The sequence below is a fragment of the Kitasatospora sp. NPDC032757 genome (genome assembly GCF_055579305.1).
In genome coordinates this window covers 1-50,746 of the sequence record NZ_JBVINN010000056.1, presented here as the reverse complement: position 1 = coordinate 50,746, position 50,746 = coordinate 1, and the positions used below count along the sequence as shown (strand labels likewise).

The window sequence follows — 50,746 nt, the reverse complement described above, 5'->3', positions numbered from 1 at the left end:
AAACCCCCCCCCTCCCCCTTTTTTGTTTTTCCACAAAAAGACCCCCCCCCCCTCCCCCTCTCCCCCCCCCCCCCTCCCCCCCCCCCCCCCCCCCCCCCCCCCCCAAAACCCCCCCCCCCCCCCCCCCCCGCCCGCGCGGGGCTCAGGCAGCCGGGACGGCGGCCAGCGCGGAGGTCAGCCGGCGCAGCGTCTCGGGGCGGCCGAGCAGCTCCATCGACTCGAACAGCGGCGGGGAGACCCGGCGGCCGGTGACGGCCACCCGCAGCGGCGTGAAGGCGAACTTGGGCTTGATGCCCAGGCCCTCCACCAGCGCCTCGCGCAGCGCGGCCTGGATCGGCTCCGGGGTGAAGTCCTCCAGCGCCTCCAGCGCCTTGATGCTGGCCTCCAGCACCGGGCGGGCGTCGGCGTTGAGCACCTTGGCCGCGTCGTCCGGGTCGAGCGTGAAGTCGGCCGGGTCGACGAAGAGGAAGCCGGCCATGTTCACGATCTCGCTCAGCACGACCATCCGCTCCTGGGTGAGCGGGGCCACCTTGGCCAGCAGCTCCAGCTGCTCGGCGGTCGGCTCGGCCGGCAGCAGGCCGGGGGCCTGCAGGTACGGCACCAGGCGCCGGACGAAGTCCTCCGGCGCCAGCTTGCGCAGGTGCTCGGCGTTGATGTGCTCGCACTTCTTGAGGTCGAAGCGGGCCGGGTTGGCGTTGACGTCGGCGATGTCGAACGCCGCGACCAGCTGCTCGACGCTGAAGATGTCGTCGTCCGCGGAGAGCGACCAGCCCAGCAGCGACAGGTAGTTGAGCAGGCCCTCGCGGATGAAGCCGCGCTCGCGGTACAGGTTGAGCGAGGCCTGCGGGTCGCGCTTGGAGAGCTTCTTGTTGCCCTCGCCCATCACGTACGGCAGGTGGCCGAAGCGCGGGGTGCTGCCGTCGCCGACACCGATCTCGGCGAGCGCCGCGTAGAGCGCGATCTGGCGCGGGGTCGAGGAGAGCAGGTCCTCGCCGCGGAGCACGTGGGTGATGCCCATCAGGGCGTCGTCCACCGGGTTGACCAGGGTGTACAGCGGCGCGCCGTTGGCCCGGACGATGCCGTAGTCGGGCACGTTCTCCGGCTCGAAGGTGAGCGTGCCGCGCACCAGGTCGTCGAACGAGATCGTGCGGTCGGGCATCCGGAACCGCAGGATCGGCTCGCGCTTCTCCAGCTTGTAGACGGCGATCTGGTCGTCCGTCAGCTCGCGGCAGTGGCCGTCGTAGCCGGAGGGCTTGCCGGCCGCGCGGGCGGCCTCGCGGCGGGCGTCCAGCTCCTCGGTGGAGCAGTAGCAGTGGTACGCGTGGCCGGCCTCGTGCAGGCGGCGGGCGACGTCTGCGTAGATGTCCATCCGCTGCGACTGGCGGTAGGGCTCGTGCGGGCCGCCGATCTCCGGGCCCTCGTCCCAGTCGAAGCCGAGCCAGCGCATGGCGTCGAGCAGCTGGTTGTACGACTCCTCGGAGTCGCGGGCGGAGTCGGTGTCCTCGATCCGGAAGACCATCGTGCCGCCGTTGTGGCGGGCGAAGGCCCAGTTGAAGAGGGCGGTGCGGACCAGGCCCACGTGCGGGTTCCCGGTCGGGGAGGGACAGAAGCGAACCCGAACGGACGGGTCAGTGTTAGCCACGCTTGATCACCTTGTTGGTGAGAGTGCCGATGCCTTCGATGGAGACGGCGACCTCGTCGCCGACGTTGAGCGGGCCCACCCCAGCGGGCGTGCCGGTGAGGATGACGTCGCCGGGCAGCAGCGTCATGGCCTCGGAGATGTGGACGATCAGCTCGGCGACCGAGCGGACCATCAGGGAGGTGCGGCCGGTCTGCCGCAGCTCGCCGTTGACCGTGCAGGTGACGGCCAGGTCGGCCGGGTCGAGGTCGGTCTCGATCCACGGGCCGAGCGGGCAGGCGGTGTCGAAGCCCTTGGCCCGGGCCCACTGGCCCTCGCGCTGCTGGATGTCGCGCGCGGTGACGTCGTTGGCGCAGGTGTAGCCGAGGATCACCTCGGGCACCCGGTCCAGCGGGACCTCGCGGCACATCCGGCCGATCACCACGGCCAGTTCGGCCTCGTGGTGGACGTCCGAGGAGAACGGCGGGTAGGCGATCGCCTCGGTCGGGCCGATCACCGAGGTGGACGGCTTGAAGAAGGTGAGCGGAACGTCCGGGACGGCATTGCCCAGCTCGGCCGCGTGGGCGGCGTAGTTGCGGCCGACCGCGACGATCTTATTGGGCAGCATCGGGCTGAGCAGCCGGACGTCCTGGAACCGGTAGCTCTCACCGGTGGGCTGGGGCTGCCCGAACGGGTGGCCGGCCAGGGCGTGGACGACCAGAGACTCGGGCTGGGCCGGGTCGCCCTCGACCACTCCGAAGGAGACGCTGCCGGCGGCAGGGCTCCCTTCCCGGACGGAAAACCTGGCAATGCGCACGGCTGGGCTACCCCTCGCTTCGTCGGCCGCCCGGGGCGCGCCCGGGCGCTGGTGGGCGCCGCGCCCTCGGGCCCGGCCCCGCTCAATCGTCGACCAGGCTATCGCGCGGGCCCCCCTCCGGCCGCTTTGCCCCTGTTCAGCGGGGTTGCGCCCGACCCGGGCGCGCGCCGGGTCCGGGACGGCCCGCCCCCGGGCGCCGGGCCGGAGCGGGCGGATCACGGCGAAGGGCGCCGGAGCCGCCCGGTGGGGGCGGTCCCGGCGCCCTTCACGGAGCGCGGGTGGCTCGGTCCTGCGGCGTCGCTCAGTCCTGCGGGACGGCGACCACGGGGGCGACCATCAGCTTGGTGCGGCGCGGGTTGGCGGTGTTGGCCGGCAGCTCGGTGGCGTAGGTCACCACGTCCTCGGACCTGCGGGCGCCCGGGATCTTGCTGAAGTCCTCGACCGAGGCCAGCGTCGTCCGGCGCGGGTTCGCCGTGGAACGGCTGGTGAGCGTGGGCTCGGTGGCGGCCTTGTTCGCCTGGGACATCGCGTCAGCACCTCTGGGTCGTGGACGGCGTCTCGGCATGAACCGGCGCCGGCCTGAGTGATTCGGGGAGATTCTGGGCAGGCTGATCGGGGCCGTGCTCCGGAAGCAGCCAGATTACGGATCTCATTCCACAGGCACCGTGACCAAAGCTACACATTGACCTGTGATTTTGATCACAAATTGAGGAGCAATTCTCCTATATCCGACATATCGCTGCATCAGGTTTTACCGGCATAGCGGATATATCGGGCATTCCGGAAGGTCCGCTCGTCCAGTTGATCTCGGGTCGGCTTGGCATGTATCCGGCGAGTGTCCGAAAAAGGCGGTATTCCGGTCCTGTTACCGCACAGTCAGTGAAATCGCGCGCGCGGTCCGTAGTGTCGCCCGGCGCGCCCTGGCGGCCCTTGTTGGGATTCCCCGGCTGTGCTGGAATGCCACGGACCGTGGGTAGGGAGTAGTCCACCCCCGGCGACCCGCTCTCCCGGACCGGCCGGGGTGCGGATGGAAACTCGACACCGTCCAGGCCGTGGCGACGCGGCGGGACGCCCGGTCCAGAGGTTGCGACGCCAGTGCAGGGACGTTTCAAAAGGGGTAGCGGCGCCGCGGGTGACCCGGAGTCGCGTGAGCCCGTGGCAGCCCCGCAGCAGGTGGCGGCGCCCGGCGGGCCGGCCGAGCCGGCGCCCGATGCGGGCGGCCGCCCGGAGGACGACGGCCAGCAGGACCGCAAGTCGGCCCGGGACAAACTCCGCAAGACCCTCACCCGGCGGCGCGCCACCGGTATGAGCCGGCTGGCGATGCGCAACTGGCGGATTCGTACCCGCCTGATCGCCCTGCTCACGCTGCCCGTGCTGGTCGCGCTCGTCCTCGGTGGCCTGCGCATCCAGACCTCGCTCGAGGCCTCGCAGCAGCTCGCCCAGATGGCGAACCTCTCCGACCTGGCCAAGAAGGCGACCAACCTCGCCGACGCGCTGCAGAACGAGCGGGACATCAGCGCCGGCCCGATCACCGCGGACCCGCAGAAGCCGCTCGACGACGACATCGTCAGCGCCCGCAAGATCACCGACGACCTGAACCGCACCTTCACCGCGTCCTCGGACAAGTTCGAGAACCTCGAACTCTCCGGCGGCAAGGCGCTGCTCTTCCAGATCCGCCGCGACCTGAACTCGATCTCGGACGCCCGCGGCAACCCGTACCAGAACAACCAGAACATCCAGGCCACGATCACCGCCTACGACGTGATCATCCGAGACCTGCTGTCGATCTCCCAGGACATCGCGCTCGCGTCCAACAACAAGGACCTGGTCCGCGCGACCCGCGCGCTGCAGCAGTTCTCGCTGGCCAAGAACGCCACCTCGCAGCAGCGCGCACTGATCGCCGCCGCGCTCGCCAACCCGAAGCCCGACCTCAGCCTGAGCGACGAGTCCTTCGGCATCCGCCTGCGCACGTCCTACGACAACGCGCTCACCAGCTTCAACAACATCTACACCTCGCACGACCTGGACAACCTGCGCGGGCAGCTCAGCTACAACTCGGTGGTCGCCGACGCCGACCGCTACGCGCGCTCGATCCTCCAGCAGAGCGGTATCCACCAGACCGAGCCGGTCAGCTACAAGGACTGGTACGAGAAGATCAGCGCCAAGATCACGGCCGAGCGCCGGATCGAGGGCAAGCTGATCGAGGACCTCGACGGCAAGGCCCAGGACCTGCAGTCCCAGGCCGACACCGAGGCCCTGGTCATCGGTGCCGCCGTCGCGCTGGTGCTGCTCTTCGCCCTCGGCGGCGCCGCCGTCATCGCCCGCTCGATGGTGCGCTCGCTGACCCGTCTGCAGGCCGCGGCCGAGGACGTCGCCGAGCGGCGGCTGCCCGAGCTCGTCAAGACGCTCTCGGAGAGCGACCCGCACGACGTCGACGTCACCGTCGAGCCCGTCGCCGTCGACTCCACCGACGAGATCGGCCACGTGGCGCACGCCTTCGACATGGTGCACAGCGAGGCCGTCCGCCTCGCCGCCGAGCAGGCCCTCCTCCGCGGCAACATCAACGCGATGTTCACCAACCTCTCGCGCCGCAGCCAGGGCCTCATCCAGCGCCAGCTGTCGCTCATCTCCGAGCTGGAGAGCCGCGAGGCCGACCCGGACCAGCTGGCCAACCTCTTCAAGCTGGACCACCTCGCGACCCGTATGCGCCGCAACGGCGAAAACCTCCTCGTCCTCGCCGGTGAGGACCCGGGCCGCCGCTGGACCCGCCCCGTCCCGCTGGTCGACGTGCTCCGCGCCGCCGCCTCCGAGGTGGAGCAGTACGAGCGCATCGAGCTCGCCTCGGTGCCGTCGGCCGAGGTCGCCGGCCGCGTCGTCAACGACCTCGTCCACCTGCTCGCCGAGCTGCTGGAGAACGCCACCTCGTTCTCCAGCCCGCAGACCCGCGTCCGGGTCACCGGCCACGCCCTGCCGGACGGCCGGGTGCTGGTCGAGATCCACGACACCGGTATCGGCCTCAGCCCCGACGACCTCGCCGACATCAACGAACGTCTCGCCAACCCGCCGACGGTGGACGTCTCGGTCTCCCGCCGCATGGGCCTCTTCGTGGTCGGCCGCCTGTCCCTGCGACACGGCATCCGCATCCAGCTGCGCCCCAGCGACTCCGGCGGCACCACCGCGCTGGTCATGCTCCCGGTGGACGTCACCAACTCGGCCGACCGCCGCGGCGCCGGCCGTCCCGGCCCGGCGCAGGCCAAGCAGCAGCGCGGGGTCGCCCCGACGCCGCGCCAGCAGCGTCAGGTGCCCGGCGGCCCGGCCGCCGGCCTCGGTGGCGGCCCGGCCGCGCTCGGCCAGGGTCCGGCGGGCGGTGCCCCGCAGGGCCGTCCGCAGCTCGGCCAGGGCGGTCCCGGCGGCCAGGGTGGCCAGGGCGGTCCCGGCGCGCCGGGCGGCCAGGGCGGGCGGGCCGGGGCCGGCCTGCCGACCCGCCAGGTCGGCCAGTCGCTGCGCGAGACCCCGCAGCAGGGGCGGCCGGGCCAGCAGGGCCAGCCCGCGCAGCAGAACCCGCAGGCACAGCAGAACCAGCAGGGCGGCCTCCCGCAGCGCGGCCCGGGCCGGCAGGGCCCGTCGCAGGGCGGCCCCGGCGGCCTGCCCCGCCGCGGCCAGCAGCAGCCCGGCGCGCCGCAGCCCGGTCCGGGCCGGCCCGCCGACGGCCGTCGCCCCGGCCAGGAGCGGCCGCGCCCCGGCGGCGGGTCCGACGGTGGTCCGGGTGCCCGGACCGGCGAGCAGCCTCAGCACGGCTGGGCCGACCAGTCCGGCCGTCCGGGTGCGCCGCAGGGCGCCCGCCCGGGCCGGCCGCAGGAGGGCCTGCCGCAGCGCCGCCAGCCCGGCCAGGCCCCGCAGGGCCCGGGCGGCCAGGGCCCGCAGGGTCCGCGCCGCCCGCAGCGCCCCGGTCCGGACGGGCCGCAGCAGGGCCGGCAGCCGCAGCTTCCGCCGCAGCAGGCCCAGCCCCAGCAGGCCCAGCAGCAGCAGGCCCAGCAGCAGCAGATCCAGCCGCAGCCCCAGCCGCTGCCGTCGGCCGAGCCCTCGCCGATGGAGAGCACCGCGCAGTTCGCCAGGCCCCGCTTCGAGGCCAGCGAGATCGACCCGCGTGACCCGCTGGGCCTCGGTCTGGTCGAGCCGGTACTGCCGAACGTGCCGAACCCGGCCACCCGTCCGGAGCAGGTCCGGCAGGAGCAGGTCCGCCAGGAACCCGCCCGCCAGGAGGCCTTCCGGCAGGAGCCGATGGCGCTGCCGACCGGTCCGTCCCAGGGCGGTGCGCCGGGCTTCGAGCCGGCGGAGCAGGCCTGGTACGCCGAGAACGGCCAGCAGGCCCGGCCGCAGCAGTACCAGCCGCGCCGGCCCGGGACCACCGCGCCCGGTGTCCAGGAGCAGGCACCGCAGGCCCGCCCGCAGCAGGCGCCGCAGGCCCCCCGGGGCCAGGCCCAGCCGCAGCAGGCCCCGCAGCCCGGCCAGGGCGGTCACCCCGGCCAGCCCGGCGAGGGCGACGCCCCGTGGCGCCCGTCCGCCAACGACGAGCGCTGGCGCCGGGCCGAGCAGGTCCGCGAGCCCTCGACCAACGGAGTCACCATGTCCGGCCTCCCCCGGCGGACCCCGCAGGCCAACCTGGTCTCCGGTACCGCAGAAGCGTCCCCGCTGACCGGTCCTCAGGTCTCCCGTGCCCCCGAGGAGGTGCGCGGCCGGCTGACCAACCTGCGCCGCGGCATCCAGCAGGGTCGCCGGGTCGGCGCCGAGCAGGCGTCCGGCCCGGGCAACCAGGGCGGCCAGGGCAACCAGCACGGCCAGCATGGTGCCCAGCAGCCCGGGTTCGATAGTTTCGGGGGCCGCACCGACGGCAACGGCGCAGATCATCAGGAGCGTTGAGTTGAATCAGATGAGCCAGGCCGCACAGAACCTGAACTGGCTGATCACCAATTTCGTGGACAACACCCCCGGGGTGTCGCACACGGTGGTGGTCTCCGCGGACGGCCTCCTGCTGTGCATGTCCGAAGGTTTCCCCCGCGACCGCGCCGACCAGCTCGCCGCCGTCGCCTCCGGCCTCACCTCCCTCACCTCCGGCGCCAGCCGGATCTTCGAGGGCGGCGAGGTCAACCAGACCGTCGTCGAGATGGAGCGCGGCTTCCTCTTCCTGATGGCCATCAGCGACGGCTCCGCCCTCGCCGTACTGGCATCCCCGGACTCCGACATCGGTCTGGTCGGCTACGAAATGGCCCTCCTCGTCGACCGCGCCGGCGCCGTCCTCACACCCGCACTCCGCGCAGAACTCCAGGGCAGTCTCCTGCACTGAGTGCCCTGAGCGGCCGACCCATCCGTCCCACCTCCCCGCCGGGTCTGACCCGACCAGGCCCGGCGCCTCACCCTCAGCTACCCTCAGGCAGCTGATTTCGCCTCAGCTGGCATCGCCCCAGCTGGAACCGGCTGCCCAAGGCTGCAGCACAAGGAGGACCCATGACCCCGCCTTCGACACCCGCCGGCTCGTACGGCAGCGGGTACGGCAGCGGCTACGGCGGGCAGCAGTCCGACGGCTACGAGCAGCAGCCGCTGGTCCGCCCGTATGCGATGACCGGAGGCCGTACCCGGCCCCGGTACCAGCTCGCCATCGAGGCGCTGATCTCGACCACCGGCTCCGCCGAGCGGACCGGCGGCCTGCTGCCCGAGCATGCCCGGATCGTGAACCTCTGCCGTGAGGTCAAGTCCATCGCGGAGATCTCCGCACTGGCCGGCGTGCCGCTCGGTGTCGCCCGCATCCTCGTGGCCGACCTGGCCGAGGCCGGCCTCGTCGCCATCCACCAGCCCGCCGCCGCGGGCGAGTCGGGCGGAACGCCCGATGTCACGCTGCTCGAAAGGGTCCTCAGTGGACTTCGCAAGCTCTAACGGAGCCACCCGCGCCACGACCTCGGCGAAGATCGTCGTCGCAGGCGGTTTCGGTGTCGGCAAGACCACGCTCGTCGGCGCCGTCTCCGAGATCAACCCGCTGCGCACCGAAGCCGTCATGACCTCCGCGTCCGCCGGCATCGACGACATCAGCCACGTCTCCGGCAAGACGACCACCACCGTCGCCATGGACTTCGGCCGCATCACCCTCGACGAAGACCTGATCCTGTACCTGTTCGGCACCCCCGGACAGGACCGCTTCTGGTTCATGTGGGACGACCTCGTCCGCGGCGCCATCGGCGCCGTCGTCCTCGTCGACACCCGACGCCTCGCCGACTGCTTCCCCGCCCTCGACTACTTCGAGAACAGCGGACTGCCCTTCGTCGTCGCCCTCAACGGCTTCGACGGACACCAGCCCCACACCGCCGACGAGGTCCGCGAGGCCCTCCAGCTCGGACCCGACACCCCCGTCGTCACCCTCGACGCCCGACGGCGCGACAGCGCCAAGAGCGCCCTCATCACCCTCGTCGAACACGCCCTCCTCGCCCGCCTCCGCTGAGCGCGGCCCGCAGGCCGGCAGCCCCGGTGTCCCGCCAGCCCGGCGGGGCACCGGGGCACCTGCGCATGCGGGGGGTGTCGTCCGAGCGGCCCGCGCAAGACCCCTGCATAAGCAGCGGATAACAGTTCGGTAGGCATTTTGTGATCAACAGTGACTCTGCGTAGCGCATCAGCGCCACTCAGCGCCAGAAGACCACAGTTTTGCGCCATCATGTCGGCGAATGTCCTAAATGTTCCGCAGCGGGGCGCCCTCAGTGGCTGTTTGTCCCCCATCCCTGCACGTGCTGAAATTCCAGCTACCCCTAAATCCCGTACGGCAGTCCCACCCGGCAGCGGGCAGCTGCCAGGGGTAGCGCTGGATTGATCCATGGCCGCCAATCGGCCGAGAGGTTGTTGTCGAGTGAGGCGTAAGCAGCAAGTCGCCCCGCAGCGGCGCTCCGAGCCCCGCCAGAGCGAGCCGAACGGTAACGCAACGGACCAGGCCGGATTCTCCGCGTTCACGCCGGGCCAGGAGCGCCCGCCGGCCGCCAGGCCGCAGCCGCCGGCCCCCTCCGCGGAGCGCCGCAGCGGCGGCTCCGCGGACGAGGGCGACGGTGGCAAGGGCGGAAGCCGGTACGAGTTCCTCCGGCCCCGCAACTGGCGTGTGCCGGCCCGTCTGATCGCGATCCTGATGATCCCCGTGATCATCGGACTGGTCTTCGGCGGCCTGCGCGTCAACACCTCGGTCGACGGCTACGTCAAGGCCTCGCGCGCCGAGAAGGCCTCGCGTCTGGCCAAGGCGGCCACCGAGCTCGCCGAGGCGCTGGAGAACGAGCGCGACAAGACGATCAGCCCCATCCTGACCGGCCAGGACCCGAACGGCGACGTCGTCAAGACCCGTGCGACCACGGACGCCGCGCTCAAGGCCTACAACGCGGCCTACGACGCCACCGACAAGTCCGGTGAGCTCCCCCACCGCCACGCGTCCTTCCAGAGCCTCGTGGTCTTCCTGCCGCACCTGCGCGACAACGCCTACAAGCCGGAGCTGTTCGCCACCGCGACCCAGGCCGCCTACTCGACGATGGTCGCGCCGCTGCTGGCCTACGACAACTCGGTCGGCCTCGGCAGCACCAACATCACCAGCAAGGGCCGCGCGATCTACGCCATGTCGCTGGCCAAGGCCTCGGCCTCGACCCAGCGCGCCCTGATGCTCCAGCTGCTGGTCGGCATATCCGCGCAGTCCACGACCCGGTACGAGAACGTCGACCTGATCCAGCAGCTCCTGGTCTCCCAGAAGCTGGAGCAGGTGTCGATTTCCGAGTTCAACACCGGCAGCTCCCCCGAGGACGCCAAGCGGTACTCCGACGCCCAGGTCGCCCAGGCCACCGCCGACCAGCGGTCCGCGGTCCGCATGCCGAACGGCAGCGTGCCCACCATGACGGGCCTGATGGCCCTCGGTGCCGCGTACAGCCAGGCCGCCGCGGAGGGCCAGTCCAAGGGCAAGGCCGCCGCCGACGCCGCCTTCAACGAGGCGAAGAACTCCGGCCTGACCAAGGAGAACTGGGAACAGGCCGCCAACACCCACATCGCCACCCTGCGCGCCACCGAGGTCGCGCTGCTGGACGACGTCCTCAACGACGCCGCGGACCTGCGGGACAACGCGCTCTACGACGCCATCCTCAACTCGGCGATCGTGCTCGCCGCACTGGTCCTCGCCGGTGTCCTCACCGGCTACGTGGCCCGCTCGATGATTCTCGGCATGCGCACCCTGCGCAACGCCGCCCTGGAGATCGCCGACCACCGCCTGCCGGAGCTGGTCGAGAAGCTGTCCAAGACCGACCCCGAGCGGGTCGACACCTCGGTCATCCCGATCCCCCTGCACGGCAAGGACGAGATCGGCGAGGTCGCCCGGGCCTTCGACCAGGTCCACCGGCAGGCGGTCGAGCTGGCCGCCGAGCAGGCCCTGCTGCGAGGGAACGTCAACGCGATCTTCACCAACCTGTCGCGCCGCAGCCAGGGCCTCATCCAGCGCCAGCTGGCGCTGATCACGGACCTGGAGAACAACGAGGCCGACCCGGACCAGCTGGAGAACCTCTTCAAGCTGGACCACCTCGCGACCCGTATGCGCCGCAACGGTGAGAACCTGCTCGTCCTCGCGGGCGAGGAGGCCGGCCGCCGCTGGAACACCCCGGTCCCGCTGGTCGACGTGCTCCGCGCCGCCGCCTCCGAGGTGGAGCAGTACGAGCGCGTCGAGCTCGCCGGCATCCCCGAGGCCGAGGTCGTCGGCGCGGCCGTGACCGACCTCGTCCACCTCCTCGCCGAGCTGCTGGAGAACGCCACCTCGTTCTCCAGCCCGCAGACCCGGGTGCTGGTCAACGCGACCCGCCTGCCGGACGGCCGGGTGCTGGTCGAGATCCACGACAAGGGCATCGGCCTCACCGCCGAGGACTTCGCCGAGATCAACGAGAAGCTCGCCGAGCCGCCCACGGTCGACGCCACCATCTCCCGCCGCATGGGCCTCTTCGTGGTCGGCCGGCTCTCCCAGCGGCACGACGTCCGCGTCCAGCTCCGCCCCTCGGGCGAGTCCGCGGGCACCACCTCGCTGGTCATGCTGCCGCCGTTCCTGACCCAGATGGGCGCGGCGCCGGAGCCGGAGGAGCAGTTCACCGTCTCCCGGATCTTCGCCGACCAGGAGCCCGCCCAGGCCGACTGGGCCCCCGCGGCCCAGAATCAGCCGCGCAGCGCCGCCGAACTGGGCTTCGACGACCACCTGACCGGCAACGGCAGCGCCGGCTCCAGCGGGTTCAGCCCGGCCCTGGAGGCCGTCCAGCGCTCGCAGCGGCTCGACCAGGTCCGCCGCGCCGCCCTGGAGGCCGGCCCGGAGACCGCGCAGATGCCGCCGGTGGTCGACGCCGAGGTCGAGGAGGAGTACCCGGCGTACGGCCGGCGCAACGACGAGACCTACGCCCAGGACGACCAGTACGGGCAGCAGGGCTACGAGCAGTCCGGCTACGCCGACGAGCAGTACGGGTACGGCCAGGACGAGTACGCCGCGAACGGCTACGGGCAGGACGGGTACGGCCCGGACGCCTACGGCCGGCTCCCGCAGCAGGGCTACGCCGACGACCAGTACGGCCAGAACCAGGGCCGGAACCAGGGCCAGGACGACCAGTACGGTCAGTACCAGGACTACCAGGGCTACAACGACGGCTACGCCGACGAGCAGTACGGCCACCAGGCCGAGGAGGCCCCGGCCGGCCACCCGTACAGCCCGGAGACCCCGGCGCTGCCCGCGGCCGAGCCGTCCACCACCCTGCCGTCCGGCCTCCCGCAGCGCCGCCCCGGCCAGCAGCTCGCGAGCGGCGGCCCCGGTGCCGCTCCGCACCAGGGCGGCCAGGACACCGGCGAGACCCCGAACTGGTTCGCCGGCGCCAAGGACACCTCGGCGCCGACCGAACCGCGCGGACACGAGGTGTCCGCGCTGGGCGGGTACGGTCCCACCGGACCGACCGGCCCGACCAGCGCCGCCTGGCAGTCGCCCAACGACGGCTCCTGGCAGCGTGCCGAGCAGCTCCGCGAGCCCGCCTCCGGTGGCACGACCCCGGCGGGCCTGCCCCGCCGGGTGCCCAAGCAGAACCTGGTGGCAGGCAACGCCAAGCCCACTCCGCAGGACGGGCCGCAGGTCTCCCGCAGCCCCGAGGAGGTCCGTGGACGCCTCACGAACCTGCGCCGCGGTGTGGAGCAAGGCCGCAGCGCCGGCAACACCGGAAGCTTCCGGATCGACCCCGATCAGGTAGACCCGTCCGGCAACGGACAGCAGAACCGCAGCACCGATCTCTTCGGCGGCTCGAACCACCAGGAGCGTTGAGTTGAGTCAGATGAGCCAGGCCGCACAGAACCTGAACTGGCTGATCACCAATTTCGTGGACAACACCCCTGGGGTGTCGCACACGGTGGTGGTCTCCGCGGACGGCCTCCTGCTGTGCATGTCCGAAGGTTTCCCCCGCGACCGCGCCGACCAGCTCGCCGCCGTCGCCTCCGGCCTCACCTCCCTCACCTCCGGCGCCAGCCGGATCTTCGAGGGCGGCGAGGTCAACCAGACCGTCGTCGAGATGGAGCGCGGCTTCCTCTTCCTGATGGCCATCAGCGACGGCTCCGCCCTCGCCGTGCTCGCCTCGCCGGACTCCGACATCGGTCTGGTCGGCTACGAAATGGCCCTCCTCGTCGACCGCGCCGGCGCCGTCCTCACACCCGCGCTTCGCGCAGAACTCCAGGGCAGTCTCCTGCACTGACGGTTCGTCGGATACCGTCCTGGTATTCGAAGCACCTCCACGGCCGTCCCGGGCCCGCTTCGGCGGGCTCGGGTTCGGACGTTGTACGGCTTCGCACCACCGGCTGGGGACCTGTGCCCGAGCTCGCACCGCACCGCCGCACCTTGTGAGGAGAGGAACCGTGACACCGCCCGACGACCGCAGCGGCCAGTACGGCGTTCCGTACCCTGGCACAGGCCATGACGCTTTCGGAGCCCCCGGCGTCGTCGGCCACGGTCAGCAGTACGGCCAGCAGTACGGACAGCAGCAGTACGGCCAGCAGCAGCACCAGTACGGTCAGGCCCAGGAGCAGTACGGCCAGTACGCCCAGCCGCAGCCCTCCTACGACTCGCCACCGGCCGGCTTCCCGGCCCAGGACGGCCACCTGCCCGGCCGGCACGCCGGCCACGCCGCCCCCGGCCAGAGCCCCGACCCCGGCTACGCGCCGGCCGAGGAGCCCGGGTACGCCGAGGAGTACGAGGACGACCACGACTCGGGCCCGCTGATCCGGCCGTTCGCGATGACCGGCGGGCGGACCCGCCCGCGCTACGAACTGGCGCTGGAGGCGCTCGTCTCCGCCAGCGTCGACCCGCAGCGCCTGGCCACCCTGCTCCCCGAGCACCAGCGGATCTGCACCCTCTGCACCGAGGTGAAGTCCGTCGCCGAGGTCTCGGCGCTGCTCTCCCTTCCCCTGGGGGTGGCCCGCATCCTCGTGGCCGACCTGGCCGAAGCCGGCCTGGTCGCCATCCACCAGCCCGCTTCCGGCGGCGAATCCGGAAACCAGCCCGACGTCACGCTGCTCGAAAGGGTCCTCAGTGGACTTCGCAAGCTCTAACGCGGCCGCCCCCACCCGCGCCACCACCTCGGCGAAGATCGTCGTCGCAGGCGGTTTCGGTGTCGGCAAGACCACGCTCGTCGGCGCCGTCTCCGAGATCAACCCGCTGCGCACCGAAGCCGTCATGACCTCCGCGTCCGCCGGCATCGACGACATCAGCCACGTCTCCGGCAAGACGACCACCACCGTCGCCATGGACTTCGGCCGCATCACCCTCGACGAAGACCTGATCCTGTATCTGTTCGGCACCCCCGGACAGGACCGCTTCTGGTTCATGTGGGACGACCTCGTCCGCGGCGCCATCGGCGCCGTCGTCCTCGTCGACACCCGACGCCTCGCCGACTGCTTCCCCGCCCTCGACTACTTCGAGAACAGCGGACTCCCCTTCGTCGTCGCCCTCAACGGCTTCGACGGACACCAGCCCCACACCGGCGACGAGGTCCGTGAGGCCCTCCAGCTCGGACCCGACACCCCCGTCGTCACCCTGGACGCCCGACGGCGCGACAGCGCCAAGAGCGCCCTCATCACCCTCGTCGAACACGCCCTCCTCGCCCGCCTGCGGTAGGCCCTGGGCGGGCCGTAACACGGGACGATGCGGCCCACGGACCCTGGGGGAGTCCGTGGGCCGTGCACGTGCGCCCGCTGCCGCGTGCAGCCCGCTACTCGGTGGGCTCCAGGCCCGCGCGGATCAGACCGTAGGTGTACGCGTCCTCCAGGGCCAGCCAGGAGGCGGCGACCACGTTGTCGGCCACCCCGACGGTGGACCAGCTGGCGGTGCCGTCGGTGGACTCGATCAGCACCCGGGTCTTGGAACCGGTGCCGTGCTGGCCCTCCAGGATGCGGACCTTGTAGTCCACCAGCTCCAGCTTGGCCAGCTGCGGGTAGATCCGCTCCAGCGCGGTGCGCAGCGCCTTGTCCAGCGCGTCGACCGGGCCGTTGCCCTCGCCGGTGGCGATCCGGCGCTCGCCCTTGGCCCAGAGCTTGACGGTCGCCTCGTTGCCCGCAAATCCGTTCGGGCCCTGCTCGCTGATGGTCCGCCAGGACTCCAGGCTGTAGAAGCGCTCGCGGCTGCCGCGGACCTCGTCGCGGAGCAGCAGCTCGAAGGAGGCGTCGGCGGACTCGTAGGTGTAGCCGAGGTTCTCCTGCTCCTTGACCCTGGCGACCACCCGGCCGGCGAGGTCCCGGTCGGTGGAGAGGTCGTAGCCCAGCTCCTTGCCCTTCAGCTCGACCGAGGCGCGGCCCGCCATGTCGGAGACCAGCATCCGCATGGTGTTGCCGACCGTCTCCGGGTCGATGTGCTGGTAGAGGTCCGGATCGACCTTGATCGCGGAGGCGTGCAGGCCGGCCTTGTGGGCGAAGGCGGAGAAGCCGACGTACGGCTGGTGGGTGGAGGGGGTCAGGTTGACCACCTCGGCGATGGCGTGCGAGATCCGGGTCATCTCGGCCAGGCTGCCGGCCGGCAGCACCCGGCGGTCGTACTTGATCTCCAGCGCGCCGACCACCGGGAACAGGTTGGCGTTGCCGACCCGCTCGCCGTAGCCGTTGGCGGTGCACTGGACGTGGGTGGCGCCGGCGTCCACCGCGGCCAGGGTGTTGGCCACCGCGCAGCCGGTGTCGTCCTGGGCGTGGATGCCGAGCCGGGCCCCGGTCGCGGCGAGGACGTCGGCGACGATGTCGCGGACACCGGCCGGGAGCATCCCGCCGTTGGTGTCGCAGAGCACCACCACATCGGCGCCGGCCTCGTGGGCGGCACGGACCACCGCGAGGGCGTACGCGCGGTTGGCCTTGTAGCCGTCGAAGAAGTGCTCGCAGTCGATGAAGACCCGCCGGCCCTGGGAGCGCAGGTGGGCCACGCTGTCCCGGATCATCTCCAGGTTCTCGTCCAGGGTGGTGCGCAGCGCCAGTTCGACGTGCCGGTCGTGCGCCTTGGCGACCAGGGTGACGACCGGCGCGCCCGAGGTGACCAGGGCGGCCAGCTGCGGGTCCTCGGCCGCCTTGCCGCCGGCCCGGCGGGTGGCGCCGAACGCGACCAGCTGGGCGTTGCGGAGGTCCAGTTCGGCGGCGGCCCGGGCGAAGAACTCGGTGTCGCGCGGGTTGGCGCCCGGCCAGCCGCCCTCGATGAAGCCGACGCCGAACTCGTCCAGGTGCCGGGCGATGGCCAGCTTGTCGGCCACCGTGAGGTTGATGCCCTCCCGCTGCGCACCGTCGCGCAGGGTGGTGTCGAAGACGTGGAAGCTGTCGTCGGTACGACTGGCCTCGGCCATGGGGACTCCTTGTATCGAGTCGGTAGTGCTCTGCCGGTTTCGGGGACCCGGCTCCACTGTCCAGCATCCCGCGCGCACCCGGTGTCCCTCGGCCCCTTGTGGGGGCTCCGGCCGGTCCGGGGCACTGTGCCGATTGGGGCTGAGCCCAAAAAGCGAAAAGACCCCTCGCGGGTGCGAGAGGTCTGCGCGCGGGTCTGGACGCTGGTGGTCGCTCCGCATCGGGGTACTGCGGAAGCGGTCACTGCGGACCGGCGCGCCTGCTGCTAATAATCAGCGAAAGCGAGGACACGTTCGCAGTGTGGCACACCGGTCCGGAGTCCGGCCCGGCCGTCTCGGTATCCGAAACGGCACAGGCCGGATGGGGTGCCGAATCAGACGATCTTGTGCAGCCAGCCGTGGGTGTCGGGGGCCTGGCCGCCCTGGATCGCGAGCAGGGTCCTGCGCAGCTCCATGGTGACCGGGCCGGGCTCGCCGGTGCCGACCGTCCAGTCGCCGCCGACCGACTTGACCGAGCCGACGGGGGTGATGACGGCCGCGGTGCCGCAGGCGAAGACCTCGGTGAGGGTGCCGTCGGCGTTGCCCCGGCGCCACTCCTCGGTGGAGATCTTCCGCTCCTCGACCGCGTAGCCGAGGTCGGCGGCGAGCTGGAGCAGCGAGTCGCGGGTGATGCCGGGCAGCAGCGCGCCGGAGAGCTCGGGGGTGACGATCTTCGCGTCCTTGCCCTCGCCGAAGACGAAGTACAGGTTCATGCCGCCCATCTCCTCGATCCACCGGTGCTCGGCGGCGTCGAGCCAGACGACCTGGTCGCAGCCCTTGGCGGCGGCTTCGGCCTGAGCGACCAGGGACGCGGCGTAGTTGCCGGCGCACTTGGCGGCACCGGTGCCGCCCGGCGCGGCGCGGACGTAGTCCTCGGAGAGCCAGACCGAGACGGGCTTGACGCCACCGGGGAAGTAGGCACCGGCCGGCGAGGCAATGATCATGAAGAGGTAGGAGTTGGCCGGGCGGACACCCAGGCCGACCTCGGTCGCGAACATGAACGGCCGGAGGTAGAGGCTCTGCTCCGGCTCGTTCGGGACCCAGCCCTGCTCCTGCTGGACCAGCAGCTCGACCGCCTCGACGAACGTCTCGACCGGCAGCTCCGGCATCGCCAGACGGCGGGCGGAGGCCTGGAAGCGGGCGGCGTTGGCCTCCGGGCGGAAGGTGGAGATCGAACCGTCGGTCTGGCGGTACGCCTTGAGGCCCTCGAAGATCGCCTGGCCGTAGTGGAGCGTCATGTTCGCCGGGTCGATCTCCAGCGGCGCGTACGGCGCCAGCTGGGCATCGTGCCAGCCCAGGCCCTCGGTCCAGCGGATGGTGACCATGTGGTCGGTGAAGATGCGTCCGAAGCCGGGGTTGGTCAGCCGGGCCTCGCGCTCCGCGTCGGACAGCGGGTGGGCGGAGGGCTTGAGGTCGAACGTGATGGGCGCCTGGGTGGGCGTGCTCATGGCTGTGTGTCCTTCACCGTGGGGTTGGTCCGGGCCGCCTCCGTCGGGTGAACGTTTCGGCGAACGAACGCACGACGGCACGGCCCACTGTCGATACTCGCATCCAGAGGGCCGTGCCGAACAGTCGCGGGCTCCTTGGGGAGCTGCAAGCTGTCGTTATGCGGTCCGGCCCGTCAGCCGGAACACGTGGTGTCGGTTCCGGCCCGCTGGCCGGAGCACCGCTCGTCGGTTCCGGCCCGCTGGCCGGAGCACCGCTCGTCGGTTCCGGCCCGCTAGCCGGAGCACCGCTCGTCGGTTCCGGCCCGCTAGCCGGATACTCGGGCGGCGAGCGCGTCGCCGACCTGGGCGGTCGTACGGGTGCCGGCGCGGTCGGCGAGGTCCGCGGCGACCGCGGCCTCGACCTTGGCGGCCTCGGCGGCGAAGCCGAGGTGCTCCAGCAGCATGGCGACCGAGAGCACGGTGGCGGTCGGGTCGGCCTTGCCCTGGCCCGCGATGTCCGGCGCCGAGCCGTGCACGGGCTCGAACATCGACGGGAAGTCGCCGCTGGGGTTGATGTTGCCGCTGGCCGCGAGGCCGATGCCACCGGTGACGGCGGCGGCCAGGTCGGTCAGGATGTCTCCGAACAGGTTGTCGGTGACGATGACGTCGAACCGCTCGGGCTGGGTGACGAAGAAGATGGTCGCCGCGTCGACGTGCAGGTAGTCGGTGGTGACCTCGGGGAACTCCCGGCCGACCTGCTCGAAGATCCGGGTCCAGAGGTGACCGGCGTGCACCAGCACGTTGTTCTTGTGGACGAGCGTGAGCTTCTTGCGCGGGCGCGCCTGGGCCCGGCGGTAGGCGTCCCGGACGACCCGCTCGATGCCGTACGCGGTGTTGAGGCTGACCTCGGTGGCCACCTCGTGCTCGGTCCCGGTGCGCAGCGTGCCGCCGTTGCCGACGTACGGGCCCTCGGTGCCCTCGCGGACGACCACGAAGTCGATGGCCGGCTCGCCGGCCAGCGGCGACTTCACGCCGGGGAAGAGCCGGCCCGGGCGCAGGTTGATGTGGTGGTCGAAGGCGAACCGCAGCTTCAGCAGCAGCCCGCGCTCCAGCACACCCGACGGCACGCTCGGGTCGCCGATGGCGCCGAGCAGGATCGCGTCGTGGGTCTTCAGCTCCGCCAGCACGCCGTCCGGCAGCGTCTCGCCGGTGCGGTGGTAGCGCCGGGCGCCGAGGTCGTACTCGGTCGTCTCCAGCTTCACGTCGGCGGGCAGTGCGGCACCGAGGACCTTGAGGCCTTCGGCCACCACTTCCTGGCCGATTCCGTCACCGGGGACAACTGCGAGACGAATGGTGCGAGACATACTCGGACCCTACTCCGCCGTCCCAGGGGCTGACACCTCGTGTCCACTATCCGGACGAACGGTCAGGTGAGGTCGATGTCGACCGGGAACGGCCGTTCGAGCTTCATCTGCTTGTGGTGGATCCCGGTCAGACCGTAGGACATGGTGGCCGGGTCGAGCTCGTAGGTATGGAGGACCGGGCGCCCCTCGTCGTCGGCCGAGTTCGTCCGCACGTCCCTCCCACGAGGGAGCGCGTGAGACACCACTCGCACCCAGGGCGCACTTATGCTCGCGGGGATCTGGTTCGGAGAATCCTCGCAGAACGGGGTGAAACACCCATGGACGCGCGGTGGCGCGAGGCACGGGTCTGCGCGGTGGGGGCCGGGCTGGGGATGGCCGGGTACGCCGTGGCGGCGGGGCTGCGCGGGGCGTGGCCGCCGGGGGCGGCACAGACGGCGGTGCCGTTCCACGCCCAGCTCTGGGACCTCGTGCACGGGCGCTCCCCCGGCGACCTGCTGTTCAACTGGAACAGCGGCTACGGGGCGCCGTTCCTCGCCGACTTCTTCGCCTACCTGATGAACCCGTTCTCCTGGCTGGCGGTCCTGCTGCCGCGCAGCCAGGGGCAGTTCGCGGTGTTCCTGGTGGAGCTCCTCAGCATCGGGCTCGGCACCGGCCTGATGACGTACGCGCTGGGGCGGCTGCACGCCGGGCCGCACTGGCTGCGGGCGCTCGCCGCCGTCGGCTACGGGCTCTGCGCCTGGGTGCCGACCGTCGGCGGGACGGCCCCGATGTGGCTCTGGGGCCTGGTCTCGCTGCCGCTGCTCGTCCTGGCCGGCGACTGGTGCCTGCGCGAGCGGCGCTGGGTGGCCGGCACCCTCTGCGTCGCGCTCGCCTGGGCGGGGAACCTCTACACCGCCGCGATGGCCACCGTCACGGCCGGCCTGGTGCTCGCGGTCCGTCTGCCGGCCGTCCGGCGGCCGTTCAAGACACTCGTCCGGGTGACCGGCCGGGCCGTCACCATGGCCGTCGCCGGGGTGCTGCTCGCCGCGCCCGTCCTGTTCGTCGCCGTGCGGGCCGCGCAGGAGGCCCAGCCGGAGTCCCCGGTGCAGCCGCTCGGCCCGTCCGGGCTCGGCGGGCACCTGGCCCAGCTGCTGCCGGGCACCCACGGCGGCCCGCCCGTCCCGGACGTCTCCGTCGGCCTGTTCGGCCTGCTGCTGGTGGCCGGGCTGCCGTTCAACCGCCGGGTGCGGGCCCGTGAACGGATCGCCTGGTGCGGGCTGATGGTGCTCGTCGTGCTCAGCTTCGTCTGGACGCCCACCGTCCTGGTCTGGCACGGCCTGGCGATCCCGGCCGGCGGCCCCTACCGGGTGGCCTTCGCGCTCAGCGGCCTGCTGGTGCTGGCCGGCTGGGTCTCGCTGGCGCACCGGCCGGACACCCCGACCCTGCTCGGCGGGGCCGCGGTGGTGCTGCTGGTGGCCGCCGTCGCCGCGGGCCGGCACTCGGTGCGGGCGTCCGCCTGGGTGCTGCTGACGGTCGGCGGGGCCGTCCTGATCGCCGCGCTCCGGACGCTGGACCGCCGGCACACCGACCGGCGGGCGGGCGCCGCGGCCACGGTGGCGCTGGGCTGCGTGGTGCTCGGCGGCGCGGTCTGGTCCTCGTACACCGCGCTGGGCACCCCGGCCTCCGGCACCGCCTCCGGGGCGCCCGTCCGGGCCGGGTACGCGGCCCTGCAACAGGCCGCCGACTGGCCGCGCGCCCGCGCCGACCCCGGCCCGCACGCCTTCACCCCGAACGACCCGCTGCTGCTCGACGGCCAGGGCGGCGGCTATTCCAGCGGCTACCTGCCCACCGTCACCGCGCTGCTGCTGCACGACCTCGGCGCGGGCTGGACGGCCGGCGGGCGGCAGACCGAGAGCGTCACCGACCCGGTCGGACAGGCCCTGTTCGCCGTCCGCACCCACCTCGCCGACGGGCCCCCGCCGGACGGCTTCACCGTCGGCCGGGCCGCCGCTCCCCCGCTGGTCACCGTCCTGCCACCGGGCGCGGCGACCGACACCTCCTCGGTGTGGTCCCGGCAGGAGTCGCTGCTCGGCAGCCGGGTGTACGACGCGCCCGAGCCCGTCCCGGCCGGCGGCCCTGCGCCGGCCGCGCACGGCAGCAGCGGCTGGTCCGTCCCCGCCACCCCGGCCGGCTCGGACGGCACCGCGTTCACGGCGGCCTGCACGCCGGGCGGCACCGCGTACTTCCACGGGGTCTGGTTCGACGGCACGGTGAGCGGCCTCGGCACCGCCTACCGCAGCGACGGCGAGCAGCCGACCACGGCCGTGCCCGTCCACCTGCTGGGGCCGGTGCCGGCCGACGGCGTCGTCCGGGTGGTGCTTCGCGCGGACACCGTCACCCAGGTCCCGGCCCGGCCGGTCGGCTGCCTGCGGCCCGGCGCCCTGGACGCCGCCGTCGCGCGGCTCACCGCCACCGGTGCCACCGGGGTCACCGCGGGCGGACACACCCTCACCGCCTCCCTCCCGCAGGGCAGCACCGGGACCGCGCTGCTCTCCGTCCCGGCCACCACCGGCTGGACCTGCTCGGCCGGCGGCGGCCCGTACGCGGCGCCGCGGTCCGTCCTGGGCATGATCGGCGTCCCGCTCGGGCCGGGCGCCGACCGGATCACCTGCTCCTTCCGCCCGCCCGGCCTCACCGAGGGCCTCACCGTCGCCCTCGCCTCCGCCACGGTCACCGCCCTCACCGCCGTCTTCGGCCGCCTCCGCCACCGCCCCACCCGGACACCGCGCCGGGTCCGCCGCAGGGCGGCCGAGCGGCAGTGACGGGAGGGGTGGAGGCCTCCGGGAGGAACGTGGGGCCGGAGGTCGCGCCGACCCGGTTGCTCCGGGTGCGGGGCGGGGCACCACGGAGCCGCCACCCCTCGCGGGGGCGGCGGCTCCGTGGGCGGGGGCGGGGCGTCAGGGCAGGTTCAGGATCTGGCCCCGCCGGCCGTCGCGGTTGAAGTGGTGCAGGAGCAGCAGGCGCGAGGTGTCCCCGTCGGCCCGGCGGACGTCGAGGACGCTGCCCGGGGGCAGCGGCGCCGCCACCGCGGCGGGGCCGCCGGGGCCGGTGCGGACGTCGAGGGCGGGGTGGAGGACGTCGACGGTGAGGGTGGGCCGGGTGCCGCGCAGGCCGATGGCGGAGAAGGCCTCGGCCGGGTCGGGCTTGCCGGCGGTCGCGGCGCCCGTCCAGAGGCCGTAGCGCACGGTGCTGTGGCCGGCCTTCACGCCGGGCAGGGCGCTCAGCCGGACGGGGAGCACCAGCACGTCACTGTCGAGCAGTTCGGTGTCGGTGTCGCCCCAGCGGGCGTTGAGCGGCTGGACGTCCAGCTCGGTGCCCGTGCGGGCGTCCACCGTGCGGGCGATCAGGACGTCGCTGCCCCGCTGCCGGTCGGCCTTGACGAAGACGTCCGTGGTGCCGTCCCCGTCGGTGTCGAGCGAGGCCCGGACGGCGAAGACACCGACCGGGGTGGTGGCGGGGGCCCAGACCTGGGCGGCGAGGTAGAGCGTGCCCCGCCCGTCGCCCACGGCGGGCGCGTCGGAGGCGGCTCCGACGGCGCGCAGGTTGGCGCCCCGGTCGCCGGGGCGTTCGACGCAGACGTCCTGCGGGGCCTGCGGTTCGGTGCTCTCCTCGGGGACGATGCCGGCGCCGGGGCCGACGGCGGCGCCGCTGCCGGGCGGGCAGTCGGGCCAGCGGGCGCCCTCGCCGCCGAGGGCGAACGCGCTGAGCAGGCCGGGCTGTCCGCCGGGGGCCCCGGTGCCGGTGAGGGGGACGAACGCGCCGGAGCGGGTGGTGCGGATCGGGGCGGCCGCGCTGAGCTCGGAGGCGGGCCGGGGGGCGGCGAGGACGGGGACCCGCAGCGCCGGCAGGGTGGCGTCGGACTCGGGGGTGAGCAGCAGCCGGCCGGAGAGTTCGCCCCGGTAGCTGCGCACCTGGCCGCCCTGGAGGGTGGCGATGGTCGGGTCGGGGGTGCGGCCGAGCTGCCCGGGGACGACCAGGGTGACCCGGACGCGGGCGGTGCCGCCGGCCGGGACGTCGATCCGCTCGGGGGTGATCTCGTAGTGGGCGCCGGGCAGTTCGGTGGCGGCCGCGTAGCCGGTGCGGTAGGCCACGGCGGCGCGGGAGAGGTTGCGGACCTCGACCTCGCGGCCCTCCGTCCCGCGGGCTTCGCCGGGCGCCCCGCCGACCGCCACCACCCCGAAGGAGACGCCGACGCTGCCCTGGACCGCGCCCTCACCGGCCGCGTAGGCGACGGCTGGGGTGCGGACGGCGGCGTCGACCCGGGCCCGTCCGGCGCCGGTGCGCTCGGGGCCGTAGACCGGGCCGGTGCCGCCGTCGCCGAGCCAGGTGTCCCCGGCGGTGTTCATCAGCGCGGCCTTGAGCTGCTCGACCGTCCAGTCGGGGTGGGCGGCGCGGACGAGCGCGGCGAGGCCGGCGACGTGCGGGGTGGCCATCGAGGTGCCGTCCTCGCGCTGGCCCCCGCCGCCGCTGCCGGCCTTGGCGGACCAGATGGTCTCGCCGGGCGCGGCCAGGTCGGGCTTGACCACGCCGGGCACGCCGATGCCGCGCGAGGTGAAGTCGGTGAGGGTGTCGGTGCGCTGCGGCTGGTCCTGGGGAACGACGCCGTGCAGCGGGTTGCCGGGCGCGGCCAGACGGATGTCGACCGGGCCGTCCGCCGCTCCCCGGCGCAGCCGTTCGCCGTCGGCGTGGGCGAGCAGGGCGACGGGGATGCGGTCGTTGCCGGCGATCTCGGCGAGGTGGTCGTCGTCGGCGGCGAGCAGGGCGCCGATCGCGCCGGCGTCGGCGGCATGGTCCGCGCGCGGGCCGGAGCCGCAGGCGCGTTCGGACTCCCGGGTGCGCCAGGCGAGCACGGCGATCCTGCCGGCGAGCCGCTGCCTGTCGGCCTCGGTGAAGGCGGTGCAGCCGTCGGCCTGGTCGGCGGGCAGGGCCAGCCGGCCGGCCACGTCGGCGGTGGACCAGCCCTTGTAGCGGCCGCTCCAGTGGGCCGGGACGGTGCCGGCGAGCGGTTCGGGACCGAGCACGGTGAGGCCGTCGGCGTCGCTGTGCGCGTCGACCGAGGCGGCGACGGCGAGGGCCCGGGCGGCGGTGCCCGGGCTGCCGCCGATGCCGTAGACGTCGCCCTCGTTGCCGGCTGCCGCGACCACCAGGGTGCCCAGTTCGGCGAGGTGGTCGGCGGCGACGGCGTCGGCGTCGTCGGTGGAGCCGAAGCGGCTGCCGAGGGAGAGGTTGACGACGTCGAGCCGGTCGCCGAGGTCGCCGTCGCCGTCCGGGTCGGCGGCGACGTCGAGGGCCTGGGCGAGCTGGTCGGTCGCGCCGTCGCAGCCGAAGACGCGGATCGCGTACAGCTGGGCGCCGGGTGCGGCGCCGGGGCCGACCTTGAAGCCGGCCGGGTCGAGGCCGGGCCGGTAGGGGCCGGCGTACGGGTGGCCGTCGGCGGTGACTCCGAGCCCGGCGGCGGTGCCGGCGACGTGGGTGCCGTGGCCGTTGAGCGCGCAGTCGATCGGGTTGGCGTCGGGGTGCGGGTCGGGCTGGTAGTGCGGGGCGGACGGGTCCGGGTTGTAGTCGTCGCCCACCAGGTCCCTGCCGCCGACCACCTTGGCGTTGGGGAAGAGGTCCGCGGGGGCGGGCTTGGCGCCGTCGACGGCCCGGAAGGCCTCCTCGGTGCCGGGGCCGCCGAAATCGGCGTGGGTGTAGTCGATGCCGCTGTCGATGACGCCGATCCGCACGCCCTGCCCGGTGTTGCCGCCGGCCCCGCCGTCCGCGGAGGGGCCGGACCACACCGCGGGTGCGCCGGTGAGCGGCACGGAGTAGGCGTTGTCCCGCTGCTTGCGGACGATCGGGTGGACGGCCCGGACTCCCGGCAGCGCGCGCAGGGCGGGCAGCCGGTCGGCGGGCACGGTGACGGCGAGACCGGTGAGCAGGGTACGGGTGCGGTAGAGCTCGCGGGCGGTGGGCGCCGCGTCGTGGACGGCGCCGGCGAGCCGGTCGAGCGCGTCGGAGGCGCGCGACCGCTGCCCGGCGCCGGCCTGCGCGGCCTCCCGGCGGACGACCTCCGGGGAGCGCAGGCTCCGCCGCGCCTCGGCGGCCGCCCGCCGCCAGGCCGGTCCGGCCGCGTCGGTGGCGAGTTCCAGCAGGACGGAGGCCGAGCGCCCGGGCGGGGCGTCCGGAGCCGGCGGACTCGTCGGTGGACTGCCGGCCGCCGGGGCCGCGGTGAGCAGCACCGGCCCCGCCAGCAGGGCCAGGGTGAGTCCGATCCTGGCGATCGGACGACGGACGGGTGGCTGACGCACTGGGCCCTCTCCCCCGGCAAGGGGAACTGATCCGCACGCCGTGTCGCTGACGCCCGCCCGCGCGGACGTCGATCACCCCTCCGGGGCCCCACATATAGGAGACCGCGCCGGAGAGTGCGAGCAACTTCCCTCCAACGGGCGCTACTTGCACTCTCCCGGGTGACGCACCGTCAGCCCGTCCGGGCTATTCGGCGGATGAACGCCACGCACGGGAGCCACCCGCCCGGGAGAGGCTCAGAGGTGCCCGGTCACGCCGCCGTTGTCGCGGCGGTCCAGGGCGCGCTGCAGGGCGTCGGCCGCGAAGGGCGGCCGCTCGGCCGCACGGCGCCGGCGCGGGATGCGGGCGGGGGTGGCGGCGGGGGCGGGAGTGGCGTGGCGGTCCGCGGTGAGGGGCATACCGGGCTCCTTGAGTCGAATGCGCCAGGGCGGCGCAGAGGGCGGGGCACAAGGGGTGCCGTGCGAAGCACGCCGCAGGAAGGGCTGGTGGGCGGCGGGAGGGCACGCGGAGCAGGGATCGCCTGCCCGTCGGGCGCACAGCGGCACACGGGCCGCACACCCTGGCTACAGGGGCGGCGCACCGTATGGCTCTTCCACGGTACGACCCGGGCCCTGCCGTGTCTGCACGAATACTTGGATTTCCTAGTATCTGAGACGGGAGTCGTCCGCGGGCACGCAACAGGGCCCGGACCACCGGCGAACGGTGGTCCGGGCCCTGCGGGAGCCTCTGGAATCAGGCGCCCAGGTCGACCGAGCGGGCGAAGCGGGCGCCGATCTCGGCGGCGATCGCGGACAGCACGTCCTGCGGGATCTGGCTGTCCACGGTGATGGAGGCCAGTGCGCCGCTGCCGTCGCGGGCCACCTGCATGCCGGCGATGTTGATGCCGGCGTCGCCGAGGTGGCGGCCGAGGACGCCGACCACGCCCGGGCGGTCCTCGTACTTGAAGAACGCCATGTGGTCGGTGAGCGCGACGTCCACGTCGAAGGCGTCCACGCCGACGATCTTCTGGGTCTGCTTCGGGCCGGCCAGGGTGCCGGAGATGGCGATCTCGCTGCCGTCGGCCAGGGTGCCGCGAACGGTGATCACGTTGCGGTGCTCGGGGCTCTCGCTGGAGGTGGTCAGACGCACCTCGACACCGCGCTCCTGAGCGAAGAGCGGGGCGTTGACGTAGGACACCGTCTCCGCCACCACGTCCTCGAACACGCCCTTGAGGGCGGACAGTTCGAGCACCTTGACGTCGTGCTGGGTGATCTCGCCGCGGACCTCGACGTCGAGCCGGACGGCCACCTCGCCGGCCAGCGCGGTGAAGATCCGGCCGAGCTTCTCCGCCAGCGGCAGGCCCGGGCGGACGTCCTCGGCGATCACGCCGCCCTGGACGTTGACCGCGTCCGGGACCAGCTCGCCGGCCAGCGCCAGGCGCACGGACTTGGCGACCGCGATGCCGGCCTTCTCCTGCGCCTCGTCGGTGGAGGCGCCCAGGTGCGGGGTGGCGACCACGTTGTCGAAGGCGAACAGCGGGGAGTCGGTGCACGGCTCCTTCGCGTACACGTCCAGGCCGGCGCCGGCCACCCGGCCGTCGCGCAGGGCGCCGGCGAGCGCGGCCTCGTCCACGATGCCGCCGCGGGCGGCGTTGACGATGCGGACGGTCGGCTTGACCTTGTGCAGCGCCTCGTCGCCGATCAGGCCGATGGTCTCCGGGGTCTTCGGGAGGTGGACGGTGATGAAGTCCGAGACCTCCAGCAGCTCCTCCAGCGAGACCAGCTTGACGCCCATCTGCGCGGCGCGGGCGGCCTGGATGTAGGGGTCGTACGCGACGATCTTCATGCCGAACGCGGACATCCGCTGGGCGACCAGCACGCCGATCCGGCCGAGGCCGACGACGCCGAGGACCTTCTCGCTCAGCTCGACGCCGGTGTACTTGTTGCGCTTCCACTCGCCCTGCTTGAGCGCGGCGTTGGCGGGCGCGATGTTGCGGGCGACCGAGATCAGCAGGCCACAGGCGAGCTCGGCGGCGGTGACGATGTTGGAGGTCGGCGCGTTGACGACCATCACGCCGGCCTTGGTGGCGGCGGAGACGTCCACGTTGTCCAGGCCGACGCCGGCCCGGGCGACCACCTTGAGCTTGCGGGCGGCGGCGAGCGCCTGCGCGTCCACCTTGGTGGCGGAGCGGATCAGGATGGCGTCCACGTCGGCGATCGCGGTCAGCAGCTCGGTGCGGTCGGCACCGTTGCAGTGGCGGATCTCGAAGTCGGGCCCGAGGGCGTCGACGGTGGCGGGCGACAGCTCTTCGGCGATCAGTACAACGGCGTTTTTGGATGTCACAGTGCTCACGACAGTGTGGTCCTTAACTGTCCGGTTCTCCCCGGCACGAAGGTGGCGTGGAAGGCGGGGGGAAGGTGGCATGCCGCGTAGGTAGACGCACGACGCTGTGGGCCTGACGCGCACTCGGAAGTGTATCGACGGGCTGGGTGCCAGGCTGCTCCCGTCCGGCGAAATCACCCGGACGGGAGCAGCCTAGTTGTACAAGGGCCCTACGGAACGGGGCAGAGCCCGGCTGGGGCGGGGACGGAGGCTCAGGCCTCTTCCTTCACCCAGCTCATCAGCTTCCGGAGCTTCTTGCCGGTGGTCTCCAGCAGGTGGTCCTCGTCGGCCTTCTTGTACTCGTTGTACTTGGGCAGACCGGCCTTGTACTCGGCGATCCAGGTGTTGGCGAAGGTGCCGTCCTGGATCTCGGTCAGGACCTTCTTCATCTCGGCCTTGGTGGCGTCGGTGATGATGCGGGGGCCGGTGACGTAGTCGCCCCACTCGGCGGTCTCGGAGACCGACCAGCGCATCTTCTCCAGGCCGCCCTCGTACATCAGGTCGACGATGAGCTTCAGCTCGTGCAGGCACTCGAAGTAGGCGATCTCCGGCTGGTAGCCGGCCTCGACCAGGGTCTCGAACCCGGCCTTCACCAGGGCGGCGGTGCCACCGCAGAGGACGGCCTGCTCACCGAACAGGTCGGTCTCGGTCTCCTCGGTGAAGGTGGTCTTGATGACGCCGGCCTTGGTGGCGCCCAGGCCCTTGGCGTACGACAGCGCCAGCGCGAACGCGTTGCCGGAGGCGTCCTGCTCGACCGCGACGATCGCGGGGACGCCGCGGCCCTCCTCGTACTGGCGGCGGACCAGGTGGCCCGGGCCCTTCGGGGCGACCATGCAGACGTCGACGTCGGCCGGCGGCTTGATGAAGCCGAAGCGGATGTTCAGGCCGTGGCCGAAGAACAGGGCGTCGCCGGCCTTCAGGTGCGGGGCGATGTCCGCCTCGTAGACGTCGGCCTGGATCGGGTCCGGCACGAGGATCATGATGACGTCGGCCTCGGCGGCGGCCTCGGCCGGGGTGACGACGCGCAGGCCGGCCTCCTCGGCCTTCTGGCGCGACTTCGACTCCGGCTTCAGGCCGACCCGGACATCGGCGCCGGAGTCGCGCAGGGACAGCGCGTGGGCGTGGCCCTGGCTCCCGTAGCCGATGACCGCGACCTTGCGGCCCTGGATGATGGACAGGTCGGCGTCGTCTTCGTAGAACAGCTCGGCCACGGGGGCACATCTCCTTGCGTGATGGTCTTGCCGGGTACTGCGATTCCTACGGTACGTGGACCCGGCGGGGGTGTGGGGCGGTGCTTCAGGGGGTGAGACGGGCTCCAGGCCGAGCCTGGCGGGCCGCGTCCTCGGGGGTCACGCGCTCCGGTCGAGGGCGCGCAGCGAGCGGTCGGTGATCGAACGGGCTCCGCGCCCGATCGCGACCAGGCCGGACTGGACCAGCTCCTTGATGCCGTACGGCTCCAGCATCCGGAGCATGGCCTCCAGCTTGTCCGAGCTGCCGGTGGCCTCGATGGTCACCGCGTCCGGGGACACGTCGACCGTCTTGGCGCGGAACAGCTGGACGATCTCGACGATCTGCGACCGGGTCTCGTTGTCGGCGCGGACCTTCACCAGGACCAGTTCCCGCTGGATCGCAGCGGACTGGTCGAGCTCGACGATCTTTATCACGTTGACGAGCTTGTTGAGCTGCTTCGTGACCTGTTCCAGCGGGAGGTCCTCGACGTTGACCACGATGGTCATCCGGGAGACGTCCGGGTGCTCCGTCGGGCCGACGGCGAGGGAGTCGATGTTGAAGCCCCGACGGGAGAACAGCGAGGCGATGCGGGCGAGCACGCCGGGCTTGTTCTCGACCAGGACGGAGAGGGTGTGCTTGGACATGTCTCTGGGGTTCCTCGGTCGCTCGGAGGGGCCCGGCGCAGCCGGACGTGAGAAGGGTGGCGGTGGACGGGCTACTCGGAGTCGTCGCCGAAGTCGGGGCGCACGCCCTTGGCGAACTGGATCTCGTCGTTGCTGGTGCCGGCCGCGACCATCGGCCAGACCATGGCGTCCTGGTGGACGATGAAGTCGATGACGACCGGGCGGTCGTTGATCTCCATCGCCTGCTTGATCACCGCGTCCAGGTCCTCCGGGCGCTCGCAGCGCAGGCCGACGCAGCCCATCGCCTCGGAGAGCATCACGAAGTCGGGGATCCGGGTGCCCTGGGCCGGCGGCTCGATGCCGTCGTGGCCGGGGCCCGCGTGCAGCACGGTGTTGGAGTACCGCTGGTTGTAGAAGAGGGTCTGCCACTGGCGGACCATGCCCAGCGAGCCGTTGTTGATGACCGCGACCTTGATCGGGATGTCGTTCAGGGCGCAGGTGACCAGCTCCTGGTTGGTCATCTGGAAGCAGCCGTCGCCGTCGATCGCCCAGACCGCCGTCTCCGGGCGGCCCGCCTTGGCACCCATGGCGGCCGGGACGGCGTAGCCCATGGTGCCCGCGCCGCCCGAGTTGAGCCAGGTGGCCGGCTTCTCGAACTGGATGAACTGCGAGCTCCACATCTGGTGCTGGCCGACGCCCGCGGCGTAGATCGCGTCCGGGCCGACCAGCTTGCCGATCCGCTCGATGACCTGCTGCGGGGAGAGCTGGCCGGCCGGGGCCGGCTCGTAGCCCAGCGGGTAGGTCTTCTTCCACTCGTTGAGCTTGACCCACCAGTCCGCGTAGTCGCCCTTGTGGCCGGCGTCGAACTCGGCCTGGACGGCGACGATCAGGTCGGCCAGCACCTCGCGGGCGTCGCCGACGATCGGCACGTCGGCCGGGCGGTTCTTGCCGATCTCGGCCGGGTCGATGTCGGCGTGGACGACCTTGGCGTACGGGGCGAAGCCGTCCAGCTTGCCGGTGACGCGGTCGTCGAAGCGGGCGCCGAGGGTGAACAGCAGGTCCGACTTCTGCAGCGCGGTGACCGCCGGGACGGAGCCGTGCATGCCGGGCATGCCGAGGTGCTGCGGGTGGCTGTCGGGGAAGGCGCCGAGCGCCATCAGGGTGGTGACCACCGGGGCGCCGGTCAGCTCGGCGAGGATCCGCAGCTCGGCCGTGGCGTTCGCCTTGATCACGCCGCCGCCGACGTACAGCACCGGGCGCTTGGCGCCGACCAGCATCTTCGCGGCCTCGCGGATCTGCTTGGCGTGCGGCTTGGTCACCGGACGGTAGCCGGGCAGCGAGGTCTCGGCCGGCCAGCGGAATGTGGTGGTGGCCTGCAGCGCGTCCTTGGCGATGTCGACCAGGACGGGGCCGGGGCGGCCGGTCGCGGCGATGTGGAACGCCTCGGAGATCACCCGGGGGATCTCGGCCGGGTCGGTGACGAGGAAGTTGTGCTTGGTGATCGGCATCGTGATGCCGCAGATGTCCGCCTCCTGGAAGGCGTCGGTGCCGATCGCCTTGGAGGCGACCTGCCCGGTGATGGCCACCATCGGCACCGAGTCCATGTAGGCGTCGGCGATCGGGGTCACCAGGTTGGTCGCGCCCGGGCCGGAGGTGGCCATGCAGACGCCGACCTTGCCGGTGGCCTGGGCGTAACCGGTGGCGGCGTGGCCGGCACCCTGCTCGTGGCGGACCAGGATGTGACGCACCTTGGTCGAGTCCATCAGCGGGTCGTACGCGGGAAGGATGGCCCCGCCCGGGATGCCGAAGACGGTGTCCGCGCCCACGGCCTCCAGCGAGCGGATGAGCGACTGGGCGCCGGTCATGGTCTCGACGACGTGCTGGGGAGCGGGAGCGTGGGCGGCCGGGGTGTCCCCGCGGCGGGGGGATGCGGCGTGCTCAGTCATCTGCCTGTCTCTTCTCGGTTTTTGCCGGCCCGGGTGGTTGCGGGCCCCGGTCTTTCGAGGGTGGGGTCCCGGTGGTCGGGCCGATCGCCGGCTCTGCCCCAATCGTCCCCCTTTTCCCGCTGATTCGGGGCGGTCGGGGGCGGCCGGGGCCAGTGGTCTTGCGGAGTGGAACAGTGTCAGTGCAACAAAAAACCCCTCGTGCCAAGGGCATGCGAGGGGTGGCGCGTCGGTCTCTCACGAGTCGGGCATGGCCCGCTCAGCCGACGCGCCCGCCAAGTACGAGAATTCGGGTGCGCATGGCAACGACCTTCCTCCCGTGCGGGGCCGACTGTCAAGCAGGTGGGACGACAGTCTCGCCATGCGGACCATGCCCCGGCCCCCTCACGGCGCGGTGTTCGGGCAGGTCGGAGCCACTGTGGTGATGTACGACACGCCCTCCGGCGGACTCCCCGCGGCCACCCGTCCGGGTGTCCGCGGCGAGGTACGCGCGGCGGGCCGAGAGCGAGCCGAACGGCCGCGGCAGCGGGTACACCCGGCGGACCAGCGCGCGCCGCAGCCTGGTCTCGTCCAGCGGCGGGGCGAAGGCCGAGCCCTGGCCCTGCCGGCAGCCCAACTCCTGGAGCAGGGAGACCTGGCGCGGCAGGTCCACCCCCTCGGCGGCGGTGACCAGGCCGAGGTCGCGGCCGAGCCGCAGGGCGTGCCCGGCCAGCGTCCGGCTGAGCCCCGACTCGCCGAGGCCCTGGACGAGCGTGCGGTCCAGCTTGAGCCCGTCGAAGGGCAGCCGGGCCAGCGCGCCGAGCGAGCCGTGACCGGCCCCGAAGCCGGCCAGGGCGGTGGAGACGCCGAGCCGGCGCAGCGCGGCCAGCCGGCGGCCGAGTTCGTCGGCCAGCCCGTCCGGGCCCATCCGGGCCACCTCGACGACCAGTTGGCCGGCCGGCAGCCCGCTGTCCCGCAGCGCGGCCACCACGGCCTCGTACATGCCGGGTGAGCAGAGCCGCTCGGCCGAGAGCCGGACCGAGACCGGGACGGGGGTCGGCGCCGAGCGGGTTCTGACCGGCAGCCCGCACCGCAGCGCCGCGGCGGTCACCGCCTCGTGGATCAGCCAGCGGGAGAACCGGGTGGCCGCGTCGCCGTGCTCGGCGGAGCGCAGGAACTCGGCGGGGGTCAGCAGCAGGCCCTGGGCCGAGCGCCACCGGGCCTGTGCCTCGACGCTGGTGACGGCGCCGGAGGAGAGGTCCACCACGGGCTGGTGCAGCAGCGTGAAGCCGCCCTCCCGGACGGCGACCCGCAGCCGCTCCTCCAGTTCGGTGCGGCGTTCCAGGTCGGCCCGCATGGCCGGGGTGTAGAGCACCACCCGGCCCTTGCCCTCGGACTTGGCCCGGTACATCGCGAGGTCGGCGTTGCGCATCAGCTCGTCGGCGGCGGCTCTGGGGTCGGCGGCCGGGCCGCGCTCGGGGGTGCCGAAGGCGATGCCGATGCTGGCCGCGACGGCGAGTTCGGCGCCGCCGATCCAGTACGGCTCGGAGAGCGCGACCCTCAGCCGCTCGGCGAGCTCCTGGACCTGGAGGCGGCCGAGCGGGCCGCAGACCAGGGCGGCGAACTCGTCCCCGCCGAAGCGGGCGACGGTGTCCCCGCACCGGACGGCGCCCTGCAGCCGGCGCGCGGCCTGCACCAGCAGCTCGTCACCGACCTGGTGGCCGGCGCTGTCGTTGACCGCCTTGAAGCCGTCCAGGTCGAGGAAGAGCACGGCGACCCCGGTGCCCGCCTCGCCCTGCTGTCCGCGCGCGGCGAGGGCGCCCCGCAGGCGCTGGGCGAAGAGCGCCCGGTTGGGCAGGTCGGTGAGCGGGTCGTGGAAGGCGTTGTGCTGCAACTGGGCCTGGAGTATCACGCGTTCGGTGACGTCCCGGCTGTTCAGGATCAGGCCGTCGCGGTACCGGTTGACGGTCGACTCGACGTGCAGCCACTCGCCGGTGCCGGAGCTGATCCGGCACTCCACCCGGGCCGCGGACACCTCGGCGGCGGCGCCCGGCGAGCGGTGCGCCAGCAACCGGCCGCGGGCCAGGAAACGGCGGACCTCCAGCAGCACCCGGTCGACGTCCTCGGGGTGGACGAGGTCCAGCAGGTTACCGCCGACCAGCTCCTCCGGTTCCCGCCCGTAGACGCCGAGCGCGGCCGGGGAGACGTAGGAGAGCACGCCGCTGGCGCCGGCGATCATGATGACGTCGCTGGAGCCCTGCACCAGGGAGCGGAAGTGCGCCTCCTTGTGCGCGAGCTCCTGCGCCAGCGAGAGGTTGTCCAGCAGCATCACGCCTTGTCGCAGGATCAGCGCCAGGCCGACGGTGCAGGCGGCGGCGGCCACCACCCGGTCCAGCGGCCGGCCGCCGAGGGCGTTGTAGAGGATGCCGGCGGTGCAGACCGCGGCCGCCGCGTACGGGGTGAGGGCACTGAAGGTGGTGGCCACCCGGCGGCGCGGCAGGCCCCCGGCCGAGGGGTGCTCGCGCAGCGGGCGGCGCCGGCGCGAGCACCACGGCGCCCAGGCGAGCAGCAGGCTTCCGGCGAACCAGCCCGCGTCCAGGAGCTCCCCCGAGTGGTAGCTGTTGCGCAGCTCGGGGGAGGTGAAGAGGGCGTCGCAGAGCACGGTGAGGGCCAGGCCGATCATCGCGGTGTGGACCGCCGCCCGGTTGCCGTCGCGGCCGCCGAAGCGCAGCCCGACCACCAGGCTGACCAGCAGGATGTCCAGCACCGGGTAGGCCAGGTTGAGGGCGAGGCGCAGCGGGGAGCCGACCTCGCCGGCGGCGATCCGGCCGAGCGCCAGGCTCCAGCTGAGGGTGAACAGCGAGCCGGCCACCAGCCAGCCGTCGAGCATCAGGCAGAGCCAGCCGGCGGCGCTGCGCGGGCGCTGGGCGAGGACCAGCACGCCGGTGATGGCGAGCGGGGCGAACAGCAGGAAGGCGTACTCGGCGAGCGAGTGCTGCGGCAGCTGGGTGCGCTCGACCAGCTCGTACCAGCCCCAGGTGCCGTTGCCGAAGGCGACCATGAGCGAGGAGAGGCCGAACAGCAGCCAGGCCGGCCGGGCGTGGCCGCCGATCGTGCAGCCGTACGCGAGGCAGGACACCGCGGCCGCGAGGGCGGCCGCGGCCAGGCCGAAATCACCCATGAAGATGGCGAGTTGGCGGGACCCCCAGCCCAGGGCCGCACCCGTCGCGTAGGCCAGGCAGAGGGCGCCGAGGACGGCGCCGGGCAGGCTGCGGCTGTCGAGTAGCCGGCGGACCGGGCTTGGCCGCGCGGTTGCGGACATGTCGGTGTCCGGTACACCCGGCCGTCCGGCCCCGGGCAGCACCGCATCGGTGGAGCTCACTCGGCCTCTCCCCCTCCGGCCCGGGGCCTGGCGCCCCGGCCACGGGCCACCGGCCGCGCACCTGGTGGCCGTACGCGGTGGCCTGGCGCCCCGTCAGGGCGGTGGCCCAGGGGGTGGACGACCTGCCGGCCGACGCACCGCACCGATGTTCCCACTCGGGACCCTACACCACTTTGGTCACTCAATGACACGCACACTCCACTTAGAGTAATGGTGCGTGAGTGGGGAATTGCACCTGAATCGGCTGGAACGGGCCGATTGGCGGGGGCGCACGGGAAGGGGCTCACGCGGCGCGCATAGAAGCACATGGAGGCGCCCGCCGATCACCCCCCGGTGCGGGCGGTGCGGCCGGCGGGCGCCGACGGCGGCCAGGCTCAGCGGCCGACGGGCGCCAGGTCCTCCGGGAAGAGCCGCAACCGGTGGGCCAGCGCGGCGGCCTCGCCCCGGCCGGCCACCGCGAGCTTGCCGAGGATGTTGGACACGTGCACGCTCGCGGTCTTCGGGGAGATGTACAGCTCCTCCGCGATCTGCCGGTTGGTGCGACCCCGGGTGAGCAACCGGAGCACGTCCCGCTCACGGGGGGTGAGACCGAGGGAGTCGCCGACCGGCGCCGGCCTGGCAGGCGTGGCCGCCCGGGCGGTGAGCGCCAGGCCGGCCCGCTCGGCCAGGCCGGTGATCTCGGCCAGCAGCGCACTGTCGGACCGCACCCTGGCCAACGTCCGTGCCTCGCGCAGCAGTTCGGTGCCCGACTCCCGGCAGCCGACCAGCACATCGGCCTCCGCGGCGCGCATCAGCGCCACCGCCAGCGGGCCCGGCAGCCCGGTCGGCCGCAGCGCCTCGACGGCGGCCGCCCAGTGCGCCGGGGTGTCGGTGCCCTCGGCGCGGGCCAGTTCGGCCTCCAGCAACCGGGCCCAGCCGTGGTGCAACGGCGCCTTCGGGGTCAGCCGGGCGGCCAGCTCGGCGATCTTCGCCAGCACCTCGGCCCGGCCCTCGGCGGCCTCCGGCAGGCCCCTGCTGTCGGCCTCGGCCGCGGCGCCGTCCACCAGCAGGGGGTAGAGCGCGGCCTCGTTCCCCGCGGGGACCGGGCCGTCGATCACGGCGAGCAGCTCGGCCCGGGCCTCCAGCGGTCGCCCGCCGCGGGAGGCGATCATCACCGCGAGCCGGGAGATCGGCACGGAGTGCTGGAACTGGCAGACCCGGTCCGAGGCCCGGGCCTGGGCCAGCATGCCGGCCGCCGAGGGGAGGTCCCCGCGCATCAGGGCCAGCTCGCCCCGCAGCCGGTCGAGGAACTCGGCGTGGCTGCCCGGGTGCTGGGTCCGCTCGGCGCCGGCCAGCAGCTCGGCCGCCTCCTCGGTACGGCCGACGTCGATCAGCGCCTCGGCGAGGTTGCCGACCAGCAGGGTGCCGATGTTGCGCAGCAGGCCGGTGCCGTCGGCCGTCTCCAGCCCCTCCCGGGCGAGCGCCACGGCCTCCTCCGCGCGGCCGAGCGACTGCAACAGGCTGGCCAGGTTGTTGAGCCCGCGGAGCATGAGGTCCGGGACGCCGAGCTCGCGGGTGGCGGCGACCGCCTCGGTCAGCTCGGCGATGGCGGCGTCGGGGTCGTTCCCCAGGTCGTTGCGCAGGGTGCCGAGCGTCATCCGGGCGTGCTGCTCGACGGCGTGCGCCCCGACCTGGCGGGCGATCGCCGCGGCCCGCTCGGCGAGTTCGATGCTCTCGCCGGTGGGGCTGTTGAGCATGGCGATGCCGGCGCTCAGCGCGAACACCTCGGCCTGGACGGCGGACGGCGGCAGGTGCTCGACCAGGCGCCGGGCGTAGGCCGCCTCGTCCTGGTCCTTGGAGCGGTTCAGGTGGCCGAACATCCGGGCCCGGTTCATCCGGAACCAGGCGGCGCGGGCCGGGTCCCTGGCCTCGTCGACCAGCTTCAGCGCCCGCCGGGAGAGGCTCAGCCCGCGCTCGCGGTCCCCGCTGCGGCGGGCCGCGACCACCGCCTCGGCGAGCACGTCGACCAGCTGCAGCCGCTCGCAGTCCTGGTCGTGCGTCTCCACGTCGCAGGAGCACGGCGGGTAGGTCTCGGCCCAGTCGTACGGGCGCAGGGTGTGCTCCAGCACCTCCTCGGAGACCTCGTCCCACAGCTCCAGGGCGCGCTCCAGCATCCGCAGCTGCTCGGCGAAGGCGTTGCGCCGGCGGGCGGCCCGGGCGGCGTCCAGCGCGCTGGGCAGGGCACGCGCGGGATCGTGCGCGTGGTACCAGTAGTTGGCCAGCCGGGCCGGGCGGACGTCGCTGCCGACCAGGTGCGGCTGCTCCTCCAGCGCGGTGGCGAAGCGGCGGTTGATCCGGTGCCGCTCGCCGGGCAGCAGGTCGTCCGAGACCGCCTCGCGGACCAGGGCGTGCCGGAACCGGTAGCCGTCGCCGTCGGTGTCCGGGCGCAGGATGTTGGCGCCGACCGCGGCGCGCAGCGACTCGATCAGCCCCTCCTCGTCGTCCAGCACGGCGGCCAGCAGCGCGTGTTCGACGTAGGAGCCGCCCTCGGCGGCGATCCGCAGCACCCGCTGGGTCTCCTCGTCCAGCGCCTCGACCCGGACCAGCAGGATGTCCCGCAACGAGTCGGTGAGCCCGGTCGAACAGCCGTCCTGGAAGGCGGTCGCGAGCTCCTCGACGAAGAACGGGTTGCCCTCGGAGCGGCGGTGGATCCGGTCGACCAGCTGCCGGTCCGGATCGGTGGTGCCGAGGATGCCGGCCAGCTGCGCGGCGACCTCGCCCGGGCCGAACCGCTCCAGCTCCATCCGCTGCACGGTGCGCAGCCGCTCCAGCTCGGCCAGGAACGGCCGCAGCGGGTGCCGCCGGTGCAGGTCGTCGGTGCGGTAGGTGGCGACCAGCAGGACGCGGGCGCGGTGCAGGGTGCGCACCAGGTAGGCGAACAGCTCCCGGGTGGAGCGGTCCGACCAGTGCAGGTCCTCGACGGCGAGCACGAGGGTACGGTCCGTGCCGAGCCGTTCGAACAACCTCGCGGTGTGCTCGAACAGCCGGGCCCGGCCGTACTCGTCGTTGGGTTCGCCGTCGGCCTCGCCGAAGTCGGGCAGCAGCCGGGCGAGATGACCCTCCATACCGGCGGCGGCCACCTCCAGCTCGGTGCCCAGACCGCGGTGGAGCCGGCGCAGCGCGGTGGCCAGCGGTGCGTAGGGCAGCCCCTCGGCACCGACCTCCAGACAGCCGCCGACGGTGGTGACCACTCTCCCGTCGCCGGTACAGGCGCGGGAGAGGAACTCCTCCAGCAACCGGGTCTTGCCGACGCCGGCCTCGCCGCCGATCAGCACGGTCTGCGGGCTCCCGGAGCCGGCCCGCCGCAGCGCGTCTGTCAGATCGGTGATCTCCGTGCCACGGCCGACGAAGACGGGACTCACCGATATCTGCTGCATGGAGCTGAGCATGCCATAAGCCGATCCGCCCGGCCGAGGGGATATCCCACCTCCCGGACGCCCGGAAGGGGAGGCGCTGGACCGCGCCTCCCCTTCCGTCTCCGCCCCGGCCTCGGCCGGGTGGCGGCCCGTCAGCACTCGCGCAGGCGCGCGGTGCGCCGGTCGGCACGGGTGGCGACCAGGCGGCGGATCCCGCGGCCGGCCTTCGGGACGACGGCCTCGCGGACCATCCGCTCGTGCTCGGCGCGGTGGCGGAGTTCGCTCTGGTGCTGCTGGATGAGCTCGTACTCGATCACGGTGTTTCCCCTCGTGGTGGTCTCTCGTTCTGAGGTAAAGACTCCTCTCCCAGGGGGGTGCACCACATCGGCAGCCTGCCGCATCTTCCGGGCGCCGATCGCCTTAGGGGGAGCCCCGGAAACGGCGAAGGCCCGGCTCTACCCCTCTTATGGGGGTGAAACCGGGCCTTAGACCGCACTAAGGCACCTTAGAAGGCCTTAGTCGCCTTAGAAACTCAGGCCGAGCAGCCGAACCGCTCCAGGCTTGCGGGCTCTGCCCGCTGCCCTTCCACGCCGGGCCGCTCCGGGCCGTTCCTACTGACCTTCCACGCCGAGCCGCTCCAGGATGAGGTCCTTCACGCGGGCCGCGTCGGCCTGGCCGCGGGTGGCCTTCATGACCGCGCCGACCAGCGCGCCCACCGCGGCGACCTTGCCGTCGCGGATCTTGGCGGCGATCGCCTCGTTGCCGGCGATGGCCTGGTCGACGGCGGCACCGAGCGCGGAGTCGTCCGAGACGACGGCCAGGCCGCGCTTCTCGACGACCTCGTCCGGCTCGCCCTCGCCGGCCAGCACGGCCTCGATGACCTGACGGGCCAGCTTGTCGTTCAGCTTGCCCTCGGCGACCAGCGCGGTGACCCGGGCGACCTGCGCCGGGGTGATCGGCTGCTCGCTCAGCTCGGTGCCGGTCTCGTTGGCCCGGCGGGCCAGCTCGCCCATCCACCACTTGCGGGCCTGGTCGGCCGGGGCGCCGGCGGCGATGGTCTCCAGGATCGGCTCGACCGCACCGGCGTTCAGCACCGACTGCATGTCCTTGTCGGACAGGCCCCACTCGCCCTGCAGCCGGGCCCGGCGCACGCGCGGCAGCTCGGGCAGGCCGGCCCGCAGCTCCTCGACCCACTCGCGCGAGGGCGCGATCGGGACGAGGTCCGGCTCGGGGAAGTAGCGGTAGTCCTCGGCGTTGTCCTTGATCCGGCCCGAGGTGGTGCTGCCGTCCTCCTCGTGGAAGTGCCGGGTCTCCTGGACGATCGTGTCGCCGTCGGTCAGGACGGTGGCGTGCCGCTGGATCTCGAACCGGGCGGCCCGCTCCACGCTGCGCAGGGAGTTGACGTTCTTGGTCTCCGAGCGGGTGCCGAAGGTCTCGGTGCCGTTGGGGCGCAGCGACAGGTTGACGTCGCAGCGCATCTGGCCCTTGTCCATCCGGGCCTCGGAGACGCCCAGCGCCTTGATCAGCTCGCGCAGCTCGGCGACGTACGCCTTGGCGACCTCGGGGGCGCGCTCGCCGGCGCCCTCGATCGGCTTGGTGACGATCTCGATCAGCGGGATACCGGCCCGGTTGTAGTCGAGCAGCGAGTGGGTGGCACCGTGGATCCGGCCGGTCGCGCCGCCGACGTGGCTGGACTTGCCGGTGTCCTCCTCCATGTGGGCGCGCTCGATCTCCACACGGAAGGTCGAGCCGTCCTCCAGCTGCACGTCGAGGTAGCCGTTGAAGGCGATCGGCTCGTCGTACTGCGAGGTCTGGAAGTTCTTCGGCATGTCCGGATAGAAGTAGTTCTTCCGGGCGAACCGGCACCACTCGGCGATCTCGCAGTTCAGCGCCAGGCCGATCTTGACGGCCGACTCCACGCCGATCGCGTTGACCACCGGAAGCGAGCCCGGCAGGCCCAGGCAGGTCGGGCAGACCTGGCTGTTCGGCTCGGCACCCAGCTCGGTCGAGCAACCGCAGAACATCTTGGTCTTGGTGCCCAGCTCGACGTGGACCTCAAGGCCCATCACCGGGTCGTACGACGCGAGAGCGTCCTCGTAGGAGACCAGGTTCATGACGCTCACAGCGTCCCCTTCGCTAAAAGTCTGTGGAGGTACGGGCCCGGCCGCGCACCGGGGTGCGGGCCGGGCCGGGGGCTTCTCAGCCCAGCAGCACGTCGTCGTCGCCGAGGCGGCGCAGTTCGCGCACGAGCAGGGCGGTGCCGGTGACCAGGGCCGCGGCGCCGACCAGGGCGTTGATCAGCTTGAGCGTGTCGTTCTCGCCGCGGGCCTTCTTCACGTCCTTGACGATCGAGACCGCGCCGAAGGCGCTGGTACCGATGGAAAGCCACAGGCCGGGCTTGCTGTGCTTGAAGCCCTTGGCCTTCTCGATCTTGCTCACAGTGCCGGTGCCTCCTCCAGCAGGGGGTGCCCCCACTTGTCGTTGAGTGCGGCCTCGACGGCGCCGCCCACGCGGTACAGGCGGTCGTCCGCCATCGCGGGTGCGATGATCTGCAGGCCGACCGGGAGATTGTCCTCCGGGGCCAGTCCGCAGGGCAGCGACATGGCCGCGTTGCCCGCGAGGTTCGACGGAATCGTGCACAGGTCGGCCAGGTACATCGCCATCGGGTCGTCGGCGCGCTCGCCGATCGGGAAGGCGGTGGTCGGCGTGGTCGGGGAGACCAGGACGTCCACGCCGGCGAAGGCGGCGTCGAAGTCGCGCGAGATGAGCGTGCGCACCTTCTGGGCCGAGCCGTAGTAGGCGTCGTAGTAGCCCGAGGAGAGGGCGTAGGTGCCGAGGATGATGCGGCGCTTCACCTCGGGGCCGAAGCCGGCCTCGCGGGTCAGGGCGGTGACGTCCTCGGCGGAGCGGGTGCCGTCGTCGCCGACCCGCAGGCCGTAGCGCATCGCGTCGAAGCGGGCCAGGTTGGACGAGGCCTCGCTGGGCGCGATCAGGTAGTACGCGGGCAGCGCCAGGGTGAACGACGGGCAGGAGACCTCGACGACCTCGGCGCCCAGCTCGCGCAGCAGCTCCACGGACTCGTTGAACCGCTGCATCACGCCGGCCTGGTAGCCCTCGCCGGCGAACTCCTTGACGACGCCGATCCGCATGCCGCGGATGTCGCGCCGCTTCGCCGCCTCGACCACGGCCGGGACCGGCGCGTTGATCGAGGTGGAGTCCAGCGGGTCGTAGCCGGCGATGGCCTCGTGCAGCAGTGCCGCGTCCAGCACGGAGCGGGCGCACGGGCCGCCCTGGTCCAGGCTGCTGGAGAACGCGACCAGGCCGTAGCGGGAGACCGAACCGTAGGTCGGCTTCACGCCGACGGTGCCGGTCACGGCGCCGGGCTGGCGGATCGAGCCGCCGGTGTCGGTGCCGATCGCCAGCGGGGCCTCGTAGGCGGCCAGCGCGGCGGCCGAACCGCCGCCGGAGCCGCCGGGGATGCGGCTGAGGTCCCACGGGTTGCCGGTGGCGCCGTAGGCGGAGTTCTCGGTGGAGGAGCCCATCGCGAACTCGTCCATGTTGGTCTTGCCGAGGATGACCACGCCGGCGTCCTTGAGACGGGTGGTCAGGGTGGCGTCGTACGGCGGGATCCAGCCTTCGAGGATCTTGGAGCCGCAGGTGGTCGGCACACCCTTGGTGGTGAAGACGTCCTTCAGCGCGAGCGGGACGCCGGCCAGCGGGCCCAGCTCCTCGCCCTTGGCGCGCTTCTCGTCCACGGCCTTGGCGGCGCTCAGCGCGCCCTCCGTGTCGACGTGCAGGAAGGCGTTGACCTTCTTGTCGACGGCCTCGATGCGGTCGAGGTGCGCCTGGGCGACCTCGACGGCGGAAACCTCGCCGTTGGCGATGGCGCTCGCGGTCTGAGCGGCGGTGTAGCGGATCAGCTCGGTCATCTCGGTCAGTCCTCCCCGAGGATCTGCGGCACACGGAAACGCTGCTCCTCGGCGGCGGGGGCGCCGGCCAGCGCCTGCTCCGGAGTGAGCGACGGCCGCACCTCGTCCGCGCGCATGACGTTGGTCAGCGGGAGCGGGTGGGAGGTCGGCGGGACGTCCTGTCCGGCGACCTCGGAAACGCGGGCGACCGCGCCGATGATCACGTCGAGCTGCTCGGCGAAGTGGTCCAGCTCTTCGGCCTGCAACTCCAGACGCGACAGCCGAGCGAGGTGGGCGACCTCCTCGCGCGTGATGCCAGGCATGCAGCGATCCTCAGGGTGAGTTCTGGTGAGGCCCGGCGGTGCGGTGAAGCGTGCCGGGCCCGGGCAGGAGCAGCCGGCTCGGCGCTCCCGTCCTCTTGGTCTGTGGCCCCATCCTATGGGGCCCGGCCCGGCCACCGGCCAACGAGTAACGCCGGGGCCCGGTCACCGTGGCGCGGCGCGACGGCTCCCCGCGGCGTCGGGGAGCGCCACTGCGGGCCGCCCGGAGGCTAGTTCGGGCTTCCCGGGGCCCGGATCTCCATCTGCGCGGCCTGCGCGGCCTGGACCACGGGCGGCAGGACGGGCGGGACGACCGGGTTGATCACCGGGTTGATCACGGGCTGGATCCCGGGCTTGAGCACCGGCTGGATCCCGGCCTGGAGCACGGGCTGGATCGCGGGTGGCATCACCGGCTGGACGCCGGGCTGGAGCACCGGCGGCAGCTGCGCGGCGGTGGTGAGCCGCTCCACCGGCGGGGCGCCGGTGCGGTGCACCCGCAGCCAGGCGGTGGCCTGCTCCGCCGGCAGCGCCGCGGAGACCAGCCAGCCCTGGACGGCGTCCACGCCCATGCAGTGCAACCGCTCCCAGGTCTCGTCGTCCTCGACGCCCTCGGCGACCACGGTCAGGCCGAGCGAGTGCGCCAGCTCCACCGAGCAGCGGACCACCGCCGCGTCGTGGTCGTCGGCGACCATCCGGGAGACGAAGGAGCGGTCGATCTTCAGCTCGCCGACCGGCAGGCTGCGCAGCCGCACCAGCGAGGAATGGCCGGTACCGAAGTCGTCCAGGGACATCCCGACGCCGTAGCCGCGCAGCTCGGCCAGGGTGTCGGCGGCGCGCCGGGAGTCGTCCAGCAGCAGCCGCTCGGTGATCTCCAGCTGGAGCGCGTGGGCCGGCACCTGGTGGCGGACGAGGTGGCCGGCGACCCGCTGGGCGAAGCCCGGGTTGAGCACGTCGCGCGGCGAGACGTTCACCGCGACCTGCACCTGGAGCCCCTGGTCGCGCCAGTAGGCGAGCTGGCCGACGGCCGCCTCCAGCACGTAGTCGGTCAGCCGTGGCATCAGGCCGCTGGACTCGGCGAGGCCGACGAACTCGTCCGGCGAGACCTTGCCCTGGCCGGGCCGCTCCCAGCGCAGCAGCGCCTCCAGCCCGACCACCCGGCCGTCGAAGGCCACCTTCGGCTGGTAGTGCAGCTGCACCTCGCCGGTCTCCAGCGCCCGCCGGAGATCCCCCAGCAGCCCGATCCGGTACGGCGTGTCGGCGTCCTGGGTCTCGTCGTACTGCTCGACCGAGGTGTGGCCGCGCTGGGCGTGGCCCATCGCGACGTCGGCGCGGCGCAGCAGCGACTCGGCGTCCTGGGCGTGCTGCGGATAGACGCAGACGCCGGCGCTGGCCTCCAGGACGAGCAGCAGCCCGTCGAGGCGGATCGGCGCGGCCAGCTCCGTGATCAGCGCCTTGGCGACCCGCTCCAGGGTGTCCGGGCAGCCGATGCCGGGCAGCAGGACGGCGAACTCGTCGCCGCCCATCCGGGCCACCATCGGGCGCCCGCCCCGGTAGTGCCGGGGCAGGCCGGCGAACACGTCGTCGATGGACTCCCGGGTGGCGCTGCCGGCCGGGCCGCCGGAGCGCAGCGCCCGGTGCAGCCTGCGGGCGATGTGCACCAGCAGCCGGTCACCGGCGGTGTGCCCGAGCGTGTCGTTGAGCGACCGGAACCGGTCGAGGTCGAGCAGTATCAGCCCGACGCTGTACCCCTGGTCGTGTTCGGCGATCGCCTCCTGGGCGGCCAGCAGTAACGCCTGGCGGTTGGGCAGGTCCGTCAGCGGGTCGGTGAGCTGGTCCCGGGCACGGTCGCGGGCGATCCGCCAGGCCGCGACCAGCACGGCCAGCGGCACGGCGAACAACGGCAGCAGCTCGGGCTCGTACCGGTAGACCAGAACGGCCAGCGGAATGAGCGGCGCGGCGCCGGCCAGCAGCACGCCGAGCAGCAGGACCGCACCTGCCACCCCCTGCGGCGGGCGTGTGGGCGCACCGCCGGTCGTACGATCCATAAGCCCTGTCCTCCGTCGGGCCCGCCCCGTCAGGCCGCCTTACGGTGAGGCACCGTGCTGGTGCCGGCAGCTGCCGGGCATGGAGCGACCCCGCGGAGACCGGCTCAGCCGGTGCCCCCACCCCTGCTGACACTCTGTTGCGCTCCAGGGTATTCCGGGGTCCACCGCGCGGGCAGACTTTCGGACAACCGGGAACGCGCCACCGCGTTCGGGTGTCGCACAGTGACACAATGCCCGCTTTCACTGTGCAGCACCCGGTGACGTTGCATCAGGACGATAACAAGACGGACTCGGCGCCTCCGCGCGCGGGTCACTCCCCGGCCGGGGCCGCCTCCTCCTCGGAGCCCGCGGCGGACCCCTCGGCGGCCTCCGGTTCGGGCAGGCCGAGGTGGCGGCGGGCGGCGTCCGGGCCCTGCTCCAGCAGGACGGCGAAGCCCGCGTCGTCCAGCACCGGCAGGCCGAGCTGAACGGCCTTGTCGTACTTGGAACCGGGGTTCTCGCCGGCCACCACGAAGTGCGTCTTCTTCGACACCGAGCCGGTCACCTTGGCTCCGCGCGAGGTCAGCGCCTCCTTGGCGCCGTCCCGGGTGTGCCCGGTCAGCGTGCCGGTGACGACGACGGTCAGGCCCTCCAGCGGACGCTCGCCCTGCTCCTCGGCGAACTCCTCGGTGAAGCGGACGCCCGCCCGGCGCCACTTCTCCAGGATCTCCCGGTGCCACTCCTCCTGGTGCCACTCCTTGACCGAGCGGGCGATGATCGGGCCGACGCCCTCGACCGCCGCCAGCTCCTCCTCGCTCGCCTCGAAGATCCTCTCCAGATCGCGGAACTCCCGGGCCAGCTCCTGGGCGGCCACCGGGCCGACGTGACGGATCGACAGCCCGTTGATGAATCGAGCCAGCGGGCGGTCCTTCGCCTTCTCCAGGTTGTCGAGAAGCGTCCGGAGCGACTTCTTCGGCACACCCGTCGTGGTGGCGAAGAAGAAGACCTCCTTCTCCTTGCCGGTCTTGTCGTCCAGCTTGGGCATGCCCGTCTTCGGGTCGCGGACCAGCACCTTGATCGGCAGCAGCTGCTCCTCGGTGAGGCCGAAGATGTCGCCCTCGTCCTTCACCGGAGCCTCGGCCGGCTCCAGCGGCTGGGTCAGCGCGGTGGCCGCGACATAGCCGAGGCCCTCGATGTCCAGGGACGAACGGCCGCCGAGGAAGGCGATCCGCTCGCGGACCTGGGCCGGGCAGTACTGCGCGTTCGGGCAGCGCAGGTCGATGTCCCCCTCGGCCATCGGGCGCAGCTCGGCGCCGCACTCGTGGCAGTGCGAGGGCATCACGAACTCCTGCTCGGTGCCGTCCCGCAGGTCGTAGACCGGGCCGAGGATCTCCGGGATGACGTCGCCCGCCTTGCGCAGCACCACGGTGTCGCCGAGCAGGACGTCCTTGGCCTTGACGACCTGCTGGTTGTGCAGCGTCGCGTACTGGACCATCGAGCCGGCCACCTTCACCGGCTCCGCCAGCACCGCGTACGGGGTGGCCCGGCCGGTGCGGCCGATGCCGACCTTGATCGCGGCCAGCTTTCCGGTGACCTCCTCCGGCGGGTACTTCCACGCGATCGCCCAGCGCGGGGACTTGGAGGTGGCGCCGAGCCGGCCCTGGAGCGCGATCTCGTCCACCTTGACCACGACGCCGTCGATCTCGTGCTCGACCGAGTGCCGCTGCTCGCCGTACTGCTTGATGAAGGCGCGGACCTCGTCGAGGGTGGCGACCACCCGGTTGTGCCGGGCGGTGGGCAGGCCCCAGTCGTGCAGCAGCCGGTAGGCGTGCGACTGGCAGTCGATGTCGAAGCCGACCCGGGCACCGATGCCGTGCACCACCATGTGCAGCGGGCGGGAGGCGGTGACGTGGGCGTCCTTCTGGCGCAGCGAACCGGCGGCGGCGTTGCGCGGGTTCATGAACAGCCGGATCATCGCCCGGGGCCGCCTGCCCTCCTTGGCGCGTTCCTCGTTCTCCTGCCGGCGGCGCTCGTTCTCCTCCGCGAACGAGGCGTTGAGCGCCTCGAAGGCGTCGGTCGGGAAGTAGACCTCACCGCGGATCTCGACCAGCTCGGGGATGTCGTCGCCCTTGAGCTGGTGCGGGATCTCCTTGATGGTGCGGACGTTGGCGGTGATGTCCTCGCCGACGCGGCCGTCGCCGCGCGTCGCGGCCTGCACCAACTGGCCGTTCACGTACGTCAGGTTGACGGCCAGGCCGTCCACCTTGAGCTCGCAGAGGTAGTGGTACTCGATGCCGTGCAGCTCGCCGGCGACGCGCTCGGCCCAGGCCGCGAGCTCGTCGTCGTCCATGGCGTTGTCCAGGCTGAGCAGCCGCTCGCGGTGCTCGACCGCGGCGAACAGCTCGGCGACGGCGCCGCCGCCCACCTTCTGCGACGGCGAGTCCGGCGTGACCAGGGCCGGGTGCTCGGCCTCCAGACCCTCCAGCTCGCGCATCAGCGCGTCGAACTCGGCGTCGCTGACGACCGGCGCGTCCTGCTCGTAGTAGCGGGCGCGGTGGTCCTCGATCTCGGCCGCCAGCTCGGCGTGCCGTCTGCGCACCTCCGCCGGGATCTCCTCCCAGCCCTCGACAGCCACCACCGCAAGCCCTCCGTTACGTCCTACTCCGGGTTGTCCACCAGGCTCTGGGCCGCCCGCGCGCTGAGCGACAACGCCTGGCGCGCGTACGCCGGGGAGGCCCCGGCCAGCCCGCAGGTGGGTGTCACCAGCACACGGCGGCCCAGCAGCTCCGGGGCGAACCCGAGCCTGCGCCACAACGTCCTGACACCCTGGACACTACCGGCCGGGTCCGACACTCCCTGGTCAGTGGACGGGACGACACCCGCGAGGATCATCGTGCCCGCCTCGACCGCCTCGCCGAGGTCGTCGTCCGTCCGGTCCGTCAGGAGCGAGAAGTCCAGCGAGATCCCGGCCACCCCGGCCCGGCGCAGCAGCGGGATCGGCACGTTCGGAGCGCAGGAGTGCACCACGACGGGCGCGTCCAGACCACGGATCAGCTCGCGCAGGGCCTCCTCGGCGACCTGCCGGTCGACCGCGCGCAGCCGCTGGAAGCCGCTGGCGGTCTTGACCTGGCCGGCCAGCACCGCGGGCAACGAGGGCTCGTCGAGCTGGAGCACCACCTCCGCGCCCGGGATCCGCTTGCGGACGTCGTCGAGGTGGCGGCGCAGGCCCTCGGCGAGCGAGCCGGCGATGTCACGGCAGGCCCCCGGGTCGGCGAGCGCCTTCTCGCCGTACTTCAGCTCGATGGAGGCGGCCAGCGTCCACGGCCCGACCGCCTGCACCTTGAGCGCGCCCCGGTAGCCCTGGGTGAACTCCTCCAGCGCGTCCAGGTCCTCGCCCAGCCAGGAGTGGGCCCGCTTGGTGTCCCGGCCGGGGTGGTCGGTGAAGCGCCAGCCGCTCGGCTCGGTCTGCGCGAACAGCTCGACCAGCAGGCCGGCCCCGCGCCCGATCATGTCGGCGCCCGGCCCGCGGGCGGGCAGCTCCGGGAGGAAGGGCAGGTGCTCCAGCGCCCCGGTGGCCGTCTTCGCGGCCTCCCGGGCGTCGGTGCCGGGCAGCGATCCGACGCCGGTGGCGGCGCCGACCAGGTCGGGGAAGGGGTGTCCGTTGCTCACCCTCGAAGCGTACGAGATCGGGGGGACGGCGGCGGACGGGAGCGAGCGGGCTGTCCACGGCCACGGACGGCCGCGGCCCCGGCCCCGAGCGTGGAGCTCGGTGCCGGGGCCGCGGGTGTCCGGGCCGACCCGTTCCGGTCAGTACTCCTCGCTGCCGAAGGAGTCGACCACCACGTGGATCGGCGCGCCGCTCGCGTTGTAGAACGACACCCAGTCCCCCTTCACCGGCACCACGACCTGGTTGGCGATGGTCTCGCCGGCCACGAAATTGAGGTTCGAGACGTTGGGCATCACCTGACCGCCCGGGTAGACGGTGAGGTGGCCCTCGGCGCCCGGCTCGGTGACCGTGACGTTCAGGGTCCTCGCGGCGGTGGAACTGCTGGAGCCCACGTAGACCGACAAGGTGCTCCAGGCCGGAACGGCACCTGGGGGACGCGAGTGGTACCGGTCGGTGCTGAAGTACGTCCGGGTGTCCATCACCCGCGTCGGACCGTACGGGCGGTAGCTGAGCCTGCCCTCGGCCGTGTAGTAGCCGGCCAGGTCCGCGAGCAGGTGCACGGTGCCGCCGGAGGCGTTGTAGAACGACACCTTGCCGTCCTTCACCGGGACCGTCACCAGGTTCGGAATCGTCCGGCCCGCCGTCCAGTTCACGTTCGACGCGTTGGGCGCGGCACCACCGTGCGGGTAGACGGTGAGGTGGCCGTCCACCGTCGGCTCGGTCACGGTCACGTTCATCGTCACCGCGGTCACACCCGTCGCCGGGATCCCCGCCACACCCGCGACCGGCAGGTCGACGGTGCCCCACGCCGGGACGGCCTGCGCCGACGCCACCCCGATCGGCTCCCGGGTGTCCAGCAGACGGGACGGACCCTGCGGGTGGAAGAGGTCGCCCTTCGAGCTGTAGTAGCCGGCCAGGTCGGCGATCAGATGCACGGGGCCGTCGGAGGCGTTGAAGAAGGACACCTTGCCGTCCCGCACCGGCACCGTCACCAGGTTCGCGATCGTCCGCCCGGCCTCCCAGTTCAGGTTCGACGCGTTCGGTACCGCGTCACCGTGCGGATACACCGTCAGGTGGCCGTCCTTCGTGGGCTCGGTCACCGTCACGTTCATCATCACCGCCGTCAGGCCGGTGGCCGGCACCCCCGCCACACCCGCGACCGGCAGCTCCACACTGCTCCAGGCCGGGACGGCCTGCGCCGACGGGACACCGATCGGCTCACGAGTGTCCAGCAGACGGGTCGGGCCGGCCGGCGTGAACGCGCTGCCGACGTTGGTCTCCTCTCTTGAACCGCGGTCGCGGAAGCCGCTGCCGGTACCGGTGTTGGGCACCCGCGGGTCGTCCGCGGGGGCATAGCCGTCGCTGTCGGTCGCCGGCATCCCGGGCGCGTTCTCGTCGGCCGAGTCGATCCTGTGGCTGACGGGTGTGTCCGGTCCCGGCGAGGCGGACGAGGCCGGCTCCACGTAGTCGTGAACGCCCTGCCCGCTGGCGGCGGTGAACGCCGGCTGGTCGGCGTAGGCGGTGCCGGCCCAGTTGTAGACGAGGCCGTCGCTGCGCGAGTCGACGATGTTGTAGTCCACCGTGGTCCCGGCGGTCGCGGCGGCCGCGACGGTGATGCCGGTGTGCTGCGCCGGGTCCACGCCGGCGCAGGACCCCCCGAACAGGGGCCCCGTCTCGACCACGTTGTTCTCCACCGTGGCACCGCCGGAGGCCCCGGTCAGGACCACGCCCGGTCCGCAGAACGACAGCATGCTGTTGCCGACGATCACCGTGTTCGGCGCGCCGTCGACCAGGACGGCCGTGCCGCCGGTGCCGCTGACGAGGTTCGTGGTCAGCACGGTCCCGGTGGAGCCGCCGTCCACCGTGAAGGCCGTCCCCTTCACGTTGACGCTGGTTTCGCTGCGGGAGAAGACCACCTGGCTGGAGGCGTTGGTGACATGGGCGCCCCCGGTCATCAGGCGCACACCGGTGAACGACACGTCTCGCGCGCCGTCCACCGTCAGCGGCTTCCCGTCGGGCGTGAAGACGACCAGGTTCTCGAACCTGAGGTGCTCGCCCTTGACGACGAAACTGTTGATCGAGTGGCCCAACTCGCCGATGTGGGCCATGCCTCCGGAGTACCGGGCCGGGCCGCGGAAGGTGATCGGCGCCTCGGCCGTACCGGAGCCCGCGACGGTGAGGTCCCCCTCGTCGTAGACGCCGTCGGCGATCTCGACCGTCTGGCCCGGACGGGCGGCTGCGGCGGCGGCACCGACGTGGCAGAACGGCGCGGCCTGGGTACCGGCGCCGCTGTCGGTGCAGTTCAGCCCGGCCTTGTTGTTGACGTAGAGCGTGGTGGCGCCGGCCACCGCAACGCTCGTACCGACGGCCGGCAGGCCGACCGTGCCGAGCAGCGTGGCCCCGACGGCCAGGGCTGTGCGAAGTCTGGAAATGGGATGCCCCCCTGGG

General features: G+C 72.8%; 32 protein-coding genes and 1 pseudogene. 9 read left to right on the top strand and 24 right to left on the bottom strand.

Annotated elements, in window-relative coordinates:
* Positions 1-142 precede the first annotated feature (142 nt).
* From gltX to ACZ5WK_RS36920, 3 genes are all read right to left on the bottom strand, one after another.
* Positions 143-1,642, bottom strand: coding sequence for a glutamate--tRNA ligase (gene gltX, locus ACZ5WK_RS36930; RefSeq protein ID WP_465554396.1), 1,500 nt, complete (start codon positions 1,640-1,642; stop codon positions 143-145).
* The gene (locus ACZ5WK_RS36925; protein WP_465554394.1) at positions 1,635-2,435 is read right to left on the bottom strand and encodes a fumarylacetoacetate hydrolase family protein; all 801 of its coding nucleotides are present in this window, start codon (positions 2,433-2,435) and stop codon (positions 1,635-1,637) included. Before ACZ5WK_RS36925 ends, gltX begins: the two co-directional genes overlap by 8 nt.
* 301 nt (positions 2,436-2,736) lie before the next feature.
* Positions 2,737-2,961 carry a hypothetical protein gene (locus ACZ5WK_RS36920; protein ID WP_465554392.1) on the bottom strand — a complete coding sequence of 75 codons (225 nt, stop codon included), beginning with the start codon at positions 2,959-2,961 and terminating at the stop codon, positions 2,737-2,739.
* Positions 2,962-3,590: 629 nt separating this feature from the next.
* On the opposite strand from ACZ5WK_RS36920, the gene ACZ5WK_RS36915 reads away from it, so the two are divergent.
* The 8 genes from ACZ5WK_RS36915 (at position 3,591) to ACZ5WK_RS36880 (ending at position 14,613) form a co-directional block, all read left to right on the top strand.
* On the top strand, positions 3,591-7,355 hold the full coding sequence (locus tag ACZ5WK_RS36915) for a nitrate- and nitrite sensing domain-containing protein (protein WP_465554390.1): 3,765 nt from the start codon (positions 3,591-3,593) through the stop codon (positions 7,353-7,355).
* 10 nt (positions 7,356-7,365) lie between these two features.
* Positions 7,366-7,779: a roadblock/LC7 domain-containing protein gene (locus ACZ5WK_RS36910; RefSeq protein ID WP_097236138.1), complete on the top strand. Its 414-nt coding sequence runs from the start codon at positions 7,366-7,368 to the stop codon at positions 7,777-7,779.
* Between the two features lie 161 nt (positions 7,780-7,940).
* Complete coding sequence (locus ACZ5WK_RS36905) at positions 7,941-8,366, top strand: DUF742 domain-containing protein (protein ID WP_360510186.1); 426 nt, start codon at positions 7,941-7,943, stop codon at positions 8,364-8,366.
* Positions 8,347-8,925: a GTP-binding protein gene (locus ACZ5WK_RS36900; protein ID WP_148642811.1), complete on the top strand. Its 579-nt coding sequence runs from the start codon at positions 8,347-8,349 to the stop codon at positions 8,923-8,925. The genes ACZ5WK_RS36905 and ACZ5WK_RS36900 overlap by 20 nt, the downstream gene beginning before the upstream one ends.
* A 399-nt stretch (positions 8,926-9,324) precedes the next feature.
* Positions 9,325-12,771 carry a sensor histidine kinase gene (locus tag ACZ5WK_RS36895; protein ID WP_465554387.1) on the top strand — a complete coding sequence of 1,149 codons (3,447 nt, stop codon included), beginning with the start codon at positions 9,325-9,327 and terminating at the stop codon, positions 12,769-12,771.
* A 10-nt stretch (positions 12,772-12,781) separates the two neighbouring features.
* The gene (locus ACZ5WK_RS36890; protein ID WP_097236138.1) at positions 12,782-13,195 is read left to right on the top strand and encodes a roadblock/LC7 domain-containing protein; all 414 of its coding nucleotides are present in this window, start codon (positions 12,782-12,784) and stop codon (positions 13,193-13,195) included.
* 160 nt (positions 13,196-13,355) lie between these two features.
* A complete protein-coding gene (locus ACZ5WK_RS36885) occupies positions 13,356-14,048 on the top strand; it encodes a DUF742 domain-containing protein (RefSeq protein WP_396326153.1) in 693 nt (230 codons plus the stop codon).
* Entirely contained in the window at positions 14,029-14,613 is a 585-nt protein-coding gene (locus ACZ5WK_RS36880; RefSeq protein ID WP_465554384.1) for a GTP-binding protein, read from the top strand. The genes ACZ5WK_RS36885 and ACZ5WK_RS36880 overlap by 20 nt, the downstream gene beginning before the upstream one ends.
* Before the next feature lie 94 nt (positions 14,614-14,707).
* Here ACZ5WK_RS36880 and cimA read toward each other — a convergent pair whose 3' ends face one another.
* From cimA to ACZ5WK_RS36860, 4 genes are all read right to left on the bottom strand, one after another.
* Complete coding sequence (gene cimA, locus ACZ5WK_RS36875; protein ID WP_465554382.1) at positions 14,708-16,312, bottom strand: citramalate synthase; 1,605 nt, start codon at positions 16,310-16,312, stop codon at positions 14,708-14,710.
* Between the two features lie 371 nt (positions 16,313-16,683).
* On the bottom strand, positions 16,684-17,796 hold the full coding sequence (locus tag ACZ5WK_RS36870; protein WP_465554380.1) for a branched-chain amino acid aminotransferase: 1,113 nt from the start codon (positions 17,794-17,796) through the stop codon (positions 16,684-16,686).
* Between the two features lie 305 nt (positions 17,797-18,101).
* Positions 18,102-19,139: a 3-isopropylmalate dehydrogenase gene (locus ACZ5WK_RS36865; RefSeq protein WP_465554378.1), complete on the bottom strand. Its 1,038-nt coding sequence runs from the start codon at positions 19,137-19,139 to the stop codon at positions 18,102-18,104.
* Between the two features lie 62 nt (positions 19,140-19,201).
* Positions 19,202-19,351, bottom strand: coding sequence for a hypothetical protein (locus ACZ5WK_RS36860; RefSeq protein WP_465554376.1), 150 nt, complete (start codon positions 19,349-19,351; stop codon positions 19,202-19,204).
* A gap of 105 nt (positions 19,352-19,456) precedes the next feature.
* Here ACZ5WK_RS36860 and ACZ5WK_RS36855 point away from each other — a divergent pair, with 105 nt between their 5' ends.
* A complete protein-coding gene (locus ACZ5WK_RS36855) occupies positions 19,457-21,940 on the top strand; it encodes a YfhO family protein (RefSeq protein WP_465554374.1) in 2,484 nt (827 codons plus the stop codon).
* A gap of 135 nt (positions 21,941-22,075) precedes the next feature.
* On the opposite strand, the gene ACZ5WK_RS36850 is transcribed toward ACZ5WK_RS36855, so the two are convergent.
* The 17 genes and pseudogenes from ACZ5WK_RS36850 to ACZ5WK_RS36770 form a co-directional block, all read right to left on the bottom strand.
* On the bottom strand, positions 22,076-25,468 hold the full coding sequence (locus tag ACZ5WK_RS36850) for a S8 family peptidase (RefSeq protein ID WP_465554372.1): 3,393 nt from the start codon (positions 25,466-25,468) through the stop codon (positions 22,076-22,078).
* Between the two features lie 234 nt (positions 25,469-25,702).
* Complete coding sequence (locus ACZ5WK_RS36845; protein WP_465554370.1) at positions 25,703-25,864, bottom strand: hypothetical protein; 162 nt, start codon at positions 25,862-25,864, stop codon at positions 25,703-25,705.
* 334 nt (positions 25,865-26,198) lie between these two features.
* Positions 26,199-27,788 (bottom strand): phosphoglycerate dehydrogenase, encoded by a 1,590-nt coding sequence (gene serA / locus ACZ5WK_RS36840; protein WP_465554402.1) that lies wholly within the window; start codon positions 27,786-27,788, stop codon positions 26,199-26,201.
* A gap of 251 nt (positions 27,789-28,039) precedes the next feature.
* Positions 28,040-29,038: a ketol-acid reductoisomerase gene (ilvC, locus tag ACZ5WK_RS36835; protein ID WP_396326078.1), complete on the bottom strand. Its 999-nt coding sequence runs from the start codon at positions 29,036-29,038 to the stop codon at positions 28,040-28,042.
* A gap of 138 nt (positions 29,039-29,176) precedes the next feature.
* Positions 29,177-29,701, bottom strand: coding sequence for an acetolactate synthase small subunit (gene ilvN, locus ACZ5WK_RS36830; protein WP_329927879.1), 525 nt, complete (start codon positions 29,699-29,701; stop codon positions 29,177-29,179).
* Between the two features lie 71 nt (positions 29,702-29,772).
* Entirely contained in the window at positions 29,773-31,626 is a 1,854-nt protein-coding gene (locus tag ACZ5WK_RS36825) for an acetolactate synthase large subunit (RefSeq protein ID WP_396326077.1), read from the bottom strand.
* Positions 31,627-31,957: 331 nt separating this feature from the next.
* Positions 31,958-34,924 carry a putative bifunctional diguanylate cyclase/phosphodiesterase gene (locus ACZ5WK_RS36820; RefSeq protein ID WP_465554400.1) on the bottom strand — a complete coding sequence of 989 codons (2,967 nt, stop codon included), beginning with the start codon at positions 34,922-34,924 and terminating at the stop codon, positions 31,958-31,960.
* A 434-nt stretch (positions 34,925-35,358) separates the two neighbouring features.
* Entirely contained in the window at positions 35,359-38,400 is a 3,042-nt protein-coding gene (locus tag ACZ5WK_RS36815) for a helix-turn-helix transcriptional regulator (RefSeq protein ID WP_465554367.1), read from the bottom strand.
* 131 nt (positions 38,401-38,531) lie between these two features.
* A complete protein-coding gene (locus tag ACZ5WK_RS36810; RefSeq protein WP_465554365.1) occupies positions 38,532-38,696 on the bottom strand; it encodes a hypothetical protein in 165 nt (54 codons plus the stop codon).
* A 294-nt stretch (positions 38,697-38,990) separates the two neighbouring features.
* On the bottom strand, positions 38,991-40,502 hold the full coding sequence (gene gatB, locus ACZ5WK_RS36805; RefSeq protein WP_465554363.1) for an Asp-tRNA(Asn)/Glu-tRNA(Gln) amidotransferase subunit GatB: 1,512 nt from the start codon (positions 40,500-40,502) through the stop codon (positions 38,991-38,993).
* Between the two features lie 76 nt (positions 40,503-40,578).
* A complete protein-coding gene (locus ACZ5WK_RS36800) occupies positions 40,579-40,818 on the bottom strand; it encodes a hypothetical protein (RefSeq protein WP_396320942.1) in 240 nt (79 codons plus the stop codon).
* Positions 40,815-42,308, bottom strand: a complete 1,494-nt coding sequence (gatA, locus tag ACZ5WK_RS36795) for an Asp-tRNA(Asn)/Glu-tRNA(Gln) amidotransferase subunit GatA (protein WP_465554360.1) — start codon at positions 42,306-42,308, stop codon at positions 40,815-40,817. The genes ACZ5WK_RS36800 and gatA overlap by 4 nt, the downstream gene beginning before the upstream one ends.
* Before the next feature lie 5 nt (positions 42,309-42,313).
* Positions 42,314-42,610: an Asp-tRNA(Asn)/Glu-tRNA(Gln) amidotransferase subunit GatC gene (gatC, locus tag ACZ5WK_RS36790; RefSeq protein WP_035845952.1), complete on the bottom strand. Its 297-nt coding sequence runs from the start codon at positions 42,608-42,610 to the stop codon at positions 42,314-42,316.
* A 416-nt stretch (positions 42,611-43,026) separates the two neighbouring features.
* A pseudogene (locus ACZ5WK_RS36785) lies at positions 43,027-44,589 on the bottom strand (putative bifunctional diguanylate cyclase/phosphodiesterase); the annotation flags it as partial.
* Positions 44,590-44,962: 373 nt separating this feature from the next.
* On the bottom strand, positions 44,963-47,266 hold the full coding sequence (gene ligA, locus ACZ5WK_RS36780; protein ID WP_465554398.1) for an NAD-dependent DNA ligase LigA: 2,304 nt from the start codon (positions 47,264-47,266) through the stop codon (positions 44,963-44,965).
* A 23-nt stretch (positions 47,267-47,289) separates the two neighbouring features.
* Complete coding sequence (locus tag ACZ5WK_RS36775) at positions 47,290-48,300, bottom strand: methionine synthase (RefSeq protein WP_465554358.1); 1,011 nt, start codon at positions 48,298-48,300, stop codon at positions 47,290-47,292.
* A gap of 138 nt (positions 48,301-48,438) precedes the next feature.
* On the bottom strand, positions 48,439-50,746 hold a 2,308-nt coding region (locus ACZ5WK_RS36770), incomplete at its 5' end, for a right-handed parallel beta-helix repeat-containing protein (protein ID WP_465554356.1).

Bases quoted from the DNA above. Each gene is read 5' to 3' on its own strand.
- ACZ5WK_RS36920 (WP_465554392.1), bottom strand. From the start codon at position 2,961: ATGTCCCAGGCGAACAAGGCCGCCACCGAGCCCACGCTCACCAGCCGT.
- ACZ5WK_RS36910 (WP_097236138.1), top strand. From the start codon at position 7,366: ATGAGCCAGGCCGCACAGAACCTGAACTGGCTGATCACCAATTTCGTG.
- ACZ5WK_RS36905 (WP_360510186.1), top strand. From the start codon at position 7,941: ATGACCCCGCCTTCGACACCCGCCGGCTCGTACGGCAGCGGGTACGGC.
- ACZ5WK_RS36890 (WP_097236138.1), top strand. From the start codon at position 12,782: ATGAGCCAGGCCGCACAGAACCTGAACTGGCTGATCACCAATTTCGTG.
- cimA (WP_465554382.1), bottom strand. From the start codon at position 16,312: ATGGCCGAGGCCAGTCGTACCGACGACAGCTTCCACGTCTTCGACACC.
- ACZ5WK_RS36870 (WP_465554380.1), bottom strand. From the start codon at position 17,796: ATGAGCACGCCCACCCAGGCGCCCATCACGTTCGACCTCAAGCCCTCC.
- ACZ5WK_RS36865 (WP_465554378.1), bottom strand. From the start codon at position 19,139: ATGTCTCGCACCATTCGTCTCGCAGTTGTCCCCGGTGACGGAATCGGC.
- ACZ5WK_RS36855 (WP_465554374.1), top strand. From the start codon at position 19,457: ATGGACGCGCGGTGGCGCGAGGCACGGGTCTGCGCGGTGGGGGCCGGG.
- ACZ5WK_RS36845 (WP_465554370.1), bottom strand. From the start codon at position 25,864: ATGCCCCTCACCGCGGACCGCCACGCCACTCCCGCCCCCGCCGCCACC.
- ilvN (WP_329927879.1), bottom strand. From the start codon at position 29,701: ATGTCCAAGCACACCCTCTCCGTCCTGGTCGAGAACAAGCCCGGCGTG.
- ACZ5WK_RS36825 (WP_396326077.1), bottom strand. From the start codon at position 31,626: ATGACTGAGCACGCCGCATCCCCCCGCCGCGGGGACACCCCGGCCGCC.
- ACZ5WK_RS36820 (WP_465554400.1), bottom strand. From the start codon at position 34,924: ATGTCCGCAACCGCGCGGCCAAGCCCGGTCCGCCGGCTACTCGACAGC.
- ACZ5WK_RS36815 (WP_465554367.1), bottom strand. From the start codon at position 38,400: ATGCAGCAGATATCGGTGAGTCCCGTCTTCGTCGGCCGTGGCACGGAG.
- gatA (WP_465554360.1), bottom strand. From the start codon at position 42,308: ATGACCGAGCTGATCCGCTACACCGCCGCTCAGACCGCGAGCGCCATC.
- gatC (WP_035845952.1), bottom strand. From the start codon at position 42,610: ATGCCTGGCATCACGCGCGAGGAGGTCGCCCACCTCGCTCGGCTGTCG.